The following is a 56489-nucleotide window of genomic DNA, read 5'->3' as shown; positions in this document are numbered from 1 at the left end:
GAACTACAAGGGCTGACCGGCGCCGGAGGGGGCGCCGGCACGGGTGCGGGGCGGGTGCGGGGGCGGGCGCCGAAAAGCCCCGGAGGGGCCGCGGCGGGTCGTGAGACCCTTGAGGGCGTACCCACCCCCTACCGAAAGCATGGCCAGTGACCGCCACGGACCGCTCCGCACAGCTCATTCAGGCCGCCGCCCAGGCCGCCGCCGACAAGCTCGCGCACGACATCGTCGCCTACGACGTCAGCGATGTGCTGTCGATCACCGACGCCTTCCTGCTGGCCTCGGCCCCCAACGACCGCCAGGTCAAGTCGATCGTCGACGAGATCGAGGAGCGGCTGCTCAAGGAGCTGGGCGCCAAGCCGGTCCGGCGCGAGGGCGACCGCGACGCGCGCTGGGTGCTCCTGGACTACATGGACATCGTCGTGCACGTCCAGCACAGCGAGGAGCGCGTCTTCTACGCCCTGGAGCGGCTGTGGAAGGACTGCCCCGAGATGGAGCTGCCCGCCGACGCGGTCGCCACCCGGGGCAAGGCCGCCGAGCACGCCCGCGCCCAGGAGGCCGCCGACGCGCGGGACGGTGAGCTGAGCTGAACGGCAGCAGGGGAGGCGGCCGGGGCCGCCGCATCGTCCTGTGGCGGCACGGCCAGACGGCCTGGAACGTGGAGCGCCGCTTCCAGGGCACCACGGACATCGAGCTGACGGAGACCGGCGTCGCCCAGGCGCGCCGGGCGGCCCGGTTGCTGGCGGCGATGAAGCCGGACGCCGTCGTCGCCTCCGACCTCCGGCGCGCCGCCGGCACCGCCGCCGAGCTGGCGGCGCTCACCGGCCTGGAGATCACCCATGATCCCGGGCTGCGGGAGACGTACGCCGGGGCCTGGCAGGGCCTGACGCACGAGGAGATCAGCGAGCGGTACGGCGATCAGTACGCGGCCTGGAAGCGCGGCGAGCCCGTGCGGCGTGGCGGCGGCGAGCTGGAGACCGAGGTCGCCGAGCGGGCGGCGCCCGTCGTCCTGGCCCACGCGGACCGGTTGCCGGACGGCGGCACGCTCGTCGTCGTCAGCCACGGCGGCACCATCCGCACCACGATCGGGCGGCTGCTCGGGCTGGACCCGCTCTCCTGGGAGGCGCTCGGCGGGCTCAGCAACTGCTGCTGGTCCGTCCTGGGCGAGGGCGCGCGCGGCTGGCGGCTGCTGGAGCACAACGCGGGCACCCTGCCGGAGCCGGTCCTCGGCGACGACGACTGACCCCTGCCGGAGGCCCTCGTTCCGGGGTGGGGGCCGGCCACCGGGCCCGATTTCCCATTCGGGCAGGTGGCAGGCTAAAGTTCTTCTTGTTCGCGGGGAACGCGGGGGAAAACCTCCGGGGGAGCCGAGAACAGCGGGGCTATAGCTCAGTTGGTAGAGCGCCTGCATGGCATGCAGGAGGTCAGGAGTTCAATTCTCCTTAGCTCCACAGAAAAGGGATCCCGTCCGGTCGGAAAGACCGGGCGGGATCTTTGCTTTGACGGGCCCGGCCGCCCCTCCGGAGAAGGCCGGCCGAGGCGTGGCCGGGGGCTTCACTCCCGGACGACGCGCAGCCCCGCGAAGTCCTGGGGCTCCGCGTCGCTGCCGCCGAGGACCCAGGCGAGAGGCAGTACGGTCACCCCCCACAGCAGGCCGCCCAGCCAACGCCCCAGCGCCTGGTGCGGCCGGGGGCGGCCGTCATCCGCGGCGCGGACCACCCGGAGCCCCAGCATCAGCTTTCCCACGCTGCCGCCGGAGGCCAGGACGAAGAGCACCTGGTTGAGGGCGGACCACAGGAGGGCGCCGGCCAGGAAGGCGGCTGCAGCCCCCGGCGGGGACAGGTGCCCGGTCCGGCCCGGGCCCATGACCACGTACCCGACCCCCGCGACCAGGCCGAACAGGAGGGCGAACGCGCCGTCGATCGCCGCGGCCCCGTAACGCCGTCCCCTGCCCGCCGTCACCGATCGGCGCATGTCCTTCTTCCCCCTCGGGCCGTACCGCCCGCTCCCGTGCGTCGCGTCGGCGAACCGTACCGCGATGACGGGCACCTGGGGGTCACGGAACCCGCTGCGGCTCCTTCTCCGCCAGCCGGTCGCGTATCTCCGACAGCCGCATCCCGTGCTCCGGGCAGCCGACCAGCGGATCCTCCAGCGCGGCCAGCGAGGCCAGGAGACGGGCGGTCTCCGCGTCCTCCGGGGTGTAGACCACGACGCGCGTCTCGGGGGCCTCGGCCGGCGAGAGCGAGGTGGAGACCAGCCGGAGCTCGCCCACCGAGGGGTGCCGCATGACCTTCGTCCGGCGGCCCGGCGGGACGACGTCCCCGGCCTCCCAGAGCCGGCGGAACTCCTCACTGGACGTGATGAGCAGCCGCAGGAACTCCTCCCAGGCCGGCTCGCCGACGTGCCGCCCGTACGCGCCGCGGAACGTGGCCACCAGCAGCGGCAGTTCCTCCTCGCGGTTCACCACCGGGCTGCAGCACTCGGGGCGGGTGAAGAGCTGCCAGAGGACGTTGGCCTTCCAGTCCGCCGTCAGGTACACCAGCGGGAAGAGGGCGCGGTAGGGCGCGTTGGTGGCCAGCACGTCGTAACGGGCGTTGTAGACGACCGCCGGGTTCGGGCCGAGGGCGTCCACGACGGCCTGCACCGCCGGGTCGACCGTGTCCGCGTCGGCCACCCGCCGCGGCGCGTACGGGACTTCGGCCAACTGGTAGAGGTGCTCGCGCTCGTTCTCGTCCAGGCGCAGTGTCCGGGCGATGGCGTCCAGCACCTGCACGCTGGCGTTGATCGGGCGGCCCTGCTCCAGCCAGGTGTACCAGGTGATGCCGACCCCGGAGAGCTGTGCCACCTCCTCGCGCCGGAGGCCGGGGGTGCGCCGGCGCAGGCCCTCGGGGAAGCCCACGTCGGCCGGTCTCACCCTGGCCCGCCGGCCGCGCAGGAAGGCGGCCAGCTCCGTTCGCCTGCGTCCGTTCAGTGTCGCCATCGTCGTCACGCCCCCCATGGTCGTCGCGGGGGCGGAGCGTCGCCAGGTGCCGTCGGTAATAGCGTCGGCGGGCTCTCACCACCCGTACCCGTGCGAACCCAGCCTGTACGCATGTCCACGATCCCGTCCCCCCGGACTTCGTCCGTCCCCGCTCCCAGTGAAGCGGATCCCACTGACAACGCCGTCGGCGCCGACCGTGCCGACGGCGCGGCCGCCGACGGCCGTACCGGCAGGCCCGTGCGGCCCGGCTGGCTGCTGCTGATCGTGCTGCTCGGCCAGTTCATGGCGATCCTCGACTCGTTCGTGGTCAACGTCGCCACCGCGACCATCCGGTCCGAGCTGCACGCGTCGGGCGCCGGGCTGCAACTGGTCGTGGCCGGTTACACGATCGGTTACGCGGTGCTGCTGATCACCGGTGCCCGGCTCGGCGCCCGCCACGGCTACCGGAGAGCCTTCCTCGCGGGACTGGCCCTGTTCACCCTGGCCTCGCTGCTCTGCGGAGTGGCCGGCGGCACCGGCACGCTGATCGTCTTCCGGTTCGTCCAGGGCGCCGGCGCCGCCGTGATGCTGCCGCAGGTGCTGAGCCTGATCCAGCGCACCTACGCCGGAGCGGCGCGGGCGCGGGCGCTCGGCCTCTTCTCGGCCGTGATCGCCTCCGGTGCCGCGGTCGGGATGATCGTCGGCGGTCTGCTGGTGGACGCGGACCTGTTCGACTGGAGCTGGCGGCCGGTCTTCCTGGTCAACGTGCCGATCGGCCTGATCCTGTTGCTGCTGGGAGCCCGGCTGATGCCTCGCGACGCGTCATGCGCCGGGGAGCGCACGCGGGCGCTCGACCTGCCGGGCCTGGTGCTCCTCGCGGCGGCGGTCATGTGTTTCACGGTGCCGATGGTGCTGGGCGAGCAGCAGGGCTGGCCGCTGTGGACCTGGCTGTCGTTCGGGCTCTGCGCCGCGCTCGCGGTGGTCTTCGCCGGGTACGAGTCACGGCTGGCCCGCCGCGGCGGGGCGCCGCTGATCGCGCCCGCGGTGCTGTGGGCGCCGGGGATGCCGCGGGCGGTGGTGCGGATCGGGCTCACCATGGCGATGAACGCCGGCGTCCTCCTGACCCTCTCCCTGCACCTGCAGAGCGGGCTGGGCTTCGGGCCGCTGCGCACCGGACTGACCTTCCTGCCCACGGCGGTGGCCTTCGGCGGCGTCGGCCTCAACTGGCGCCGGCTTCCCGAACGGTGGCACGGCGCCCTGCCCACGGCCGGGCTGCTGCTGGCGGCGGTCTCCTTCGCGGGCACCGGGCTCGTCCTGCGGGACGGCGGGGACGGCGGCCTGTGGCTGTACGCGGTGCTGTTCGGCGGCGGTGGCGGGCTCGGCCTCGCCTTCAGCCCGACGCTCGGCCGTACGCTGGCGGGGGTGCGGCCGGAGCACGCCGCGGACGCCGGCGGGCTGCTCACCACCACCAGCCAGCTCGGTCTGGTGACCGGGGTGGCCGTCTACGGCGCCGTCCACCTCGCCGAGGCCGACGGCGGAGGGGCGACCTCCTCGGCGCACGGGGTGTGGATCACCTCGCTGGCGCTGGCGGGGACGGCGGTGGCCGCGGTGGGGACGGCTCTGCCCCGTCGGGGGCGCTGACCCGGACCCCGTCCCCGTGGCAGAATCGGACGGCCGGGCGCGGACGGGGTGAAGGGGAGGGAAGCTGACATGCCGGGGTGCGTGTTCGCGACGACCGACGTCCTTCCCGGATCCGCCCGACCGTTCGGGTCTCCCGGATTCCCCCGGATTCCCGGAGTGACCGCCCTCCAGTGCCCGGCTTGTGGCTCCGCTCATGTGGCCCAGGTGCTCGGCGACAACGGCGGTGTTTCGTACGTCTGCACGGCCTGCGGCCATAGCTGGAGCTGAGTGAATGGGTGCACACAGCCGGAAATGCGACTGGTGCGGCAGCGGGACGCCCATCGTTCGCGACATGGAACCGATCAACGCCGACTACCAGTACTGGTGCGTCGAGTGCGCACGGGCGCTGATCATAAAAGGCGACCCCATCGAGACCTACCGGGAACTGGAAGGGGAGCCGATCTACGGGCGGCTGCTCGACGAGCACTGCGCTCTCAAGCGGTTCTACTCGTTCGCCACCGCGTGAAAGCGGGGCACGGGCCGCTTGAGGGCCGCCCGGCGGTCGGATGACGGCCGGGCGGCCCGGTGGAGCGCCGGGCAAATCGGGCGAAACCGACCGGGAGAACCACCGATTTGGCAGATGGCAGGGGGGGCCGTGTAATGTAGTCGATGTCGCCAGGGGGAACCGGCCGGAAACGGTGGGAAAGCCCGGGCGGCGAACAAGAGAACAAGGGGCTATAGCTCAGTTGGTAGAGCGCCTGCATGGCATGCAGGAGGTCAGGAGTTCAATTCTCCTTAGCTCCACAGAAGATGAGCGGGTCGTCCGAAAGGGCGGCCCGCTTCTCGTTGTGCCGCCTTCCGCTTGTGCGCGTTTTCGCTCGGCGCCATGCGTTCTTGCCTCGGCGCCATGCGTTCTTGCATGTTCATGACCGTTCCTTGTCCGCTTGTTGGCGAACACATGCCCCCTGCATGAACCGTTCGCCGAAAGAGTGACGTGCCGTGTGCACGCCGCTTCCGACGCGGCCGTCACACGCGACCACACGCGACTCATCGCATCGCAGGGGGTTTTATGAGATCTCGCCGTTCCGGAGCACGCGCGGGCCTGGCCCTGGCCGCCGCGCTGCCCCTGGTGGCCGGAGCGCTGGCGCTCGGCGCGCCCGCCGCCGGTGCCGACAGCGGACCGCACGGCCGCCAGTCCCTGGCCGGTACCAAGCCCGAGTGGGCCACGGCCGCCGCCGACCGGGGCACCACCTCGGCGAAGCGGGCCGTCGCCGCCCGCGTCTACCTCGCCGGCCGGGACGCCAGGGGGCTCGCCGCGTACGCCCGGGCCGTCTCCGACCCCCGGTCCGCCGCCTACGGCAAGTACCTGACGGCCCGCCAGGCGAAGGATCGTTTCGGCCCGACCGGAGGTCAGATAGCCGAGGTCACCGGATGGCTGAAGTCCGCGGGCCTCAAGGTGACCGGCACCAACGAGCACTACGTCACCGTCACCGGTGACGCCGGGGCGGTCGAGAAGGCCTTCGGCACCCGACTGCACGACTACGCCAAGGACGGCCGGACGTACCACGCGCCGTCCTCGACGGCCTCCGTCCCCGCCTCGCTGCACGGCGCGGTCCTCACCGTCGTCGGCCTCGACGACGCCCCGCGCCGCGCCCACCGCGACGAGACCCTGCCCGGCCCGAGCGCCGCCTTCGTCAACTCCGGCCCGTTCTCGACGTACTACGGCTCGAACGTGAACAAGAGCCTGCCGTCGGCCTACGGCGGCCACGCCCCGTACGCGATCAAGGGCTACACCGGCAAACAGCTCCGCGCCGCGTACGGCGCCGGGAACTTCACCGGCAAGGGCGTCACCGTCGCGATCACCGACGCGTACGCCTCGCCGACGATCGCCAAGGACATCGAGCAGTACGCGAAGCGCAACGGCGACAAGGCGTACCGCAAGGGCCAGTTCTCGCAGGTGCTGCCCGCCGACTGGAAGCACGGCTCGCCCGACGAGTGCGACGCGGCCGGCTGGTACGGCGAGGAGACCCTCGACATCGAGGCCGTGCACGCGGTGGCCCCCGAGTCGGACATCGTCTACGTGGCCGGCGCCTCCTGCCAGGACGACGACCTGATCGACTCCCTGCACAAGATCGTCGACAACCGGCTGGCCGACATCGTCTCCAACTCCTGGAGCGACATCGAGACCCACGAGACGCCGGACGTCGCAGCCGCCTACGACCACGTCTTCCAGCAGGGCGCCGTCGAGGGCATCGGCTTCTACTTCTCGTCCGGCGATGACGGCGACAACAGCCACAAGCACGGCGAGAAGACGGTCGACACCCCCGCCAACTCGCCGTGGGCGACCTCCGTCGGCGGCACCTCGCTGGCCGTCGGCAAGGGCGACCGCTACCTGTGGGAGACCGGCTGGGGCACCCACAAGGCGCCGCTGTCGAAGGACGGGCGCACCTGGAGCGGCTTCCCGGGCGAGTTCACCGGCGGGGCCGGCGGCGGCACCAGCAAGATCTTCGAGCAGCCGTACTACCAGCGCGGCGTCGTCCCCGACGCGCTCGCCAAGGCCGGCGGCGCGGCCAAGCCGATGCGCGTCGGACCGGACATCGCGGCGGTCGCCGACTCCACCACCGGCTTCCTGGTCGGCCAGACGCAGACCTTCCCGGACAAGTCCGTGAAGTACGGCGAGTACCGCATCGGCGGCACCTCGCTCGCCGCACCCGTGATCGCCGGTGTGCAGGCACTGGCCCAGCAGGCCCGGCACGGCGTGCCGATCGGCTTCGCCAACCCGGGCATCTACGACCGCTACGGCACGGCCGCCTACCACGACGTGACCGACCACCCGCTGGGCAGGGGACAGGGCATCGGCAACGTCCGGGTCGACTTCGTCAACGGCGTCGACGCCAAGGGCGGCACCACCGTGTCGCTGCGCAGCATGGGCGACGACGGCTCGCTGTCGGCGACCGTCGGCTACGACGACGTCACCGGCGTGGGCTCGCCGGGGCGTGACTACGTGACGTCGTACGTGCCGGGGCACCGGCGCTGACCGGGACCGGGCGCCGTCGTCCTGGCGGGGGCGGCGCCTGACCTGGACCGGGCGCCGTGGTCCTGGTGGCGGCGGCCGGCCTGACCGGGACGGGGCGCCGTCATCCTGGCGGTGGCGGCGCCCGGCCCGCTTCGAAGGCCGCTGAGGCCCGCCGCACCGGTCCCCGGGCTCTGTGCGGGCCTAGGGGCCCCTGCGGTAACCTGACTCCATGCGTGCCGTACGCCTCCTGCTTAGCGAGCCGCGCTGATCAATCCCGACCGGTCAGGTCGGCATCGGCGCGGCGTCCCCTCCTGTGCGAGGGGATTTTTCGTTTCCGGACTCCGTCGGAGAGCCGGGGACCGTAACGCGACCGCAGGCAGAGACGACGATCGATGGAGCTTTGAGGACGATGAGCGAGACCACTACCGCCGCCGAGGTGGCTGCCCCGCACCGCTACACGGCCGCGCTGGCCGCCGACATCGAGGCACGCTGGCAGGACTTCTGGGACGCCGACGGGACGTACGAGGCGCCCAACCCGGACGGCGAGCTGGCCGGTGACCCCGAGGTCGTGGCCCGGCCGCGCAAGTTCATCATGGACATGTTCCCGTACCCCTCGGGCGCGGGCCTGCACGTCGGCCACCCGCTGGGCTACATCGCGACGGACGTGACCGCCCGGTACCACCGGATGACCGGCCACAACGTCCTGCACACCCTGGGCTTCGACGCCTTCGGCCTGCCCGCCGAGCAGTACGCGGTGCAGACCGGCACCCACCCGCGGGTGTCCACCGAGGCCAACATGGAGAACATGAAGGCGCAACTGCGCCGCCTGGGCCTGGGCCACGACAAGCGGCGGTCGTTCGCGACGATCGACCCCGAGTACTACAAGTGGACGCAGTGGATCTTCCTGCAGATCTTCAACGCGTGGTTCGACGAGGACGCGAAGAAGGCCCGGCCGATCGCCGAGCTGGTGGCGCAGTTCGAGAGCGGGGAGCGCTCCCTGCCCGACAGGCGCTCCTGGAATGAGCTGAGCGCCGCCGAGCGCGCCGACGTGCTGGGCGAGTACCGCCTGGCCTACGCCTCCGACGCGCCCGTCAACTGGTGCCCGGGCCTGGGCACCGTGCTGGCCAACGAGGAGGTCACCGCCGACGGCCGCTCCGAGCGCGGCAACTTCCCCGTCTTCAAGTCCAAGCTGCGCCAGTGGAACATGCGCATCACCGCCTACGCGGACCGCCTGCTGGACGACCTGGACGCGCTGGACTGGCCCGAGGCCATCAAGCTGCAGCAGCGCAACTGGATCGGCCGCAGCGAGGGCGCCCACGTCGACTTCGCCGTCGACGGCCGTCCCGAGGCGAAGGCCACCGTCTTCACCACCCGCCACGACACCCTGTTCGGCGCCACCTACCTGGTGCTGGCGCCCGAGCACCCGCTGGTCACCGGTGACGACCCGATCGTCCCGGCCGCCTGGCCCGAGGGCGCCCACGCGGACTGGACCGGCGGGCACGCCACCCCGGCCGAGGCCGTCGCCGCCTACCGCAAGGAGGCCGCCGCCAAGTCGGACGTCGAGCGGCAGGCCGACGCCAAGGAGAAGACCGGCGTCTTCACCGGCGCCTACGCCGTCAACCCGGTGAGCGGCGACCGGATCCCCGTCTTCGTCGCCGACTACGTCCTGATGGGCTACGGCACCGGCGCCATCATGGCCGTCCCCGCGCACGACAGCCGCGACTTCGCCTTCGCCCGCGCCTTCGGCCTGCCCATGCGCTGCGTCGTCAAGCCGTCGGACGACCGGGGCACCGACCCCGCGGAGTGGGCCGACGCCTTCGACTCGTACGACGCCGAGATCATCGACTCGACCGGGCCCGACATCTCCCTGGACGGGCTGGTCGTGCCCGAGGCCAAGGCCCGCATGGCGGCCTGGCTGACCGAGCGGGGCATCGGCGAGGGCACGGTCAACTTCCGGCTGCGCGACTGGCTGTTCAGCCGCCAGCGCTACTGGGGCGAGCCCTTCCCGATCGTCTACGACGAGGACGGCGTCGCCCACGCGCTGCCCGAGTCGATGCTGCCGCTGGAGCTGCCCGAGGTCGAGGACTACGCCCCGCGCACCTTCGAGCCGGACGACGCGGACACCGAGCCGGAGACCCCGCTGTCCCGCAACGCGGACTGGGTCAACGTCGAGCTGGACCTGGGCGACGGCGTGAAGCGCTACCGCCGCGAGACCAACACCATGCCCAACTGGGCCGGTTCCTGCTGGTACGAGCTGCGCTACCTGGACCCGCGCAACAGCGAGCGGCTGGTCTCGCCCGAGGCCGAGCGCTACTGGATGGGTCCGCGCGAGGACAAGCCGCACGGCGGTGTCGACCTGTACGTCGGCGGCGCCGAGCACGCGGTGCTGCACCTGCTGTACGCCCGCTTCTGGTCCAAGGTGCTGTTCGACCTGGGACACGTCTCGTCCGCCGAGCCGTTCCACAAGCTGTACAACCAGGGCATGATCCAGGCGTACGTCTACCGCGACGCGCGCGGCATCGCCGTGCCGGCCACCGAGGTCGAGGAGCGCGACGGCGCCTACTGGTACCAGGGCGAGAAGGTCTCCCGGCTGCTGGGCAAGATGGGCAAGTCCCTGAAGAACGCCGTCACGCCGGACGAGATCTGCGCCGAGTACGGCGCCGACACCCTGCGCCTGTACGAGATGGCGATGGGCCCCCTGGACGTCTCCCGCCCCTGGGACACCCGCGCCGTCATCGGCCAGTACCGGCTGCTGCAGCGCCTGTGGCGCAACGTGGTCGACGAGAGCACCGGTGAGGTCACCGTCGTCGACGCCGAGCCGGACGAGGCGACGCTGCGGATCCTGCACAAGACGATCGATGGCGTCGGCCAGGACATGGCCAACCTGCGCTTCAACACCGCCATCGCCAAGATCACCGAGCTGAACAACCACGTCACCAAGCTGAACGAGGTGCCGCGCTCGGTCGCGGAGCGGCTGGTGCTGCTGATGGCGCCGCTGGCCCCGCACATCGCCGAGGAACTGTGGCGCCGGCTGGGTCACTCCGAGTCGGTCGTGCACCGGGACTTCCCGGTGGCCGACCCCGCCTACCTGGTCGACGAGGCCGTGACCTGCGTCGTCCAGATCAAGGGCAAGGTCAAGGCGCGGCTGGAGGTCGCTCCCTCGATCTCCGAGGAGGAACTGGAGCGGGTGGCGCTGGCCGACCCGGCCGTGGTCGCGGCACTGGGCGGGGCGGGCATCCGCAAGGTGATCGTGCGGGCGCCGAAGCTGGTGAACATCGTTCCGGCGTAGTGGGGTCTCGGGGTGCTGAGGTCTCGGGGCAGTGGGGTCTCGGGGTAATGGGGTCTCGGCGTGACGGGGTCTCGGTCTGACGGGATCCCGGCCTGACGAGACCTTGGTCTGACGGGACCTCGGCCTGACGGGCCTCGGTATAACGGGAACCAGGAGAGACGGGGTCACGGCGCCAAGGGACTCCGGTGCGGTGGGAGCGGATGCCCGGGCCCGGTGGAGCCGGGCGGGCTGCCGGGCCGGGGATGATTCGGGCGCCGGGCAGGGGTGATCCGGGCGGGCCCCGGGTGGGCCCGGGTGGGAGGCCGCCGGTGCGGGGCCTTCGGTGCGAGGCCCTAGGTTGTGGGGCCGAGGGGGTGGGCCGCGCCGGGCCGTCCGGCTTTCCTCGCGCGCCGGACGCACGGCATCGGGGTTTTCCCCTACGGGCAGGTTGGGGGTTCCGTTGGAACCCACGACCTGCCCGCGCCGTTTACCGTGGAGAGGTGCCTCATGAACCCGTGAACCGGTCGGAGGGAGCCGTCGGCCGGCCTGCCGCCGGGCCCGTCCGCCTTCTCGCCCGTCGGCCCGACCGTCGGTCCGTCCACCGGTCCGATCGTCGGTCCGTCCGCCGGCCGGCCTGCCGGTCCGTTCCCGAGCCCGTCGAGGAGTGCCCATGGAAGCCGCGGCCGTGATCATCGCTCTGATCTTCGCGGTCCTCGTCGCGCTCGCCGTGGTCGCGGCGGTCCGGACGGTGAAGGCCGTCAAACGCGGGGTGGACCGGACGGTGACCCAGGCCCGGCGCACGGTGGAGGACACCCGTCTCAAGGCCCGGCAGTACACCGCGCCGGGAGCCGCCGGCGAGGTGGCGCAACTGCGGCTGTCCCTGCGGACGACGATGCGGGCCACGCAGGAGGCGCTGCGTCTGCGCGCGCCCGAGGACCCGTCGCTCTCCGAGTCCCTGGCCCTCTTCGAGCGCCTGAGCGCCCATGGTCACGAACTGGACGACGACCTGCGACGGCTGGAGACCGAGCCCAACCGGAGCCGGATCGACGCCAGCCTCCCCGAGATGCGTGAGCGGATCGAGCGCATCCGGCACGCGGCGGACTCGCTGCGCTGGGCGGCCCAGGACCGCGCGCGACAGTTCGCGGACGACGACTTGGCGGACCTCAGCGAGCAGATCCGGATGGAGGCGGGGGCGCTGCGCCACTGGGCGCCGGTGGACGCGGCGGACGCCGAAGCGGCCGTCGGAGCACCGGCGGGTGGCGCGGCGCCCAAGGCTTCCCCGTCGGCACAGGGATCGGAACCGGGATCGGAATCGGAGCCGAAACCCGAGCCGAAACCCGAGCCCGAGCGGCCGGCGATAGCGGGACGGGAGATGTGGCGGAAGGACGCCCGTCCCTGGGAGAAGTGGCAGAAGAACGGACACCCCGAGAGCACGAGCTGACCCACGGGAGCACCGGGGACCGCCTCCGCGATCCGAAACGATCACCATCCCGGCCCGGGCTGCTTGCCCCGCCGCCGGGCGGGTAACCTCCGGTTCATGTCCCGCCATGTCGCGATCGTCACCGATTCCACGGCCTACCTGCCTCAACAGGCGATGGAGCGGCACGGCATCACGTCCGTGCCGCTGACGGTGGTGCTGGGCGACACGGCCCTCGAAGAGGGCACCGAGATCTCCGCCCGCTCGGTCGCCCACGCCCTGCAGAAGCGCAGGCCGGTGACGACGTCCCGGCCCACCCCGGAGGTCTTCGCCGCCGCCTACCGCGCGGCGGCCGAATCCGGGGCCGACGGCGTGGTCTCCCTCCACCTGTCCGCCGAGTTCTCCGGTACCTACGACGCCGCGCTGCTCGCGGCGCGGGAGGCGCCCGTCCCCGTCCGGGTCGTGGACACCGGCATGGTGGCGATGGCCCTCGGCTTCTGCGCCCTGGCCGCCGCCGACACGGCCGCGGCCGGCGGCACGTTGGACGAGGCGGTGGCCGCCGCCGAGAAGCGGGCGGCGGGCACGGCCGCCTTCTTCTACGTCGACACCCTCGACTACCTGCGCAGAGGAGGCCGTATCGGTGCGGCCCAGGCCCTGCTGGGCTCGGCGCTGGCCGTCAAGCCCCTGCTGCAACTTGTCGACGGCCGCATCGACCTGCGCGAGAAGGTCCGCACCGCCTCCCGGGCCGTGGCCCGCCTGGAGGACATCGCCCTCACCCACGCCGGAACCACCCCCGTGGACGTCGCCGTCCACCACCTCGCGGCCCCCGACCGAGCGACCTTGCTGGCCGACCGCCTGCGCGAACGGGTGCCGAACCTGGGCGAGTTGCATGTGAGCGAGGTCGGTGCGGTGATCGGGGCACACACGGGGCCGGGACTGCTGGGCGTAGTGGTGTCGGCCCGGTAGGGGCCGCCGACGGATTTCCGGAGGAACGCTCCCGTCGGCGTTCGGCTCGTCCGTCGGCTGGGGGTGAGGCGGCGGACCGGGTGTCGGGCGTCAGGTGCCGGGGGTACGGGCTCGGGGCGGAGGTTCGCTCGGTTGTGGTGTGGAGTGTTTCTCCGGTCTGTCTGGTGTTGTCTGGCTGGTGTTCGTCGGCCGGCCAAAGGAGGCCGTAGGGGGGGCGGCGGCGGTGGTCCACGAGGGTCCGGCCGCCGGTGTTCCGTAGCCGGGGGCGCGCCGGGCTGCGTGGTGGTGATACGAAGAGGCTGTCGGTTGTTCCCGCGGTCTGTTTGGCGTTTGCATGTTTGGTGTTCGGGACGGCCGCGACGCCTGTCCGGCCCAACCAAGGGGTCGTCGGGGGCGCCTGCGGAGGAGCGGCAGGGCCGGACCAGTGGCGATCCGTTCACGCGGGACGTCCTGCTTGCCCTGGGGGCCGGTGCGGCCGCACTGCCGGGGCATGGGGGCGGAGCCCCCGAAGAAACGGTGAAAGGGCGGGTCCGGGGCACTCCCCACTACCCGCCACGCATCAGGGGCCACTGCCCCCAAACCCCCGGCCACCCCACGCCCATCGATCGAGTGACGAAGTTATCCACAACTCCGCAGCGACCCACCGGTTTTGCCCAAGATCAGCGAGCTGCGTTTGCCCTCCCTACCGTCATCTCCCATGACGACGACAGCACTTGAGGTCACGACAGCCCTCCCCAGCGCCCCCACCCCGGACACCGTCCTGCGAAACCGCGCCTCGGCGCTGATGGAGACCGCTGCTCCGAGAGGGACCGCTGCTCCGATGGGGACGGCTGCTCCGAGAGGGGCCTTGGCGCCGAAGGGGACCACGGCGACGGTGGAATCGGCGGTACCGACGCGGCCGACGGCGCCGATGAAAACGGCGCGCCCTGCGAGAACGGCGCCCCTGGCGGGAACGGCACCTCCGGCGAGAACGGCACCCCTGGCGGGAACGGAAGCTCCGGTGAGGGCGGCATCCCCGGCCGGGGTGCAGCCCCCGCCCGAGGTCGTCACCCTCCGAGAAGCCGCTCCCCGTCCCACCCGCGACCGCTCCCCCCGCCACGACCGCCCGCCGGGCCGCCCGGCCCGCCGCGTTCGCGGCGGTTGCGGGGCAGGAACGGGCCCGGGACGGGGAGCACACGTCGGGGCGACGGAACAGCCACGGGCAGGGGCGAGTCGTACCGCCCTCCCCGACGCGCAGCCCCGACCCCGCCCCCGGCCGTGGGAGGGGGACCCCCCGGGCTCGCTCCCGCGCACCACCCGCTGGCGCCTCGCGCTCCAGGAGAGGCTGCCCCTCTGGGTCCAGCTCCGCTGCGGTATCGAGCCGAGAACCCTCGCCGCCCTCGCGATCGTCCTCGCCGTCGCAGGTCTCTTCGCCGCCTTCCATTTCTGGACGGGCAGACCGAAGACCGTCCAGGCACCCACCCGTGAGGCCCCGGTGGCGGCGTCCCTGCCATCAGCACGCGCCCGACCGGGCGCACCGCCACCGGCCCCGGCGGCCGCCGCCCGACGGGACACCCCGGCCGGCATGCCCGGCGTACCGGGCCCGAGCGCCGGGGGAGTGGTCGTGGACGTCTCCGGCAAGGTGCGACGCCCGGGCATCCAGCGACTGCCGACCGGTTCCCGTGTCGTCGACGCGCTGGAAGCGGCGGGCGGCGCGAACCCCGGCGTCGACATGACCGGGCTCAACCGGGCACGCGTGCTCACGGACGGCGAGCAGATCCTCGTAGGAGCGCCTCCGGGTACCGTCCGCCCGGCCAACCCGCTCCCGAACGCACCGGGTTCGGGGCCATCGAGCGATCCCAAGGCGGCGGGGAGCACAGCAGGGACGGGGGCGAACGGACCGCTCAGCCTCAACGCGGCGACGGTGGAACAACTGGACGCGCTGCCGGGGGTGGGCCCGGTCCTGGCGCAGCACATCGTCGACTACCGCACCGAGCACGGCGGTTTCCGCTCCGTGACCGACCTCCGCCAGGTCAACGGCATCGGAGCCCGTCGCTTCTCCGATCTCCGCCCCCTGGTCCAGCCATGAGAGAAGCCCTCCGGCCGCCCGGAACGGATCCGCCCGGCGCACCGGACTCCCGCCTTCACCGGCCGGCCGCCGAGCCCGCCGACCTCCGACTGATGGTGCCGGCGCTCGCGGCCTGGGCCGGTGCCGCCCTCGCACTGACCGCGGACGCGGCCACGGTGACCGCACTGTGCGCGACTGCCCTGCTTCTCGCCGCCGTGGCAGCCGGCATCGCCGCGAAATACCGAAGGGAGACCACTCCGCCTCCACCCCCGAACCTCACCCGGCCCCACGGGCCGTCACGCCTGGAAGGAGCCACTCCGGCCAACAGCCACAACGCGGCGCACCCGGGACATCCCGCACACCCCATACATCCCGCACACCCCACATATCCCGCGCGCCCGGCGGACCGAGCGGGAACGCCGCGTGCCGACCGGCCCGGGATCGGTCGCACGACAGTCACCGCAAGTGGTCCGGCAAGCGTGCGAGGGCACACGCACCCGAGCCGGACCACACACTCCGGCGCCTCCGCGGGCTCCGCCCCAACCCCACCCCGACATCGTCCCGCGCACCCCGCCCCCCAGCACTTCACCCCGCCGCACTCCTCCCCGCCGTACTCCACCCCGCTGCGCGCCGCCGCGCGCCGATGGGGTGCGACGGTCGCCGCTGCCACCGCCGCCGCGCTGCTCTGCGCCGCCGCCGGGGCCACGGTCGGCGCGCTGCGGGCGGCGGACGGCCGGCGGGGGCCGGTACCGGGGCTGGCGGCGAAGTACGCGGAGGCGACGCTGGACGTCACGGTGACCAAGGACCCCCGGGCGGTTCGGCCGCGTGTGCGCGGAGCGGTACGGGCCGTCCCGGCGGTGACCGTCGAAGGCGAGGCGACCCGCGTCGTGGTCACCCGGCGGGGAACGGCGACGGCGACCGCCGTCCGGACGCCCGTCCTGCTCCTCGTCCGGCCGGACTGGCTGGGCATCCTGCCGTCCACCCGGCTACGGGTGACCGGGCGACTGGCGCCGCCCACGCACGACGGCGACGGGATCGCGGCCGTCGTCCGTGTCCGGCACGGGCCGCCTCAGGTGATCGGGCGCCCGACCGGCCTCCAGCAGGCCGCCGCCCGGCTCCGCGCCGGCCTGCGGGAGGCCGCCGAGGGGCTGGCACCGGACGCGCGGGCGCTGCTGCCCGGCCTGGTGGTCGGGGACACATCCCGCGTTCCGCCCGATCTCGACGAGGCGTTCCACGTCACGGACATGACCCACCTGCTCGCCGTCTCCGGCAGCAACCTGACCATTCTGCTCGCCCTGCTGATCGGCCCCGCGCACCTGGCGGCCCGGGCGGAGCGGCGGGGGCTGGCGGGTCGGCTGGGCGTTCCCCTGCGGGTGACGGCGGTGGCCGGCGGGCTGCTCGTGCTGGGGTTCGTCGTCGTGTGCCGGCCGGAGCCGAGCGTGCTCCGGGCGGCGGCCTGCGGCCTGGTCGTCCTGCTCGCCCTCGCCACGGGCCGCCGCCGCGGCCTGCTGCCCGCCCTCGCGGCGGCCGTCCTGGCGCTGGTCCTCTACGACCCCTGGCTGGCGCGGAGTTATGGGTTCCTGCTGTCCGTACTGGCCACCGGCGCCCTGCTGACGGTCGCCCCGCGCTGGAGCGCGGCGTTGCGCCGGCGCGGTGTGCCGGCCAGGTTCGCGGAAGCGCTCGCGGCGACCGCCGCCGCCCAGGCCGTCTGCGCGCCCGTGATCGTGCTGCTGTCGTCCCGGGTGAGCCTGGTCGGCGTTCCCTGCAACCTGCTCGCCGAGCTCGCGGTCGCCCCGGCCACGGTCCTGGGGTTCGCGGCCCTGGCCACCGCTCCCTTCGCCTCTCCCGTGGCCCACGCCTTCGCCTGGCTGGCGGGCTGGCCCGCCTCCTGGGCGGCCGCCGTCGCCCGGACCGGGGCGTCCCTCCCCGGAGCGGAATCGGCCTGGCCGGGCGGCCTGCCGGGAGCGGCGCTGATGGCCGCCCTCGTCGCGGCGGTCGGGTACGCGGTCCACCGGGCGGCACGACAACCGCGTCGGCACAGGCACCCGCACAGGCACCCGCACAGGGGCCGACGCCTACGGCGATGGTGCGGCGTGCTCTGCGCGCTCCTCCTCACCGTGGCGGTCCTCCGGCCTGCTCCGCTGACCCGTGTCGTCACCGGCTGGCCGCCGCCCGGCTGGCGGTTCGCGGCCTGTGACGTGGGGCAGGGCGACGCCTTGGTGCTCGCGGCGGGTGACGGCGCGGCCGTCGTGGTGGACGCCGGGCCCGAACCACGGGCCGTCGACCACTGTCTGCGCGCCCTGGGAGTGCGGGCCGTGCCGCTCCTGCTGCTGACGCACTATCACGCCGACCATGTGGACGGGCTGCCCGGCGTGCTGCGTGGCCGGACGGTGGGGACGATCCAGGGCACCCCGTTCGAGGAGCCGCCCGGGCAGGCCGCGTTCGTCCGTCGGGAGGCGCGCCACGCGGGTGTCCCGGTCGTCGCGGTGACCCCCGGCGAGCGCCGCCGTCTCGGCCCGCTGTCCTGGGAGGTGCTGTGGCCGCCGCCCCCGGGCGAGGCCGTGGAGGCGGAGACCGGCCCCAACGACGCCAGCGTCACCCTGCTCGTCCGCACGGCGGAGCTGACCCTCCTGCTGCTCGGCGACCTCGAACCACCCGCCCAGCACGCCCTCCTGGAGCGGCATCCGGAGCTGCCCCAGGTGGACGTCCTGAAGGTCGCCCACCACGGCTCGGCCCACCAGGACGCCGAACTGCTGCACCGGGCGCGTCCCCGGCTGGCCGTCGTGTCCGTCGGAGCGGACAACCCCTACGGGCACCCCGCACCGCGTACCCTCACCGCTCTCCGCACGGAAGGCGCCGCGGTACTGCGGACCGACCACGACGGGCCCGTGGCGGTGACGGGCAGCGCCGACGCCGTCCTGGGCGGCCCCGATTCAGGGGCCCGGCTGCCCCAGAGGGGGAGGAGACGTTCCCGGCGAGCCCGGCCCGGCCCGCCGTACTCCTCGGCTTGTCCCACACGGACCGCTTCGGACGGACCGCCTCGGACGGGGTTCGTACGGCGATCAGCGCATCCAGGCGGGGGAGTCGACTCCCCATCCCTCGTCGAGGGCCAGGCAGGCCGACCGGGACTCGGGGCCCAGCTCGTCCCATACGGACCGCAGGTCGAACCCTTGGTCCGCCGCTATGAGCAGACCCTCGAAGAAACCGGTGACCACGGCCGTGCAGTCCGGCTCGGTGCCGGTCTTCAGGACTTGCTCCAGTACGCCGAGTGCCCGCCGCCGCTCCGAGGGATCCATCCTGAAGGCGTTCTTGGCGAAGGTCTGCGCGAGGAAGCCCAAGCGCACGGTCAGCGGGGGGACGTCGTCCTCGTCGGCCGCGACGGGGAGACCGAGCTCGTCCGTTCGGGGTTCGCCGCGCCACAGGTCGACGTGGGCCCGGTCGTCCGCCGCGAGCACGTCACCGGCCGCGATGAGGTCGTTCCACCACGCGGGTGTCGACATCGGTTCTCCTTCAGCATGTTCTCCGGGTACGGCGGCGTCCTTCCGCGCGGCGGGCGCCGGCGGTCCGGACGTTCAGTCCGTCTCGACCCAGCCCTCGTACTCCTCGGCGAGCGCGCGCAGTGCGGCGGGGTCCAGGACGCCGTCCGGGTCCTCCAGGACGACCAGCCACTGGGCGTCCTCCGCGTCGTCCTCGCCGGCCAGCGCCTCGCGGACGAGCTGCGGCGACCCGTCCAGGGGGTGTTCGGCGGCGGCCCGCTCGGCCGCCTCCTCGGCGGCCTCCCGGTCGGGCAGCACCAGCAGGAAGCGGGACGGGCGCGCCGGGACCGTGGGCGAGTCGGAGGGTGCGCCGGTGGGGGAGGGGTCGGACGGGGTGGAGGGGGAAGGGGGAACGCTGCTCACCCGCTCATTGTGCGTCATGCCCCGTACCGCCCCGGAGGGGAGTGTCCGACCCGCGTGGGATGCTGGACGCGATGGCCAGGAACACCGCGGGCAAAGCCGCGAACGACGATCTGCTCGCCCCCGTCACGCTCGCCGTGGGGCAGGAAGAGCTCCTCCTCGACCGTGCCGTGCAGGAGGTGGTGGCCGCGGCCCGTGCCGCCGACGCGGACACCGATGTCCGTGACCTCGCGCCGGAGGCACTCCAGCCCGGCACCCTCGCCGAGCTGACCAGTCCGTCGCTCTTCGCGGAACGCAAGGTCGTGGTCGTGCGCAACGCCCACGACCTCTCCGCGGACACGATCAAGGACGTCAAGGGGTACCTGAGCGCACCCGCCGAGGAGATCACCCTCGTCCTGCTGCACGCGGGCGGCGCGAAGGGCAAGGGGCTGCTCGACGCCGCCCGGAAGGCGGGGGCCCGGGAGGTCGCCTGCCCCAAGATGACCAAGCCGGCCGACCGGCTGGCCTTCGTCCGCTCGGAGTTCCGGGCCACGCGCCGGTCCGCGACGCCGGAGGCCTGTCAGGCGCTCGTCGACGCCATCGGCAGCGATCTGCGGGAGCTGGCCAGCGCCTGCGCGCAGCTCGTCGCCGACATCGAGGGCACCATCGACGAGGCGGTCGTCGCCCGCTATTACACCGGCCGGGCCGAGGCGTCCAGCTTCACCGTCGCCGACCGGGCCGTGGAGGGCCGGGCCGCCGAGGCCCTGGAGGCGTTGCGCTGGGCCATGTCCACCGGCGTCGCGCCGGTGCTGATCACCAGTGCCCTCGCCCAGGGGGTGCGTTCGATCGGCAAGCTGGCCTCGGCGCCGCGCGGCGCCCGCCCGGGTGACCTGGCCCGGGAGCTCGGCATGCCGCCGTGGAAGATCGACCGGGTGCGGCAGCAGATGCGCGGCTGGTCGGCGGACGGTGTCGCCGCCGCGCTGCGTGCCGTCGCCGAGGCGGACGCCGGGGTGAAGGGCGGCGGCGACGATCCGGAGTACGCCCTGGAGAAGGCCGTGGTCGCGGTGGCCCGGGCGGCCCGCAGCCGCTCCTGAGCCGTGCCGGGCCCTGTCTCCGGGCCCGGGTACGCCGAAGGCCCCGGGGGTATGCCGAAGGCCCCGGTCCGTCCTGGGGAAGGACGGGCCGGGGCCTCGGTTTCGTTCTGCGAGCCGTCGGGCTCATGCCGCACCCGCGTGGCGAACGGCCGCGTGCGGCGGGGTGCCGGACCGGAGCGGTAGAGGGGCCGCTGGTTCCGATACCGGCAGGGACCGGGGCTCACGCCCCGGACAAGCTTCAGCCCTTGAGGGAGGCAGCCTGCTTGGCCAGCGCCGACTTCTTGTTGGCGGCGGCGTTCTTGTGGATGACGCCCTTGCTGGCGGCCTTGTCCAGCTTCTTGCCGGCCAGGGCGACCGCGGCGGCGGCCTTCTCGGTGTCGCCGGCGGCCAGGGCCTCGCGGGCGGCACGGACGAAGGTCTTGACCTGCGACTTGACGGCCTTGTTGCGGAGGCGCGCCTTCTCGTTGGTCTTGTTCCGCTTGATCTGGGACTTGATGTTCGCCACGAAAGAGCCTTTTCAGGTTCGTTGGATTTCCAGAGTGCGCTCCACGCGTAAGAGGGTCGCGAAGCACAGTGGACCAGGCTACCAGCCCGGTCCGGGCCGTCCCAAACCGGACGGCGGGCGCCGCTCATGGGACCATGGAGAGGTCGTATACCCGACTCCCGCCGAGACTGGCGTGCAAACGCCGAAGTCACCGAATGGATCCTGCGTGCCCGCGACCCCTACCAACGTGCCCGAGCCGAGCCGTACCGACCCGGCTCTGATCCGTAACTTCTGCATCATCGCGCACATCGACCACGGCAAGTCGACGCTCGCCGACCGGATGCTTCAGCTCACCGGCGTGGTCGACTCGCGGCAGATGCGTGCGCAGTACCTCGACCGGATGGACATCGAGCGCGAGCGCGGCATCACGATCAAGTCGCAGGCGGTCCGGCTCCCGTGGGCGCCCAGCGAGGACAAAAGCGCCACCCACATCCTCAACATGATCGACACCCCGGGGCACGTCGACTTCACCTACGAGGTCTCCCGCTCCCTCGCCGCGTGCGAGGGCTGCATCCTCCTGGTGGACGCCGCCCAGGGCATCGAGGCCCAGACCCTCGCCAACCTCTACCTGGCGATGGAGAACGACCTCACGATCATCCCCGTCCTCAACAAGATCGACCTGCCGGCCGCCCAGCCCGAGAAGTTCGCCGCCGAGCTCGCCAACCTCGTCGGCTGCGACCCGTCCGAGGTGCTCAAGGTCTCCGCGAAGACCGGCGTCGGCGTCCCGGAGCTGCTGGACCGCGTCGTCCGCGACGTCCCGGCCCCGGTCGGCGTCAAGGACGCCCCGGCCCGCGCGATGATCTTCGACTCGGTCTACGACGCCTACCGGGGCGTCGTGACCTATGTGAAGGTCGTCGACGGCACGCTGCGCAAGCGCGAGCGGATCCGGATGATGTCGACCGGCGCCCAGCACGAGCTGCTGGAGATCGGCACCAACTCCCCGGAGATGCTGCCCGCGGACGGCCTGTCCGTCGGCGAGGTGGGCTACCTGATCACGGGTGTGAAGGACGTCCGCCAGTCGAAGGTCGGCGACACCATCACCCAGTACCAGAACGGGGCCACCGAGGCGCTGGGCGGGTACAAGGACCCCAAGCCGATGGTCTTCTCCGGCCTCTACCCGCTGGACGGCTCGGACTACCCGGAGCTGCGCGAGGCGCTCGACAAGCTCCAGCTCAACGACGCCGCGCTGGTCTACGAGCCGGAGACGTCCGCCGCGCTGGGCTTCGGCTTCCGCGTCGGCTTCCTGGGCCTGCTGCACCTTGAGGTCATCCGCGAGCGCCTGGAGCGCGAGTTCGGTCTCGACCTGATCGCCACCGCGCCGAACGTGGTCTACAACGTCCTCATGGAGGACGGGACCGAGCACGAGGTGACCAACCCGAGCGAGTTCCCCACCGGCAAGATCGCCGAGGTGCACGAGCCGGTCGTCCGGGCCACCATCCTGGCGCCCAGCGAGTTCATCGGCGCGATCATGGAGCTCTGCCAGACCCGCCGCGGTGTCCTGCTGGGCATGGACTACCTCTCCGAGGACCGTGTCGAGATCCGCTACACGCTGCCCCTCGCCGAGGTCGTCTTCGACTTCTTCGACCAGCTCAAGTCCAAGACCCGCGGCTACGCCTCGCTGGACTACGAGCCCACCGGCGAGCAGGTCTCCGACCTGGTCAAGGTCGACATCCTGCTGCACGGCGACAAGGTCGACGCCTTCTCCGCGATCACGCACAAGGACAAGGCCTACGCCTACGGCGTCCGGCTCGTCGCCAAGCTCCGCGAGCTCATCCCGCGGCAGAACTTCGAGGTGCCGATCCAGGCCGCGATCGGCGCCCGCGTCATCGCCCGTGAGACCGTCCGCGCCATTCGCAAGGACGTTCTCGCGAAGTGCTACGGCGGTGACATCTCCCGTAAGCGGAAGCTCCTGGAGAAGCAGAAGGAGGGCAAGAAGCGTATGAAGATGGTCGGCAGTGTGGAAGTTCCGCAGGAGGCCTTCATCGCGGTGCTCTCCTCGGACGAGAGCGGCGAGAAGGGCAAGAAGTAGCCGGTCCGGCCCGCCGCGAGCCCGGAACGCACGGACGCCCGCTCCCCGAGAGGGGGGCGGGCGTTTGCGTGGGTCCGCCGGAGATCGCCGTCACTTCCGACAGGCATTCCACGCGGTACGTGTAGAGGGCAGCGATTGGTTTCGGTCACAGCTTCAACAAGCCTTTCCGGGCCCCTTACGTGAACAGGCCCGGCGCCTCTAGTCTGATCACTGCTTGAAGGTTACTCGCGAGTCACCCAGCAACGAGGCGGGCCCCGGAGGATGCCGTGACCGACACCAGGACTTTGCTCGAGAACCGGCCGCCCTCCGTGGCGACGCTCTTCCTCGAACGCGTCGCCGCCACTCCCGACGCCGAGGCCTACCGGCACCCCGTCGCGCCTCCCTCCGGCCGCGGCCCGTCCGCCTGGGCCTCGCTCACCTGGAAGCAGGCCGCGGAACGGGTGTTCGCGATCTCCGCAGGGCTGATCGACCTCGGCGTCGCCCCCGAGGAGCGGGTCGCCCTCTCCTCCGACACCCGCGTCGAGTGGATCCTCGCCGACCTGGGCATCCTCTGTTCCGGCGCCGCCACCACCCCGCTCTACCCCAGCACCAACGCGGAGGAGACGGCGTTCATGCTCGCCGACTCCGAGAGCAAGGTGCTCATCGCCGAGAACGCCGCCCAACTGGCCAAGGCCCGCGCCCAGCGCGGGGAACTGCCCGGCCTGGCCCACGTCGTGGTGATCGAGGAAGCCGACGCGGTGGCCGCCGAAGACGACCCGGACGGCTGGGTCCTCTCCCTCGCCGAGCTGGAACGGCGCGGCGCGGCCCGGCTGAAGGAGACGCCGGACCTGGTCCGCGACCGGGTCGCCGCGATCCGCTCCGAGCAGCTCGCCACCCTCATCTACACCTCCGGCACCACCGGCCGCCCCAAGGGCGTCCGCCTGCGCCAGGACAGTTGGTCGTACATGGCCCGCGCCATCGAGGCCACCGGCCTGGTGCGGTCCGACGACGTCCAGTACCTGTGGCTCCCGCTCGCCCACGTCTTCGGGAAGGTCCTCACGGCCGGGCACATCGGCATCGGCCACGTCACCGCCGTCGACGGACGCCCGGACAAGATCATCGAAAACCTGCCGGTCGTCCGGCCGACCTACATGGCGGCCGTGCCCCGCGTCTTCGAGAAGGTCTACAACGGCGTCGTCGCCAAGGCCCGGGAGGGCGGCGGGGCCAAGTACAAGATCTTCCAGTGGGCCGCCGAGGTGGCCCGCGAGTACGCCCGCGTCTCCCAGGACAACTACCGCCGCACCGGCAGCCGCTCCGTCCCCTTCACCCTCGCCGCCCGCCACAAGACCGCCGACGTCCTCGTCTACGCCAAGATCCGGGAGGCGTTCGGCGGCCGGCTGCGCGCCTGCATCTCCGGCGCGTCCGCCCTCGCCCCCGACATCGGCCTCTTCTTCTCCGGCGCCGGCGTCCACATCCTGGAGGGCTACGGCCTCACCGAGACCAGCGCCGCCAACTTCGTCAACCCGGGCGAGGCGTACCGCACCGGCACCGTCGGCAAGCCGCTGCCCGGCACCGAGGTCCGGATAGCGGACGACGGCGAGATCCTGCTGCGCGGCCCCGGGATCATGGAGGGCTACCACGGCCTGCCGGAGCGCACGGCGGAAGTCCTCGAACCGGACGGCTGGTTCCACACCGGCGACATCGGCGAACTGTCGCCCGACGGCTTCCTGCGCATCACCGACCGCAAGAAGGACCTGATCAAGACGTCGGGCGGCAAGTACGTGGCGCCCGCCGAGGTCGAGGGCCGCTTCAAGGGCATCTGCCCGTTCGTCTCCAACATCCTCGTCCACGGCGCCGACCGGAACTACTGCACCGCCCTCATCGCCCTCGACGAGCCCTCCCTGCTCAAGTGGGCGGCCGACCACGGCCTCGGCGGCCGGACGTACGCCGAGGTGGTCGCCGCGCCGCAGACCGAGGAGATGGTCGGGGAGTACGTCCGGCGGCTCAACGAGGGCCTCCAGCGCTGGCAGACGATCAAGAAGTTCCGGCTGCTGCCGCGCGACCTGGACGTCGAGCACGGGGAACTCACCCCCAGCCTCAAGCTCAAGCGGCCGGTCGTGGAGCGGGCGTACAAGGACCTGATCGAGGAGATGTACGAGGGGACGCGCGAGCGCTGACCGGGAGGGGCACGTCCTGACCCCGTCCGGGAGGGGCGCGCTTTCCGGCATGGTCCGGGAGGGGCGTGGGCCGGAGGGGGCGTCCCGGTGCGGTCCGGCGTCCGACGGTCATGCCGGACAATGGACCCATGCCTTCCGTACTGCCCGACGGCGAGCCCGTGCCCGACGACGGGGCGCTGCCCCCGCACGCCCTCGCCGACGCGGGCCGGCGGCCCCTCGGCTTCTACCTGCACGTTCCGTACTGCGCCACCCGCTGCGGCTACTGCGACTTCAACACCTACACCGCGAGCGAGCTGCGCGGCTCCGGCGGCGCACTGGCCTCCCGCGACAACTACGCCGACACCGTCGCCGACGAGATCCGGCTGGCACGCAAGGTGCTCGGCGACGACCCGCGCCCGGTCGAGACGGTCTTCGTCGGCGGCGGCACGCCCACCCTGCTGCCCGCCGCCGACCTGGGCCGGATGCTCGCCGCCATCCGCGACGAGTTCGGGCTCGCCCCCGGCGCCGAGGTCACCACGGAGGCCAACCCGGAGTCCGTCGACCCCCGCTACCTGGAGGAACTGCGGGCCGCCGGCTTCAACCGGGTCTCCTTCGGCATGCAGAGCGCCCGGCAGCACGTCCTGAAGATCCTCGACCGCACGCACACCCCCGGCCGCCCCGAGGCGTGCGTCGCCGAGGCCCGCGCCGCCGGCTTCGACCACGTCAACCTCGACCTGATCTACGGCACCCCCGGCGAGAGCGACGACGACTGGCGCGCCTCGCTGGACGCCGCCATCGCCGCCGGCCCCGACCACGTCTCGGCCTACGCCCTGATCGTCGAGGAGGGCACACAACTGGCCCGCCGCATCCGCCGCGGCGAGGTGCCCATGACCGACGACGACGTCCACGCCGACCGTTACCTGATCGCCGAGGAGCGGCTGGCGGCCGCGGGCTTCTCCTGGTACGAGGTCTCCAACTGGGCCACCACGGACGCCGGCCGCTGCCGCCACAACGAGCTGTACTGGCGGGGCGCCGACTGGTGGGGGGCGGGGCCCGGTGCCCACTCGCACGTCGGGGGGGTGCGGTGGTGGAACGTCAAGCATCCGGGCGCCTACGCGCAGGCCCTCGTCGAGGGGCGGTCGCCCGGGGCGGGGCGGGAGATCCTGGCCGAGGAGGACCGGCGGGTCGAGCGCATCCTGCTCGAACTGCGGCTGGTGGACGGGTGTCCGCTGTCGCTGCTCAAGCCGGCGGGTCTCGCGGCGGCCGAGAAGGCTCTCGCCGACGGGCTGCTCCAGCGGGAGCCGTACGCGGCGGGTCGGGCGGTGCTGACGTTGCGGGGGCGGTTGCTCGCCGATGCGGTGGTGCGGGATCTGGTGGACTGAGCCCCGGTCCCGCCCCTTCGCCGTTTCCTGGGGGCTGCGCCCCCACCCCCCTTGTCGCGGCTCCGCCGCTCGTCCTCAAGCGCCGGACGGGCTGGAACAGGGGCGGGTCAGGGGCAGGTCACAAAGTCGATCAGTTCCTCGACCCTGCCGAGCAGCTCCGGCTCCAGGTCCTTGTAGGACCGCACGGCCCCCAGGATCCGCTGCCACGCCGCCCCGGTATTCGTCGGCCAGCCCAGCGCCCGGCAGACGCCCGTCTTCCAGTCCTGCCCCCGCGGCACCCGCGGCCACCCCGCGATCCCCACGGACGACGGCTTCACCGCCTCCCACACGTCCACATACGGATGCCCGACGACGAGCACGTGCTCGCCCGTCACCTCCGCCGCGATGCGCGACTCCTTCGACCCCGGCACGAGGTGGTCGACCAGGACGCCCAGCCGCGCGTCCGGCCCGGGGGCGAAGTCGCGGACGATGGACGGGAGGTCGTCGACGCCCTCCAGGTACTCGACGACGACGCCCTCGATGCGGAGGTCGTCGCCCCAGACGCGCTCCACGAGCTCCGCGTCGTGCCGTCCCTCGACGTAGATCCGGCCGGCCCGTGCCACCCGGGCGCGGGCGCCGGGGACGGCGATCGAGCCGGAGGCGGTACGGGCCGAGGCGGACGGTGTGCGCGGCGCCGCGGAGGGGCGGACGAGGGTGACGACGCGGCCCTCCAGCAGGAAGCCGCGCGGCTCCAGCGGGAAGACGCGGTGCTTGCCGAAGCGGTCCTCCAGGGTCACGGTCGGCCCCTGTGCGGTCTTCTCGCAGCGGACCACCGCCCCGCAGAAGCCGGTCGTGACCTCCTCCACCACCAGGTCCGGCTCGGCCGGTACCTCCGGGACGGGGGCGCTCCGCTTCCACGGAGGGGTCAGGTCGGGGTCGTACTGTCTGCTGCGCACGCGCAGACGATAGGAAAAACCCGCCCTTCCGGCCTACGACACGCCGAAGCGCCGTGCCAGCGCGTTGCGTTGCTCACGGACAAACCGGGCGTCGACCGCCGCGCCGTGCCCCGGTACGTACACCGCGTCCGGCCCGCCGAGGGCCAGCATCCGGTCCAGCGCCGCCGGCCAGGCCGCCGGGGTGGCGTCCCGCCCGGCCTGCGGCTCGCCGGACTCCTCGACGAGGTCGCCGCAGAAGACGACGTCCGGCGCCCCGGAGCCGCCCGGCACCAGGACGGCCAGGTCGTACCGGCTGTGCGCGGCCCCCAGGACCACCAGCCGGATCCGCCGGCCGTCGCCCAGGCCGAGCTCAAGCTCGTCGGCGACCTCGTGGGACGGGACCACCAGGCGTTCCACGGCCTCGTCGGCGTCCCGCGGGTCCACCCCTTGCCGGACCGCGTCCTCCCGTACCTCCCCGGCCCCCGCCGTCAGGGACGCGGCGAGCCCCGCCGCGCCGTACACCGCCGCGTCAGGGAAGGCCGCCGTGCCCAGCACATGGTCGAAGTGGTCGTGGGTGAGTGCGATGTGCGTCACGGGCAGCCCGAGGAGCTCCCGCACCTCGCGCTCGATCTCCGCGCCCTCACGGAGCGTCGAGCCCGTGTCCACGACCAGGACGCCCGCCTCCCCGGCGACCGCCCCCGTCGTCGCGTCCCAGCCCGCCAGCCTGCGCCGGAGCACCCCCGGCGCGAGCCGTTCCCAGCGCGCCCCCGTGTGCTGCTCCTGGTCCGTTCCTCCGTGGTTTCCCATGCCGGGAACCTAACGCGCGCGCGGTACGGTGACCCGTCCGGAGGCGCACGCGGCACGGGCACGCGGCGCGACTGCCTTGCCGTGGTCGTGGTGGGCCGCCGTACACTGACGTGTGGGGTTTGGCACTCGTGACCTTTGAGTGCCAGGCACGAGACCCGGGTAAGACCCCGGGAGGACCCCGCGAGACGGCTGGACCCGCTGGACTGGAGGTGTGCGCGGATGCTGAGCGAACGCAGGCTCAAGGTCTTGCGTGCCATCGTCCAGGACTACGTGGGCACCGAGGAGCCCGTCGGCTCCAAGGCCCTCACCGAGCGTCACCACCTCGGCGTGTCCCCGGCGACGGTGCGCAACGACATGGCGGTGCTGGAGGAGGAGGGCTTCATCGCCCAGCCCCACACCAGCGCCGGCCGGATCCCCACCGACAAGGGCTACCGCCTCTTCGTCGACCGGCTGGCGGGCGTCAAGCCGCTGTCGGCCGCCGAGCGGCGCGCCATCCAGAACTTCCTGGACGGCGCGGTCGACCTGGACGACGTGGTGGCCCGCACGGTGCGGCTGCTGGCGCAGTTGACCCGGCAGGTGGCGGTCGTGCAGTACCCGTCGCTGACCCGGTCGACCGTCCGGCACGTGGAGCTGCTGCCGCTCGCCCCCGCGCGGGTGATGCTGGTGCTGATCACGGACACCGGGCGGGTCGAGCAGCGGATGGTCGACTGCCCGGCCCCGGTCGGCGAGGTGGCGCTGGCGGACCTGCGGGCGCGGCTCAACAGCCGCGTCGTGGGCCGGCGGTTCACGGATGTGCCGCAGTTGGTGCAGGACCTTCCCGAATCCTTCGAACAGGACGACCGCGGAACCGTTTCGACGGTGCTGGCCGTCCTGCTGGAAACCCTGGTCGAGGAGACCGAGGAACGGCTGATGATCGGCGGCACCGCCAATCTCACCCGCTTCGGGCACGACTTCCCGCTGACGATCCGGCCCGTGCTGGAGGCGTTGGAGGAGCAGGTCGTCCTCCTCAAGCTGCTCGGCGAGGCCACGGACTCGGGCATGACGGTCCGCATCGGTCACGAGAACGCCCACGAGGGGCTGAACTCCACATCCGTCGTCGCCGTCGGCTACGGTTCGGGCGACGAAGCCGTCGCCAAACTCGGCGTGGTCGGACCGACCCGCATGGATTACCCCGGAACGATGGGAGCGGTACGCGCAGTGGCACGTTACGTCGGACAGATCCTGGCGGAGTCGTAAGTGGCCACGGACTACTACGCGGTCCTGGGCGTACGGCGCGATGCCTCGCAGGACGAGATCAAGAAGGCCTTCCGCCGCCTCGCCCGCGAGCTGCACCCGGACGTCAATCCGGACCCCAAGACGCAGGAGCGGTTCAAGGAGATCAACGCCGCTTACGAGGTGCTCTCGGACCCGCAGAAGAAGCAGGTCTACGACCTCGGCGGCGACCCGCTCTCGTCGTCGGGCGGTGGCGGCGGCGCCGGCGGCTTCGGCGCCGGCTTCGGCAACTTCTCCGACATCATGGACGCCTTCTTCGGCCAGGCGTCGCAGCGCGGCCCGCGCTCGCGCACCCGCCGGGGCCAGGACGCCATGATCCGGCTGGAAGTCGACCTGGACGAGGCGACGTTCGGCACGACCAAGGAGATCCAGGTCGACACGGCCGTCGTCTGCACCACGTGCAGCGGCGAGGGCGCCGCCCCCGGCACCTCCGCGCAGACCTGTGACATGTGCCGCGGCCGCGGCGAGGTCTCGCAGGTCACCCGCTCGTTCCTGGGCCAGGTCATGACCTCCCGCCCGTGCCCGCAGTGCCAGGGCTTCGGCACGGTCGTGCCGACCCCGTGCCCGGAGTGCGCCGGCGACGGCCGTGTCCGGTCCCGCCGGACGCTGACGGTCAAGATCCCCGCCGGTGTCGACAACGGCACCCGCATCCAGCTCGCCGGCGAGGGCGAGGTCGGCCCCGGCGGGGGCCCGGCCGGCGACCTCTACGTCGAGATCCACGAGAAGCAGCACCCGGTCTTCCAGCGGCGCGGTGACGACCTGCACTGCACGGTCACCATCCCGATGACCGCGGCGGCGCTGGGCACCAAGGTGCCGCTGGAGACGCTGGACGGCCTGGAGGAGATCGACATCCGGCCCGGCACCCAGTCCGGCCAGGCCATCCCGCTCCACCAGCGCGGTGTCACGCACCTGCGCGGCGGCGGGCGCGGCGACCTCGTCGTCCACGTCGAGGTGACGACCCCCGGCAAGCTCGACGCCCAGCAGGAGGAGCTGCTCCGGCAGCTTGCCAAGCTGCGGGGCGAGGAGCGGCCGACGGGCGAGTTCAAGCCGGGGCAGCAGGGGCTGTTCTCCCGGCTGAAGGACGCGTTCAACGGGCGTTAGCCGATCGGCCGGATCCGGGGCGCCCGTGCGCGCCCGGGTTCGGTTCGGCGCGGCCACGAGGGCGTGACACGATGTGGTCATGGCCTTTGAATCCGTTGCGGAATCCGTAGGGGAACCCGTTGGGGACACCGCGTTGACCGGCCTGTTCCGGCTCCCGGTCGTCCAGGCCCCGATGGCGGGCGGCGGCTCCTGCCCGCCGCTCGCCGCGGCCGTCTCCGAGGCCGGCGGCCTCGGCTTCCTCGCCGCCGGCTACAAGACGCCGGCCGCGATGTACGAGGAGATCAAGCAGCTCCGCGCTCTGACGTCCCGGCCCTTCGGCGTCAACCTCTTCATGCCGCAGCCGCCCGCCGCGGACCCCGCGGCCGTAGAGGTCTACGCCGAACAGCTCGCGGGCGAGGCCACCTGGTACGACGTGCCCCTGGGCGACTGGGACCGCGCCGCCGACGACGCGTACGAGGCCAAGCTCGCCACCCTGCTCGACGACCCGGTCCCGGTCGTCTCGTTCACCTTCGGCTGCCCGTCCGCCGAGGACCTCGCGGCCCTCGCCGCGACCGGCACCGTCACGATCGTGACCGTCACCTCCGCCGCCGAGGCCCGGGCCGCGTGGCAGGCGGGCGCCGCCGCGCTCTGCGTCCAGGGCGTCGAGGCCGGCGGCCACCAGGGCACCCACCACGACGACCCCCGGCTGGACGGCACCGGGGCCGGCTCCGGACTGCTCGCGCTGCTCACCGAGGTCCGCGAGGCGGTTCCGCTGCCGCTGATCGCCGCGGGCGGGCTGATGCGCGGCGCCCAGATAGCGGCCGTGCTGGCCGCGGGCGCCTGTGCCGCGCAGCTCGGCACGGCGTTCCTCGCGTGCCCCGAGTCCGGCGCGAGCGAGCTGCACAAACGGGCGCTGACCGACCCGGTGTTCACCGGTACCGAGCTGACCCGCGCCTTCTCCGGCCGCCCGGCCCGCGGGCTGGTGAACCGATTCATCCGGGAACACGGCCCCTACGCCCCCGCCGCCTACCCCCAGGTCCACTACCTGACGGCCGGCCTGCGCAAGGCCGCCGCCGCGGCGGGCGACCCGCAGGCCGTCAACCTGTGGGCCGGCCAGGGCCACCGCCTGGCCCGCGACCTCCCGGCGGCCCGCCTCGTCGAGGTCCTGACCGACGAACTCGACGCGGCCCGCGCGTCCTTGACAGCACCATCGCGAGGGAGCGACTCATGACAGCGCCGGTCTTCCTGGTCGAGGAGGACTCCCTCACGGGCGTCTTCCCCGGCACCGTCTTCCCCCTCGACGGCCCCGAGGGCCGGCACGCCGTCTCCGTCCGCCGGCTGCGCGTCGGCGAGGACATCGTCCTGACGGACGGCCGGGGCACCGGCGCGCACGGCACGGTGGCCGCCGTCAGCGGCAAGGACCACCTCGACGTCGCCGTCACCTCCGTCCGCTCCGAGCCGCTGCCCCAGCCGCGGATCACCGTCGTCCAGGCCCTCCCCAAGGGCGACCGCGGCGAACTCGCCGTCGAGACCATGACGGAGACCGGCGTCGACGCGATCGTCCCCTGGGCCGCCTCGCGCTGCGTCACCCAGTGGAAGGGCGACCGCGGCCTGAAGTCCCTCGGCAAGTGGCGCGCGACGGCGAGAGAGGCCGGCAAGCAGTCCCGCCGCCTGCGCTTCCCCGACGTCACCGACCTCATGACGACGCGCCAGGTCGCCGGCCTCCTCGCCGACGCGGCCTTCGCCGCCGTCCTCCACGAGGAGGGCAGCACCCCCCTGGCCACCGCCGACCTCCCGCCGGCCGGCGACATCGTCCTCGTCGTCGGCCCCGAGGGCGGCGTCTCCCCCGACGAACTGACCGCCTTCGCCACCGCCGGCGCCCACCCCTACCGCCTCGGCCCCACCGTCCTCCGCACCTCCACGGCCGGCACGGCGGCGACGGCACTGCTGCTGGGACGGACGGGACGGTGGAGTTGACGCCCGGCGGACGAAGCGGCGCGGCGGGCGAACGGTTCGCGCCGGACGGCCACTCCGAGATCGGGCGCTGGATCGCCGACTGGTCGGGAACCCCCGATCACGTCGACTACCTCGCGTACCACACCACCGCGGGGCAGTGGCTGGCGTTCTCCCGTGTCATCCGACCCGAGTTCGTCCGCGCGCGAGGCTGCGTCATCTGGCAACGCGCCTACGAACCGGACGGGTTCGAGGAGTGGTTCCGGCACCTGGACGGGGACGTCGTGCGCATCGAGGCGACACTCAACCGGTTCGTGGTCGGCGACCACGTCACCGTGGACGACACGGCGGAAGGGAACGCCGTCCTCCGGGAGGTCGCCGACACGGTGGCGATGTCCTGGCAGGCGGCGCTCCGGCTCGCCTGCCCCGAGCGCGAGTTCGCCGTCCACGCCCGCGACACGGACGACGGGCCCGTGGTGAGCTTTACGTCCGTCCCCGAGTGGGGACAGGACGGCGACGGCCGTCGAGGGGGGAGGTGAACGGCATGGAACGGGACGAACTCGTCCGGCTGGTACGCCGGATCATGGACGGCGAGGGGGCCACCGAAGAGGAACACGACGCCTTGGTCGCACAGTTCGAGCGCAGCGTGCTCCACCCCGCCGCCACCGACCTGATCTACCACCACCGGCCCGAGCTCTCCGCCGAGCAGGTCGTCGACGCGGCGCTGGCGTACCGGCCGATCGCCCTGTGACCCGTCCGCCCCTGTGATCCGTCGGGGCGTTCTGTCAGGATGATCTCCATGAGCCGGGAGACCGTCGTGCAGCCGCTCGATCTGGGGTACTTCGTACGGCCCGCCTCCGAGGCCGGCGGACCGTCGGCGCGGGTGGAGCCCGCCGTGGCCTTCCTTGTGCGGCATCCGCGGGGCACGGTCCTGTTCGACACCGGCATCGGCGCGGGGGATCCGGAGGCGGACGCGCATTACCGGCCCCGGCGGCGCGGGCTTCCCGAGGCGCTGGCGGCCGTCGGGGCACGGGTCGAGGACGTCGACCTCGTCGTCAACTGCCACCTCCACTTCGCCCATTGCGGCGGCAACCCGCTGTTCGCCGGCGTGCCCGTCCTCGTGCAGCGGACGGAGCCGGCCGCCGCCCGCCGTGGCGGGTACACCATCGACGGGCTCGTCGACTTTCCCGGCGCCGTGTACGAGGAGCTCGACGGGGAGGCCGAGCCGCTTCCGGGCGTGCGTGTGGTGCCGACCCCGGGCCACACCCCCGGCCACCAGTCGCTGGTGGTGCGGCGGGCCGGCGGCGGGGCTTTGGTGCTGGCCGGGCAGGCGTATGACACGGCGTCGGCCTATGCCGCCGGCGAACTGGCGCGCCGCGCCGCCGCGGACGGTGGCGCCGAGGGCCTGCCCGGGTACCCCGCCTGGCTCGACCGGCTGGCGGACTTCGCTCCCCGGCGGGTTCTCTTCGCCCATGATCACGCGGCGTGGGAAGCGCCGCTCTCCGGAAGGACGTCCTGATGCGCGTCGTCGCACTCCTCGCCCACCCCCGTCCCGGCAGTTTCAACCACGACCTGTTCGCCGCGGTGACGGACGAGTTGCGGGACCGCGGGTGCGAGGTCCTCGCGCACGATCTGTGCGCGGAGGGGTTCGATCCGGTCCTGCGGGCCGGGGAGACGGGCACGGTGGTGGGGGCCGGGACGGCGGATGACCTGCTGGTGGCCCGGTACCGGGAGGAGCTCGCCGGGGCGGATCGCCTGGTGTTCGTGCATCCGAACTGGTGGGGTATGCCGCCGGCGGTGCTGACCGGGTGGGTACAGCGGGTGCTCGCGCCCGGTGTGGCCTACAAGCTGGAGCACGCCGACGGCGAGCCGGAGGGGCTGCTCGGGGCCGGCCGGGCGCTGGTGCTCAACACGTCGGACACACCGGAGGAGCGGGAACGGGACGAGTTCGGTGACCCGCTCGAGCGGATCTGGGCCGCGTGCGTGCTGCCCTACGTCGGCGTCACCGACGTGCGGCGCAAGGTCTTCCGGACGGTCACCGGCGCCACGGCGGCGGAGCGGGAGGCGTGGCTCGCGGAGGCGCGGGAGGCGGCCGCGGCGCTGGTGGCCTGAGGGACGCGGGCCCTCCCGCCGGCCGGGAGCGGGCGGCTCCTGTGGCTGTCGGTGGTGACCGGTACGATCCGATCACGATCAGCCGACGACCCGGAGGGAGCGCACGGTGGCGGGAGAACCGCAGGCCGAGTGCCTGTTTTGCAAGATCGTCGCGAAGGAGGTGCCCGCGACGCTCGTGCGGGAGACCGAGACGACCGTGGCGTTCCGCGACATCAACCCCCAGGCGCCCACGCACGTCCTGGTGATCCCCAAGGCGCACTACCCGGACGCCGCGTCGCTCGCCGCCGCCGAGCCGCAGGTCGCCGCGGACATACTGCGGGAGGCGGGCGAGGTGGCCGCCGGGGAGGGCGTGGACGGTTCCGGGTACCGGATCGTCTTCAACACCGGAGCCGGGGCCGGGCAGACCGTGTTCCACGCGCACGCGCATGTGCTCGGGGGCCGTGGGCTCAACTGGCCGCCCGGCTAGAACCGCGCCGCCCGGCCAGAACCGCACAACGGGAGCCTCCACCGTGTCCGTACGTGAACTCGTCGTTCTCGGCACCGCCAGCCAGGTGCCCACCCGGCACCGCAACCACAACGGCTACGTCCTGCTCTGGGACGGCGAGGGCCTGCTCTTCGACCCGGGGGAGGGCACGCAGCGCCAGATGGTGCGGGCCGGGGTGGCCGCCCACGACCTGAACCGGATCTGCGTCACGCACTTCCACGGGGACCACTCGCTCGGCCTCGCCGGTGTGATCCAGCGGATCAACCTGGACCAGGTGCCGCACCCGGTCACCGCGCACTACCCGGCGAGCGGCCGCCGCTTCTTCGAGCGGCTGCGCTACGCGACCGCCTACCGCGAGACGGTGGAGCTGGCCCAGGAGCCCGTGTCCGGCAAGGGGCGGGTGCTGGCCGAGACGGCGTCGTACACGCTGGAGGCGCGCCGGCTCTCGCACCCCGTCGAGTCCTACGGCTACCGGGTGATGGAGCCGGACGGCCGGCGGATGCTGCCCGCGCTGCTGGCCGAGCACGGGATCACCGGTCCTGACGTGGGCCGGCTCCAGCGGGACGGCGTCCTCGGCGGGGTGACGCTGGCGGACGTCAGCGAGCCGCGGCGCGGGCAGCGGTTCGCGTTCGTGATGGACACCCGGCTCTGCGACGGGGTGTACGCGCTCGCGGAGGGCTGCGACATGCTCGTCATCGAGTCCACGTTCACGGACGAGGACGGGGCGCTGGCCGCCGAGCACGGGCACCTCACGGCCGGCCAGGCGGCCCGGGTGGCGGCCGAGAGCGGGGTGCGGCACCTGGTGCTGACGCACTTCTCGCAGCGGTACTCCGACCCGGAGGTGTTCGAGCGGCAGGCCCGGGCGGCGGGCTTCGACGGGGAGCTCACCGTCGCCCGGGACCTCACGCGTGTTCCCGTTCCCAAGAGGGAACGGTGAACGGGACGCCTTACGGCAGGGTGAACGGGACGCCTTACGGCAGGTAGTACATCGGGTTCGGCATCTTGAACTCGCGGCCCGAGGCGCCGCCCTTCAGGTCGCTGTACTGGTCGCCGAAGTTGGCGACGATGCGGAAGCCCTGGGCCTCGATGTGCTTGCGGGTGCCGGACTTGTACTCGACCGTGGTGCAGGTCGCGCCGCACTTCAGGTAGGACGGCGGGTTCTTCTTGTCCTTCAGGAAGAAGTGCGCCCGGTCGGCCGCCGGCTTGTAGCCGACGTTCTTCAGGTTGCGCACGCTCCACGCGCGCTGGTGCTCGCCGCGGCCGGTCACGAAGAAGACCGTGATGCCCTTCGACTGCGCCCAGTTGACGAGCTTCGGCATGCCGAAGACGGCGGCCATGTCGGTCGACTTCAGGTACGCGTCCTGCGACTCGGGCGTGAAGTGGAAGCCCTGCTTCAGCTCGTAGTTGTAGGTCAGCAGCGTGGTGTCGTCCACGTCCAGGACGATGGCCGGCTTCTTGCCCTTCTTCGGGGCGTTCTTCACGACCCCGTCCAGGTAGGCCTTGGCCTTCGTCTCGATCTCGGCGACCTGCTTGGCGTAGCTGCTCTTCGGGGAGGCGTAGTGCTCGCCCTTCTTGTCGACGGTGTCGCCGTAGTACGCCTTGATCTTGTCCTGGACCAGGGTGAGGTTCGGGATCTCCTTGTCCGAGCGGGGCACCGAGTGGTCCGCGGTCGCGGCGCCGGTCGCGAACAGGCCGGCGCCGACGGCGACGGCGGCGGCTCCGGCGACGGCCATGCGGACGCGCCGGGAGGAAGACTTCAGCGAGGGCGACACGTGTGAACTCCTGATGAACATGTGAGCGGGTGCAGCGTGAAGCTAGGCTCCTTGTCTGCACCCGGTCAATGTCGGTTGTGTCACGCCCGCCGGAGTCCACCCGGAGCGGGCGCCGGGTGGACCGGGCCGGGACCGGCCGGAGGCCGGCGCACCGGCCTCACGCCCCCGCCCGCTCCAGGATCCGCGCCGCCACCGCAGGCGAGTCCACCAGCGGGTGCAGCGCCAGCGCCCGCAGCGCGGCGTCCCGGTCCCGGCTCAGAGCCGCCTCGATCACCGCCCGCTCCACCGCCTTCACCTGGAGCATCAGCCCGAGCTGGTCTTCCCGCAGCGGGGCGCACGGCAACGGCTGCGCGCCCTTGGCGCCCACCTCGCACACCGTCTCGACGACCGCCTCCCGGTCGATCTCCGGCACGGTCCCCATGTTGCGGACGTTGAGGATCAGCCGCACCCGTTCGTCCCCGGCCACCGCCCGCATCAGCGCCAGCGCCACCCGCTCGTAGCCCCCGCCCTCCAGGTCGCAGGAGTCCCGCTGCCAGCCCCCGCTCGCCGCCCGGCTCGCCGCGCCGTAGGTCTCCTCGCGCTCCCGGCGGGCGCGCTCCCACAGCTCGTACGCCCGCTCGGGCGCGCCGGCCGCGCGGGAGAAGAAGTCCCCCTGCTGGCGGTCGAGGTACTCGCCCCGCGTGTGCTCGGCGTCGCTCGTCGCCCGCAGCGTCTCCCGGCGGAAGTAGTAGTACTGGAGGTACTCGTTGGGCAGCGCCTCCAGCGCCCGGAGCCAGTCGGCACCGAACAGCTTCCCCTCCTCGAACGAGGCGAGCGCCTCCCCGTCGCCCAGCAGGCCGGGCAGCAGGTCACGCCCGTCCAGCGTCAACCGCCGCAGCCAGCCGAGGTGGTTGAGCCCCACATAGTCGTACTCCACCCGGCCCGGATCGGCACCCGCCGCCCGCGCCGCGCGCCGCACCAGCCCCACGGGTGAGTCGCAGATGCCGATCACGCGGTCACCCAGGACGGCGGACATCGCCTCCGTCACCATGCCCGCGGGATTGGTGAAGTTGATGACCCACGCGTCCGGGGCCAGTTCGGCCACGCGATGCGCGATGTCCACGGCCACCGGGACCGTCCGCAGCCCGTACAGCACGCCGCCCGCACCGACCGTCTCCTGCCCCAACACCCCCTCGTCCAGGGCGATCCGCTCGTCCCGCACCCGTCCCGCCGTCCCGCCCACGCGGATCGCGGAGAAGACGAAGTCCGTGCCGCGCAGGGCGTCGTCGAGGTCGCCGGCCACCCGGACGGAGGGCGCGCCGGGCACCCCCTCCGCCTGCGCCGTGAGCACGGATCTGATCACCCGCGCCCGCATCGAATCCGTGTCGAACAACACCAGTTCGGTGACGCGGCCGGGCGCGTCGCGCCGCGCGTCGTCCAGAAGGGCCCGGTGCACCAACGGCACCCGGAATCCGCCACCGCCGAGAATCGTCAGCCTCATGGCCGGAACGTACCGCAGCATCGGGCACACTGTCCGGACCCGCACCCCCGAGAGGAGCAGCGAGAGCATGACGATCTCTTCGGACCGCGCCCAGGACCGCGCCACCGCTTCGGGCCGTGCCGCGGCGCCCGCGGCGGAGGGCGTGCCGCGCCGGCCGGGAAGAGCGCCGGTCACGCCCCTGGGCCGGTCGGGCGGGCAGGCCCCGGTACTCGACCCGCTCGCCGGGGTACGGGCCGGGGGCGGACCGGAGTTCGACGTCTACCTGACCGGCACGGTGTTTCTCGACATCATCTTCACCGGCCTGGACTCCGCCCCCGTGCGCGGCACCGAGTCCTGGGCGCGCGGCATGGGCTCCAGCCCCGGCGGCATCGCCAACATGGCCACCGCCCTGGCCCGGCTGGGCCTGCGCACCGCCCTCGCCGCCGCGTTCGGCGACGACATGTACGGCGAATACTGCTGGGAGGCGCTCTCACGCGGCGAGGGCATCGACCTCGGCCCCTCCCGCACGGTCCCCGGCTGGCACTCCCCGGTGACCGTCTCCATGGCCTACGAGGGCGAACGGACCATGGTCTCGCACGGCCACGAGGCCCCGCTCCCCGAAACACCCGCCCCCGCCTGCCCGGTACCGGCCAAGGCCGCCGTCGCCCTGCTCGTCCCCGGCCGCCGCGAGGAGTGGATCGCCAACGCCGCCCGCTCCGGCAGCCGCGTCTTCGCCGACGTCGGCTGGGACGACACCGGCCGCTGGAACCCGGCCGACCTCGCCGACCTGGAGCACTGCGAGGCCTTCCTGCCCAACGCCGAAGAGGCCATGCGCTACACCCGCACCGACTGCCCCAGGGCCGCCGCCCGCGCCCTCGCCGACCGGGTCCCGCTGGCCGTCGTCACCATGGGCGAGAAGGGCGCCTACGCCGCCGACGGCCGCACCGGCGAGACCGCCGAGGTCCCCGCCATCGTCGTCGAGGCCCTGGACCCCACCGGCGCCGGCGACGTCTTCGTCGCCGGCTTCGTCGCCGGCACCCTCGCCGACTGGCCGCTCGCCGACCGCCTCGCCTTCGCCTGCCTGACCTCCGCCCTCTCCGTCCAGGAGTTCGGCGGCTCGCTCTCCGCCCCCGGCTGGGTCGAGGTCGCCGCCTGGTGGCAGCACGTCCGCTCCTACGACGACCAGTCCCGGGACACCTTGCGCCGCTACGCCTTCCTCGACGGACTCCTGCCCGGCACCGCCCGCCCCTGGCCGCTCCGCCGCGCCCAGCCCACCCTCGGCTTCCGCGGCGCCTGACGCTCCACGGCGGGGCCCGCAGGGGGGCACGCAAAACCCCTCGGGCCCGTCCCGCCACCGGCGTACCCTGGACCGTACGGGGCGGACGGACGCGAGGACGCCGGCCGCCGGACGCACGCACACGGAAAGAGGGATGAGCAGGCCCGAGTGCCGGCCCATGACTCAGACACCCACACGAGCGCAGGCGCAAGCCCGCTTCACGGTCCCGGCCAAGCACCCCATGGTGAGCGTCCTGGGCTCCGGCGACAGCCTCCTGCGCGTGATCGAGAACGCATTCCCGTCGACGGACATCCACGTACGGGGCAATGAGGTCAGCGCGACAGGGGACCAGCGGGAAGTGGCCCTCGTCCAGCGCCTGTTCGACGAGATGATGCTGGTGCTCCGGACCGGTGCGCCGATGACGGAGGACGCGGTGGAACGTTCGATCGCCATGCTGCGGGACGCCGGGTCCCAGCCCGAGACGCCCGCCGAGGTGCTCACCCAGAACATCCTCTCCAACCGCGGCCGCACCATCCGTCCCAAGACGCTCAACCAGAAGCGGTACGTGGACGCGATCGACAAGCACACCGTCGTCTTCGGCATCGGCCCCGCGGGCACCGGCAAGACCTACCTGGCCATGGCCAAGGCCGTGCAGGCCCTCCAGTCCAAGCAGGTCAACCGCATCATCCTGACCCGCCCCGCCGTCGAGGCCGGCGAACGCCTGGGCTTCCTCCCCGGCACCCTCTACGAGAAGATCGACCCGTACCTGCGCCCGCTCTACGACGCGCTGCACGACATGATCGACCCGGACTCGATCCCGCGGCTGATGGCGGCGGGCACGATCGAGGTCGCGCCGCTCGCATATATGCGGGGTCGTGCGCAGCCCGTCTTCACCAAGGTGCTGACGCCGGACGGCTGGCGCCCGATCGGTGATCTCCGAGTCGGTGACCTGGTCGTCGGATCGAATGGCGAACCCACTCCGGTCCTGGGCGTCTACCCGCAGGGCGAGAAGGACATCTACCGCGTCACCGCCCAGGACGGCTCCTGGACCCTCTGCTGCGGCGAGCACCTGTGGACCGTCAGGACCGCCGCCGACAAGCGGCGGGGCAAGCCGTGGCGGGTCCTGGAGACCAAGGAGATGATCGGCAAGCTCCGCGCGGCCCACGCCCGCCGCTATGAGCTGCCGCTGCTCACCGCTCCCGTCTCCTTCCCCGAGCGCCCGGTGCCGATGGACCCGTATGCCTTGGGCCTGTTGCTCGGGGACGGGTGTCTCACGGGATCCACGACGCCGTCGTTCTCGACGGAGGACAAGGAGCTCGTCCACGCGCTGGAAGCCGCGCTCCCCGGGGTCTCGGTCAGGCACAGGGGCGGCCCGGACTACGTCCTGAACCGGGTGAAGTCTCCGGGTGACGTGGTCACCCTGGAAAATCCGGTCACCGGAGCGCTTCGTGCGTTGGAGCTGATCGGCAGCCGGTCGCACTCCAAGTTCGTCCCGGACGACTACTTGTTCAACACGGCCGACGTGCGTCTGGCGGTTCTGCAGGGCCTGCTCGACTCGGACGGCGGCCCGGTCACGCAGAGCGACCGGTCCTGCCGTATCCAGTACTCCACCGCGTCGATTCTCCTGCGTGACGATGTCATCGCGCTCGTCCAGTCCCTTGGCGGGGTGGCCTACACTCGTCGGCGCCCGGCCGAAGGCCGCAGGCAGGGCACCGCACTCGCAGCCCACCGGTACGACGCGCACGTCGTCGACATCCGCCTGCCGGAGGGCATCGAACCCTTCCGTCTCACCCGCAAGCTCGACAAGTACCGCGCCGCCGGAGGCGGCGGCCGGCCCATGCGCTTCATCGACTCGATCGAGCCGGCGGGCCGGGAGGAGGCGGTCTGCATCCAGGTGGCGGCCGAGGACTCGCTGTACGTCACCCAGGACTATCTGCTGACGCACAACACTTTGAACGACGCGTTCATCATTCTCGACGAGGCGCAGAACACCAGCCCCGAGCAGATGAAGATGTTCCTCACCCGGCTCGGGTTCGACTCCAAGATCGTGATCACGGGTGACGTCACCCAGGTCGACCTGCCCGGCGGCACCAAGAGCGGCCTGCGGCAGGTGCAGCAGATCCTGGAGGGCGTCGAGGACGTTCACTTCTCGCATCTCACCAGCAATGACGTCGTCCGGCACAAGCTGGTCGGCCGTATCGTGGACGCGTACGAGAAGTACGACAATCGCGGCGACAACCGCGGCGACGGAAAGTAAAAACTGAGCACCATGGCGATCGACGTCAACAACGAATCCGGCACCGAGGTCGACGAGAAGGCGATCCTCGACGTCGCCCGGTACGCGCTCGCCCGGATGCGCATCCACCCGCTCTCCGAGCTCTCGGTCATCGTCGTCGACACCGAGGCCATGGAGCAGCTCCACATCCAGTGGATGGATCTGCCCGGGCCGACCGACGTGATGTCCTTCCCGATGGACGAGCTCCGTCCGCCGGCCAAGGACGACGACGAGCCCCCGCAGGGGCTCCTCGGCGACATCGTGCTCTGCCCGGAGGTCGCCAAGGAGCAGGGCGAGGCGGCCCCCACCCGGCACTCGATGGACGAGGAGCTCCAGCTCCTCACCGTGCACGGGGTGCTTCACCTCCTCGGCTACGACCACGAGGAACCCGACGAGAAGGCCGAGATGTTCGGCCTCCAGGCGGCGATCATCGACGGCTGGCGCGCCGAGCGCGGGATCGAAGGGCCCTCCCCGGCTCCCACGATCACGTGACCGGCCAACTGATCGCCGCGGCGGTCCTCCTGCTCGTCGTCGCCTGGCTCGCCGCCTGCGCGGAGGCCGGCCTCGCCCGGACCACCCGGTTCCGGGCCGAGGAGGCGGTACGGGCGGGCCGGCGCGGCAGCGCGAAGCTGATGGCCGTCGCCTCCGACCCCACCCGCTACCTCAACGTGGCGCTGCTGGTGCGGGTCGCCTGCGAGATGGCGGCCGGGGTGCTCACCACGTATGTGTGCCTCCGCGAGTTCGACGCCACCTGGGAGGCGCTGACCGTCGCCGTCGCGGTGATGGTCCTCGTCTCCTACGTGGCCGTCGGCGTCTCGCCGCGCACCATCGGCCGGCAGCACCCGCTGAACACCGCGACCGCGGCGGCGTACGTCCTGCTGCCGCTGGCCCGGATCATGGGCCCGGTGCCCCGGCTGCTGATCCTCATCGGCAACGCCCTCACCCCGGGCCGCGGCTTCCGCATGGGCCCGTTCGCCTCCGAGGCGGAGCTGCGGGCGATGGTGGACCTGGCCGAGAAGGAGTCGCTGATCGAGGACGACGAGCGGCGCATGGTCCACTCCGTCTTCGAGCTCGGCGACACCCTCGTCCGCGAGGTGATGGTGCCGCGCACCGACCTCGTCGTCATCGAACGCGGCAAGACCATCCGGCAGGCGCTCACCCTGGCGCTGCGCTCCGGCTTCTCCCGGATACCGGTGACGGGCGAGAACGAGGACGACATCGTCGGCGTGGTCTACCTGAAGGACCTGGTCCGGCGGACGCACATCAACCGTGACGCGGAGTCCGAGCCGGTCTCCACGGCCATGCGGCCCGCCGTCTTCGTGCCCGACACCAAGAACGCGGGCGACCTGCTGCGCGAGATGCAGCAGCAGCGCAACCACTGCGCGGTCGTCATCGACGAGTACGGCGGCACGGCCGGCATCGTCACCATCGAGGACATCCTGGAGGAGATCGTCGGCGAGATCACCGACGAGTACGACCGGGAGCTGCCGCCCGTGGAGGAGCTGGGCGACGGCCGCTACCGGGTCACGGCCCGGTTGGACATCGGCGATCTCGGCGAGCTGTACGGGATCGAGGCGCTGGACGACGAGGACGTCGAGACGGTCGGCGGCCTGCTCGCCAAGGCGCTGGGGCGGGTGCCGATCGCGGGCGCGACGGCCGACGTGCCGCTCCCGGAGCACGGCGCGGACCCCTCCGTGACGGCGCTGCGGCTGATCGCCGAGGCGTCGGCGGGGCGGCGGAACCGGATCGTGACGGTGCTGGTGGAGCCGGTGCGGGCGGAGGCGGCGGCGTCGGAGTAGGGGCTACCGGGGCTACCGGGTTTCCGGGGCTCTGGGGCTCTGGGGCTCTGGTGCTCCCGGCGGTCCGGGCGTCGCCGCTCGCCGCGCGGGCCGTCCGGGGGACGGCGGTGGGCGACCGGTGGAATCCGGCCCGTCCCGCCGCATGGATGGGGGCGGGTCCGGTTACCCGCCCTCCATGAGCGAGTTCGAACGCACCCGCACCCTGCCCGCGCAGCCCGAGATGGTCTTCGACCAGGTCTGCGACCTCAACCGGCTCGATAGCTGGCTCCCCCGCGATCTGCACGTCCACCCCGACGACCCGCCGGCCGTCACCGTGCACGAGGACCGGACGGGCGAGGACGCCGACGCCCTCGTCCGCGCGCGCAAGGAACAGATGCGGCTGGAGTGGGGGACCCGCGAGGACGGCCGGTACAGCGGCTGGCTCCAGGTCGCGGGCAACGGGAGCGGCTCCTGCCAGGTCACCGTGCACCTCTCCTTTCATCAGGGATCGCAGCGGCCGGATGACGGGGTGGTGGAGGAGGCGTTGGACAAGAGCCTGGAGCGGCTGGAGGAGCAGGTGCGGCTGCGGGGTGAGGGGCCGGGGTGAGGGGGCGCGGGGCGCGCCTGCGGCGGGTTGTGCCCCGGTCCCTCCCCTTCGCCGTTTCCTGGGGGCAAGCCCCCAGACCCCTCTGGACTGTGCTGTGCGCGCTCGGGGCCGTCACTCCCGCCGTCCCGCACTGCGCAGCCCTGCCGCCACCCCCACCGCCGCCGCACCCACGGTCAGCGCGTCCACGCCGAACGCCGTCCGCAGCCCCCACGCCGAAGCCGCCGCACTGAGCAACGGGATCCCGAGCGTGGTGCCCAGTTGCTGGGACGTGGTCACCAGGCCCGTCGCCAGCCCCTGTGCGGCGGGCGGCAGGCCGGCCGTGGCGGTGACGCCGTAGGCGACCACGGCCCACAGGTTGCCGACGACGCCGGCGGAGGCCGCCGCCAGGGCCCACCAGGCGGCGGCCGGGCCGGTGCCGAGCCACAGCAGCGGCGCGGTGCTGACGGTCTGCAGCAGGAGGCCGGCGACGAGTGTGCGGTGGGCGCCGAGGCGGCCGATGACGCGGGAGGCGGTCAGCCCGGCGAGGGCGGCGAACAGGCCCTGCACCCCGAAGAGCATGCCGGTGCGGAAGGCCGAGAGCCCGAGCTCCTCCTGGAGGCAGAGGGTCAGCAGGAAGATCAGGGCGGTCATCGTCGAGACCGTCGCCAGCCCGCCCAGGTTCCCCCAGGCGACCGTCGGCCGGCGCAGCATCGGCAGCGGGACCAGTGGGTCGGCGACCCGCGATTCGACGGTCACGAAGGCGCCCAGCAGGACCGCGGCGAGGACGAGCGCGGCGATGACGTCGGCGCCGCCGAACCCGTGCTCGGCCGCCGTCGACAGCGCGTAGACGAGGGCGAACAGCCCGCCGGTGACGGTCAGCGCGCCGGGCAGGTCGACCGGGCGGCGGCGGGCGGCTCGCGTGATGTCGCCGTCGGACGGCAGCGCACCCGGAGCCACCACCAGGATCGCGGCGCCCGCCGCCGCGAGCAGTCCCATCGTCGAGCGCCACCCGAGGCCGTCCGTCAGCACCCCGCCGAGCACCATGCCGGTGGTGTAGCCCAGCGAGAGCAGGGTGCCGCTGATGCCCAGGGCCCGCTCGCGCTGTGGCCCCTCGGGGAAGGTGGTGGTCAGCAGGGCCATGCCGGTGGGGACGATGAGGGCCGCGCCGACGCCTTGGAGGGCGCGGCCGGCCAGGAACGAGGCGGGGTTCCAGGCGAGGGTGACCAGCACCGACGCCACGGTGAACACGGCCAGCCCGGACAGGAACAGCCGGCGCCTGCCGTACCGGTCGGCCACCCGGCCGGACAGCAGCAGGAGGCCGCCGGCGGGCAGGGCGAACGCGGTGACGGCCCACTGGAGATCGGCCCGGCCCATGCCGAGGTCGGGGCCGAGCACGGGCAGGGCCACGTTGAGGATCGAGAAGTCGAGGGTGACGACGAACTGCGCGGTGCACAGCACGAGGAGCGTCAGCCGGGCCCGGGCGGACAGGGCGGGGACGGGCTCGGGGGCGGGCGCCGGGTGCGGTGGCGCGGCGGTCGTGGGGACGTCGGGCGTGTCGTACGGCATGCCCCCACCCTCGGCCGCCCGGAAGACCGCCGGGGAGAGCGTGTTTATGGTGGCAGTCGGACTACCAGCCGGGGTGGCAGAGCGAGGGGGGACCCGTGACCACCGCACCGCGCGCGGCCGCCGGACGGCCGAACCGCCGTGAGGAACTGCGCCGTTTCCTGATGAGCCGGCGGGCCCGGGTGAGCCCGGCGGAGGCGGGCCTGCCGGACGGCGGCGGGCGTCGCCGTACGCCGGGGCTGCGGCGCGAGGAGGTCGCCGTACTGGCGGGGGTGGGGACCACCTGGTACCAGTGGCTGGAGCAGGGGCGGGACATCACCGTCTCGCCGCAGGTGCTCGACGGGGTCGCCCGGGTGCTGCGGCTGACGTCCGTCGAGCGGCGCCACCTCTACGTCCTGGCCGGGCTGAACCCGCCGCTGCCGGAGTCGGGGCAGCGGCCGGACGACCTGTGCCCGGGGCTCCGGCGGCTGATCGACGCGTGGCTGCCCTGGCCCGCGCACATCCTGGACCCCTGCTGGAACACCGTGGCCCACAACGCGTCGGCGGCGCTCGTCTGGGGCTTCCGCCCGGGCGAGCGCCGCAACTGGCTGGCCGACTTCTTCACCGACCCCGTGTACCGGACGGCCCCGGCCGGGCCCGGGGCGGACGCGCGCCGGGAGGAGAACGCCCGCCGGCTCGTCGCCCAGTTCCGTGCCTCGCGGAGTGAGCGGCCCGGTTCGGAGGAGGCGGCGGAAGTCGCGGAGACGGTGGCCGGACTGTGCGCGCTGAGCGCGGAGTTCGCGCGGCTGTGGGAGAGCGGGGACGTCCACCCGGAGGGGCAGTTGGTGTACGAGATCGACCATCCGGGTGCCGGGCGGCTGTGCTTCGAGAGCAGCCCGCTGCGGATTCCGTCCCGGCCGGATCTGACGATCGCGGTGCACAATCCCGTGCCGGGGACGGGTACCGCGGAGAAGGTGGAGCGGCTGCTCGCGGGCTGATGCGGCCCGCCGGGGGCGCCCCTTCCGGGGGAGTTCTAGTACGCGCGCCGAGTACGCGCGCCGAGTCCGCGCGCCGAGTACGCGCCCCGAGCACGCGCCCCGGGTACGCGTTCCGAGCACGCGCTCGGGGGTGCGGGGGCGGCCCCGCGAGAAACGGCGAAAGGGCGGGGCCGGGGCGCCCCTCCCCGACCCCGCCCGCCGGGGCTAGCGCTTCGCGCCGCCGCCCCGCGCCCGCAGCCCCACCGCGACCAGGACCGCCACCGCCGCCAGGACCGCCGCGTCGGCCCCGAGCCCCAGCCTGATCCCGCCCAGTGCCGCTCCGACGGCGTCCTCGCCGTCCGACCGCAGCGCGGCGGTGTGCGCCGAGGCGAGGGCGCTGAGCAGCGGGATGCCGACGGTGAGACCGATCTGCTGGGAGCTGGTCACCAGACCGGTGGCCAGGCCCTGTTCGCGGTCCGGGAGCCCGGAGGTGGCGGTGACCCCGTAGGCGACGATCACCCACAGGTGGCCGATGACGCCGAGCGAGATGCCCACCAGCGTCAGCCAGGCACCCGACGAACGGCCGACCCCGAGGAGCAGCGCCGTGCAGGCCGCCTGTCCCAGCAGCCCGGCGACCAGGGTGGTGCGGGTGCCGAAGCGGGCGATCACCTTGGACGCCACCGTGCCGGAGACCACCGCGACCACGCCCTCGACACCGAAGATCAGGCCGGTGCGGAACGCCGAGAGGTGCAGGACGTCCTGGAGGTAGAGGGTGAGCAGGAAGATGGCGGCGGTCATCGTCGCGAACGTCGTCAGACCGGCGAGGTTGCCGAAGGCGACGGTCGGACGGCGCAGCATGGACAGGTTCACCAGCGGTTCGGCGGTCCGGGACTCCACGACGGCGAACGCGGCCAGCAGGACGACTCCGGCGACGAGGGCGACGACGACGTCCGTACGGCCGAACCCGCTCTCGGCGGCGGTCGACAACGCGTAGATCAGGGCCAGCAGCCCGCCGGTGACGGTGGCCGCGCCGGGCAGGTCGAGCCGGGGGCGGCCCGGGTGCCTCGACTCGGTGAGCAGGCCGGGGGCGAGCAGCAGCACGGCGACGCCGGCGACACCGAGCAGGCCCATGGTGGAGCGCCAGCCGAGGGCGTCCGTCATGACGCCGCCGAGCACCATGCCGATGGTGAAGCCCAGCGACATCAGCGTGCTGCTGATGCCCAGGGCGCGTTCGCGCTGCGGTCCTTCGCGGAAGGTGGTGGTGAGCAGGGACATGCCGGTCGGCACGATGACGGCCGCGCCGAGCCCCTGGAGGGCGCGTCCGGTGAGGAAGGACGCGGGGTCCCAGGCGAGGGTGGCCAGGACGGAGGCCGCCGTGAAGAGGGTCAGCCCGGCGAGGAAGAGGCGACGCCGGCCGTAGAGGTCGGCGATCCGGCCGAAGAGGAGGAGGAAACCGCCGGAGGGGAGGGCGAACGCGGTGACGGCCCACTGGAGGTCGGCCCGGTCCATGGCGAGGTCGTCGCCGAGGACGGGCAGCGCGACGTTCAGGATGGAGAAGTCGAGCGCGACCATGAACTGCGCGGCGCACAGCACCAGCAGGACGAGTTTCGCGCGGGCGGTCATCCGCGGGGCGGCAACAGAAGAGTCGGCAGGGGCAGCAGAGACAGCAGGGGTCTCGGGGGTGGAAGTGACGGTGGGGGAGGGGGACGTATCGAGCGCCATGTGCTCACCCTCGGGCTTCGGGAACAACGCCGGGGAGTCGGCACTTATGGTGGTGGCCGCACCACCAGACACACGGGAATGCGACGACGAGACGCGTACGACACGCGGACGAGGGGGAACCGTGACGCCACGCACGCACGCCACCGGAACGAACCGCCGCCCGGAACTGCGCGACTTCCTGATGAGCCGGCGGGCCCGGGTGAGCCCGGCCGAGGCGGGCCTGCCGGACGGTGGCGGGCGCCGGCGGACGCCGGGCCTGCGGCGCGAGGAGGTCGCCGTGCTCGCCGGGGTGGGGGCCTCGTGGTACCAGTGGCTGGAGCAGGGGCGGGACATCACCGTCTCCCCGCAGGTGCTGGACGCGGTGGCCCGGGTCCTCCGGCTGACCGGGAGCGAACGCCGCCACCTGTACGTCCTCGCCGGCCTCAACCCGCCGCTGCCCGACTCCGTCGTCGACGACCCGGAGCACCTGTGCGACGGCCTGATGCGGCTGATCGACGGCTGGCTGCCCAACCCCGCGCACATCATGGACCCCTACTGGAACACGGTCGCCTACAACGAGTCGGCCGCCGTCGTCATGGGCTTCCGCCCGGGGATCCGGCAGAACTGCCTGATCTCCTACTTCACGGACCCCGTCTACCGCTCCCGCGCGGCCAACTGGGAGCGGAACGCCGGACACGTCGTCGCCCAGTACCGCGCCGCCTGCTCGCAGCGCCCGGACGACGAGGGATTCGCGCTGATCGTCGTGGAACTGGCGGCGGAGAGCCCGGAGTTCGCGGAGCTGTGGGCGCGCAACGACGTGCAGCCCGCCGGACAGCTTGGCAAGGAGTACGCGCACCCGGTCGCCGGCACCCTCTCCTTCGAGGTCACCGCCCTCCAGGTGCCGGCCCGGCCGGACCTCACGATCGTGATGCACAACCCGGTGCCGGGCACGAACACCGCCGAACGGGTGGCCTGGCTCAACTCGCCGGAGGCCCGTCGGGGCGGCCTGCACTCCGTCTCGGTGGCGAGCTGACCGGTGGGCCGACCGGCGAGCTGACCGGTGGACTGACCGGTGGCGGCCCCGCGGGACGGCTTCACTATCCTCGGCCCATGACGGAGATCACCGAGCTCGACCCCGAGGACCGCAAGCTCATCACGCTCGCCCGGGCCACCCGCGCCCGCAACGCCGTGCCGGAGGGCGCGGCCGTACGGGACGAGACCGGTCGTACGTACGTGGCCGGCACCGTCGCCCTCGACTCGCTGCGGCTGAGCGCCCTGGCCACGGCGGTCGCCATGGCCGTGGCCGGCGGCGCGAGGTCCCTGGAGGCGGCGGCCGTGGTGTCGGAGGCGGCGGTCGTCCCGGACGCCGACCGCGCGGTCGTCCGCGACCTCGGCGGCCCGGACACCCCGGTCCTGCTCGCGGGCCCGGACGGCGTGCCGTCGGCGGTCGTCACCGCGGGCTGACGGGCTCCCGGCGGCGGGCCGGCCGGCTCCCCGCGCCCGCTGGTCGGCGAAGGCCGGGCGATCGGGGAGAATGAACCTCATGGACAGAGCTTCATCCCCCTCCCAGGCGCCCCACCGCGCGGGTTTCGCGTGCTTCGTCGGCCGCCCCAACGCGGGTAAGTCGACCCTGACCAACGCTCTGGTGGGGACGAAGGTCGCGATCACCTCCAACCGGCCGCAGACCACCCGGCACACCGTGCGCGGCATCGTGCACCGCCCCGACGCCCAGTTGGTGCTGGTCGACACCCCGGGCCTGCACAAGCCGCGCACCCTGCTCGGCGAGCGGCTGAACGACGTCGTCCGGACCACCTGGGCCGAGGTGGACGTGATCGGCTTCTGCCTGCCGGCCGACCAGAAGCTCGGCCCCGGTGACCGCTTCATCGCGGGCGAGCTGGCCGGGATCAAGAAGACGCCCAAGGTGGCCATCGTCACCAAGACGGACCTGGTCGACTCCAAGGCCCTGGCCGAGCAGTTGCTCGCCGTCCAGCGGCTGGGCGAGGAGCTGGGCATCGAGTGGGCCGAGATCATCCCGGTCTCGGCCGTGGGCGACACCCAGGTCTCGCTCCTCGCCGACCTGCTCGTCCCGATGCTCCCCGAGAGCCCGCCGCTCTACCCCGAGGGCGACCTCACCGACGAGCCCGAGCAGATCATGGTCGCCGAGCTGATCCGCGAGGCCGCCCTGGAGGGCGTCCGCGACGAGCTGCCGCACTCCATCGCCGTCGTCGTCGAGGAGATGATCCCCCGCGAGGACCGCCCGGCCGACAAGCCGCTGCTCGACATCCACGCCAACGTCTACATCGAGCGCCCCAGCCAGAAGGGCATCATCATCGGCCCCAAGGGCGCCCGCCTGAAGCAGGTCGGCATGAAGTCCCGCAAGCACATCGAGGCCCTGCTCGGCACCCCCGTCTACCTCGACCTGCACGTCAAGGTCGCCAAGGACTGGCAGCGGGACCCGAAGCAGCTCCGCAAGCTGGGCTTCTAGGCCGCCGGGCGGGGGCCCGGGCGGGGGCGAGGCGGAGCCTCAGCCCCCGTCATAGCGCACGACCCGGCCCCCCAGCGCCCGCGCGACACGCTCGCCCAGCCCGTAGTCGCAGAGGTTGACGGTCCAGTTCCCGGCGGCGACGAGCGTCGCCGGGACGCCCTTGTACGCGATGGCCTCCCGCAGCGTGCGGTCCCGCGCGGCGGGGGTGTCGTGCAGCGCGAGGGTGGCGCAGTTGGCCGTGCCCGTGCGCTTCCCGGTGGTGCACGTCATCGTTTTCCCGAGCCCCTCCGCCCGCTCGTCACACCCGACGGCCCGGCCGACAGCGTCGGCCAGCGCGCCGAGGTTCTTGTACCGGGGCTCGGCGGGGAGGCTCGGCAGCGGGTAGTCGGGAACCTTCACCTTCTCCGGCGGGAGCACGACGCCGTGCAGGGCCTTGGCGACCCGGGGAGCGAAGCGGGGGTCGGTGACGTTGACGAACCAGTTTCCCGCGGCGACGATGGTCTGGCTGAACGGCGGTTTGTGGCGCGCGGCTATCGAGTCGCCATTCTGGTCCCGGTAGTCCTCCTGCCGCGTGTCGGTGACGTCGATCCGGTTCTCGAACCTGACGCCGCCCACGACGGATTCGCAGTCCAAGCCGGTGCCGAAGCGCGGATCCGTCCTGCCCCTGCGGACGACGCGGCAGGGCAGCCCCGCCTTGCCCAGAGCGGAGACCACCGCGTCGGCGTCGGCGAATCGGGGCTCGTACGGAACCCGGTCGGGCATGGACACCAGCGCCGGCCGCTTCTCCTCGTCCATGACCCCGCACGAGGTGAGCAGCGCGACACCCAACGCCGCGGCCGCGAAGCGCCGCGCATTCCGCCCCACGAGCATGCCTGTCACTTCGGCGGCACGGGCGCGGGAGCCGGGGGACGGTGGTGTGGGGCGGCGGGACTCGACTCCACGGTTCGGCATGGGCGGTGCCACGGCCTTCCCCCTGTTCGACAGTGCGTCCGAGCAGGGTAGCTTTCCCGCCTCTCACAGGGGCGCTCTCACGCCCCCTCCCGTAGCACCGTTCGGATCAGTTCCCGTTGGTCCTCCGTGAGGTGGGGGTCCGCCAGGTGGACCTTGCGGCTGTCGACTGCGATTTCGTAGTGGAAGCCGTCGGGGACGCCGCCGGTGGGGGCGTCGCGGCCGGGGGCCAGGGCGCGGTGGGCGAGGGCTTCGAGGTGGGTGGCGTCGGGCCGTCCTGTGGTGTCCAGTTCGGCCCGGCGCTCGATCCCGGCGAAGCCGCCGGTCCGTGTGATGACGATCCGCATGGCGTCATTGTGGCCCGCCGGGCACCGCCTTACGAGGTGGGGACGCCCACCTGGGCCCAGGCCTTGAGGACGGCGCGGTTCTCGTCGCCCTCGCCGTAGAGGGTGCGGGCCGTGGCGGCGCTGAGGCGGGCGAACGTGGCGAAGTCGGCGTCGGAGGGGAGGTCGCCGCCGGTGAGGGTGGCGTACCAGATGTGGCCGGCGCGTTCCCAGGCGTTGCCGCCGAGTTCGGTGGCCAGCAGGTAGAAGGCGTGGTTGGGGATGCCGGAGTTGATGTGCACACCGCCGTTGTCACGGGAGGTGCGGACGTAGTCCTTCATGACGGCGGGCTGCGGGTCCTTGCCCAGCCGGGGGTCGTCGTAGGCGGTGCCGGGCTGCTTCATGGAGCGCAGGGCGGTGCCGTGCACGCCCGGGGCGAGCAGGCCTTCCCCGATCAGCCAGTTGGCGTCGGCGGTGGACTGGCCGAGGGCGTACTGCTTGATCAGGGAGCCGAAGACGTCCGACAGGGACTCGTTGAGCGCGCCGGACTGGCCGTAGTACTCCAGGTTGGCGGTGTGCTGGGTGACGCCGTGGGTCAGCTCGTGGCCGATGACGTCGACGGGGAGGGTGAAGTCGAGGAAGATCTCGCCGTCGCCGTCGCCGAAGACCATCTGGTCGCCGTCCCAGAAGGCGTTGTTGTACTCCTCGCCGTAGTGGACGGAGGCGGTCAGCGGCAGGCCGCGGTCGTCGATGGAGTGCCGCCCGTAGACCTTGAGATAGAGGTCGAAGGTGGCGCCGAGGCCCGCGTGGGCCCGGTTGACGGTGGCGTCCTTGCAGGGGGCGTCGCCCTCGCCGCGCACCTTGCCGCCGGGCAGCGCGGTGTGGTGGCCCGCGTCGTAGATGGTGCGGTTCGGCGTGTCGGACGGGGTGGGGGTGCCGGCGTCGGCCGCCGTGCCGCGGAGACCGATGACGCGGCGGCGGGTGCGGAGGGCGCCGTCGTGCTCCAGGGTGCGGCGGGCGGGCTCGTAGTGGCGGGGGTCGTCGGAGGAGGCCAGTCGGTCCAGGATGTGTGGGGGGATGATCGTGCAGAAGGGACGGCGTGCGGGCACGGTCCCGGTGGAGTCGCCATTCATGGCCGGAATGTCGCACAGGGTCACGCATGTGTCACTCCCTGCCGCCATGATTAACGAAAAAGTGTGCTTGTGGATTCTTTGACCGGTCGGTTGGCGTCCCTTCTGATAACGGACCGTGGCCGCCGGACAGGCGTCCCGCATGCTGATACGGACAGGCCGGGTTCCGCCGCCTTCGGCTACTGTGCGACGCATCATGCGTTGTGGGCTGCTTCTCCTTAGCTGCCGCGGCGAGGGTCTGTAGTCGTCGGCCGACCCCCTCCCCGCGGAGACCGGTGTTGCGGTGCACGGCCCGGGAACTCCCGGGATCACCGCCCGCCCCGTCGGCCCGTCCCGGCTCCGCGACGGAGCCCGGGAACCCCGTGGAGCACCCGAGGAGACCCGCGCAGATGACCCGGCAGACGTCCCAGACCGCCCGCGTCCCCGATGCCGCCCCCGATTCCGTGGGCCGCCCCACCCCCCTCACCGCCGCCACCCTCACCCAGCGCCCGTCCGGGATGCCGGTGCACAAGTACGGCCGGTACGAGGCCGTGGACCTGCCCGACCGCACCTGGCCGGACCGCCGCATCACCAAGGCCCCCCGCTGGCTCTCCACCGACCTGCGCGACGGCAACCAGGCCCTGATCGACCCCATGTCGCCGGCCCGCAAGCGGGAGATGTTCGACCTGCTGGTCCGCATGGGCTACAAGGAGATCGAGGTCGGCTTCCCGTCCTCCGGCGCCACCGACTTCGCGTTCGTCCGCTCGATCATCGAGGAGGGCGCGATCCCCGAGGACGTGACGATCTCCGTCCTCACCCAGGCCCGCGAGGAGCTGATCGAACGGACCGTGGAGTCGCTGCGCGGCGCGCACCGGGCCACCGTGCACCTCTACAACGCCACCGCGCCCGTCTTCCGCCGCGTCGTCTTCCGCGGCTCGCGGGAGCAGGTGAAGCAGATCGCGGTCGACGGGACGCGCCTGGTCATGGAGTACGCCGAGAAGATCCTCGGCGACGACACCGTGTTCGGCTACCAGTACAGCCCGGAGATCTTCACCGACACCGAGCTGGACTTCGCCCTGGAGGTCTGCGAGGGCGTGATGGACGTCTGGCAGCCGGAGGAGGGTCGGGAGATCATCCTCAACCTGCCCGCGACCGTCGAGCGGTCCACCCCCTCCACCCATGCCGACCGCTTCGAGTGGATGGACCGGCACCTGTCCCGCCGCGCGTTCGTCTGTCTCTCCGCCCACCCGCACAACGACCGCGGCACCGCCGTCGCCGCCGCCGAACTCGCCGTGATGGCGGGCGCCGACCGCGTCGAGGGCTGCCTGTTCGGCCAGGGCGAGCGGACGGGCAACGTCGACCTGGTCACCCTGGGCATGAACCTGTTCTCCCAGGGCGTCGACCCCGAGATCGACTTCTCCCGGATCGACGACATCCGGCGCACCGCCGAGTACTGCAACCAGATGGAGGTCCACCCGCGCCACCCCTACGCGGGCGACCTGGTCTACACCGCCTTCTCCGGCTCCCACCAGGACGCCATCAAGAAGGGCTTCGAGGCGATGGAGGCCACCGCCGCCGCCGAGGGCCGGAGTGTGGACGAGATCGAGTGGGCGGTCCCGTACCTGCCGATCGACCCCAAGGACGTCGGGCGGTCGTACGAGGCGGTCATCCGCGTCAACTCGCAGTCCGGCAAGGGCGGCATCGCCTACGTCCTGAAGAACGACCACAAGCTGGACCTGCCGCGCCGGATGCAGATCGAGTTCTCGAAGATCATCCAGGCCCGGACCGACGCGGGGGGCGGCGAGATCACCCCGCAGGAGATCTGGTCCGTCTTCCGCGACGAGTACCTGCCCACCGACGACAACCCCTGGGGCCGTGTCGAACTGCGCGCCGCCCAGACGACGACGGCCGGCGAGGGCACCGACGTGCTCACCGTCGAGGCCGTCGTGGACGGGAAGGAGACGGTCCTGACCGGTACCGGCAACGGCCCGATCTCCGCCTTCTTCGACGCGCTCGCCGCCACCGGCATCGACGCCCGCCTGCTGGACTACACCGAGCACACCATGAGCGAGGGCGCCAGCGCCCGGGCCGCCTCGTACATCGAGTGCGTGATCGACGGCAAGGTGCTGTGGGGCATCGGCATCGACCCCAACACCACACGCGCCTCCATCAAGGCGGTCGTGTCCGCGGTGAACCGGGCCTACCGGCCCTGAGGCAACGGGTGTTGACTCCCGGGGGCGCCCGGCATCGCCCGGCGGCGCAGCGACGCCCGGCGACAGGCGGTAGGCGGTAGGCGGTAGGCGGTAGGCGGTAGCGGCGCGCCCCGAGCGTCAACGGCACGCCTCCGAAACCACCGCAATCGGTGGGCTCGGGGGCGTGTCCGGTACCGGGCCGCCTCAGACCGGCTCTAGTCTGCGCACGGGGTGCTGACGGCACGTCGGCGATGTGGCTAACATCACGTCAACGCGGCGACGAGGCCGTGGCGTTAGGAGGTGTGCGCCGTGAAGCACGCGCAAGGCCGACCGAACCCCGACCGGTGTGTGCTGGGCGTGCGCACCGTATGGCGCACCGTCGGCGACGGCGAGTTCTTCTGCCCCGGCTGCGGCGGGGACCGCAACTACGAGCGGCGCACCGGCCGCCGCCGCCTCGTCGCCCTGGGGCTGCCGCTGCTGCCGCGCGGGCCGGTGGGCCCGGTCGTCGAATGCACGGCCTGCCGCGAGCGGTATGCGATGGACGTCCTCGACCACCCCACGACCACCAGGTTCTCGGCGATGCTGCGGGACGCGGTGCACACGGTCGCGCTCGCGGTGCTGGCGGCGGGCGGCACGGAGGCCCGTACGGTCCGGCAGGCGGCGGTGGGCGCGGTCCGGGCGGCCGGTTTCGCCGACTGCAACGAGGAGCAGCTAGTCACGTTGATCGAGGCGCTGGCCGCCGATACGGGGCGGCTGCCCGGCAGATTCCCCGCCGGTCCCGCGGTGTCCGGGCGGGACGGCTTCGATCCGTGCGGCACGGCGCTCGCCATCGAGCTGCACGAGGCGCTGGAGCCGCTGGCTCCGCACCTCGCTCCCGCCGGGCGGGAGTCGATCCTGCTGCAAGGGGCTCGGATCGCGCTCGCGGACGGGCCGTACCGGCCCGCGGAGCGGGAGGTTCTGGCGACGGTGGGGCGGGCGTTGATGATCTGCCCGGAGGACACGGACCGGCTGCTGGCGGCGGCGCGGACGCCGTCGTAGACGGCGGGGGGGGGTGCCCCGGCCCCTCCCCCGGAGGGGGCACCCCCAACGGGCTGG

At 72.8% G+C, this 56489-nt stretch carries 49 protein-coding genes, 2 tRNA genes and 1 pseudogene (1 of these 52 cut by a window edge); 39 read left to right on the top strand and 13 right to left on the bottom strand.

Features of this window, described 5'->3' with window-relative positions:
- From ACZ6X9_RS14575 to ACZ6X9_RS14560, 4 genes are all read left to right on the top strand, one after another.
- Positions 1-16, top strand: the 3' portion of a protein-coding gene (locus ACZ6X9_RS14575) for an LCP family protein (RefSeq protein WP_469778328.1). Its footprint begins 1796 nt before the window's first position; 16 of the gene's 1812 nt are visible here — the last part of the coding sequence; the start codon falls outside the window, past its left edge; the stop codon is at positions 14-16.
- A 130-nt stretch (positions 17-146) separates the two neighbouring features.
- Positions 147-587, top strand: coding sequence for a ribosome silencing factor (gene rsfS / locus ACZ6X9_RS14570; RefSeq protein ID WP_469778327.1), 441 nt, complete (start codon positions 147-149; stop codon positions 585-587).
- Complete coding sequence (locus tag ACZ6X9_RS14565) at positions 584-1240, top strand: histidine phosphatase family protein (protein WP_469778655.1); 657 nt, start codon at positions 584-586, stop codon at positions 1238-1240. The genes rsfS and ACZ6X9_RS14565 overlap by 4 nt, the downstream gene beginning before the upstream one ends.
- A gap of 135 nt (positions 1241-1375) precedes the next feature.
- A tRNA-Ala gene (locus tag ACZ6X9_RS14560) sits at positions 1376-1448 on the top strand.
- Between the two features lie 103 nt (positions 1449-1551).
- On the opposite strand, the gene ACZ6X9_RS14555 is transcribed toward ACZ6X9_RS14560, so the two are convergent.
- Both ACZ6X9_RS14555 and ACZ6X9_RS14550 read right to left on the bottom strand, forming a co-directional pair.
- Positions 1552-1971, bottom strand: coding sequence for an RDD family protein (locus ACZ6X9_RS14555; RefSeq protein WP_469778326.1), 420 nt, complete (start codon positions 1969-1971; stop codon positions 1552-1554).
- Positions 1972-2053: 82 nt separating this feature from the next.
- Positions 2054-2995 carry a helix-turn-helix transcriptional regulator gene (locus tag ACZ6X9_RS14550; RefSeq protein WP_469778325.1) on the bottom strand — a complete coding sequence of 314 codons (942 nt, stop codon included), beginning with the start codon at positions 2993-2995 and terminating at the stop codon, positions 2054-2056.
- Between the two features lie 93 nt (positions 2996-3088).
- On the opposite strand from ACZ6X9_RS14550, the gene ACZ6X9_RS14545 reads away from it, so the two are divergent.
- The 10 genes and pseudogenes from ACZ6X9_RS14545 to ACZ6X9_RS14500 form a co-directional block, all read left to right on the top strand.
- On the top strand, positions 3089-4597 hold the full coding sequence (locus tag ACZ6X9_RS14545) for an MFS transporter (protein ID WP_469778324.1): 1509 nt from the start codon (positions 3089-3091) through the stop codon (positions 4595-4597).
- Positions 4598-4666: 69 nt separating this feature from the next.
- The gene (locus tag ACZ6X9_RS14540; RefSeq protein ID WP_469778323.1) at positions 4667-4864 is read left to right on the top strand and encodes a hypothetical protein; all 198 of its coding nucleotides are present in this window, start codon (positions 4667-4669) and stop codon (positions 4862-4864) included.
- Positions 4865-4868: 4 nt separating this feature from the next.
- On the top strand, positions 4869-5102 hold the full coding sequence (locus ACZ6X9_RS14535; RefSeq protein WP_004944425.1) for a hypothetical protein: 234 nt from the start codon (positions 4869-4871) through the stop codon (positions 5100-5102).
- Between the two features lie 205 nt (positions 5103-5307).
- Positions 5308-5380 (top strand) — tRNA-Ala (locus ACZ6X9_RS14530).
- 265 nt (positions 5381-5645) lie between these two features.
- The gene (locus ACZ6X9_RS14525; protein ID WP_469778322.1) at positions 5646-7613 is read left to right on the top strand and encodes a S53 family peptidase; all 1968 of its coding nucleotides are present in this window, start codon (positions 5646-5648) and stop codon (positions 7611-7613) included.
- Positions 7614-8001: 388 nt separating this feature from the next.
- A complete protein-coding gene (leuS, locus tag ACZ6X9_RS14520; protein WP_469778321.1) occupies positions 8002-10881 on the top strand; it encodes a leucine--tRNA ligase in 2880 nt (959 codons plus the stop codon).
- Positions 10882-11530: 649 nt separating this feature from the next.
- On the top strand, positions 11531-12301 hold the full coding sequence (locus tag ACZ6X9_RS14515; protein ID WP_469778320.1) for a hypothetical protein: 771 nt from the start codon (positions 11531-11533) through the stop codon (positions 12299-12301).
- A 96-nt stretch (positions 12302-12397) separates the two neighbouring features.
- Positions 12398-13243, top strand: coding sequence for a DegV family protein (locus ACZ6X9_RS14510; protein WP_469778319.1), 846 nt, complete (start codon positions 12398-12400; stop codon positions 13241-13243).
- Positions 13244-14807: 1564 nt separating this feature from the next.
- Positions 14808-15311, top strand: a complete 504-nt coding sequence (locus ACZ6X9_RS14505) for a ComEA family DNA-binding protein (RefSeq protein WP_469778318.1) — start codon at positions 14808-14810, stop codon at positions 15309-15311.
- Positions 15312-15913: 602 nt separating this feature from the next.
- Positions 15914-18208: pseudogene (locus tag ACZ6X9_RS14500) on the top strand (ComEC/Rec2 family competence protein); the annotation flags it as partial.
- 654 nt (positions 18209-18862) lie between these two features.
- On the opposite strand, the gene ACZ6X9_RS14495 reads toward ACZ6X9_RS14500, so the two are convergent.
- Complete coding sequence (locus tag ACZ6X9_RS14495; RefSeq protein ID WP_469778654.1) at positions 18863-19090, bottom strand: hypothetical protein; 228 nt, start codon at positions 19088-19090, stop codon at positions 18863-18865.
- A 170-nt stretch (positions 19091-19260) separates the two neighbouring features.
- On the opposite strand from ACZ6X9_RS14495, the gene holA reads away from it, so the two are divergent.
- Positions 19261-20259 carry a DNA polymerase III subunit delta gene (holA, locus tag ACZ6X9_RS14490; RefSeq protein WP_469778317.1) on the top strand — a complete coding sequence of 333 codons (999 nt, stop codon included), beginning with the start codon at positions 19261-19263 and terminating at the stop codon, positions 20257-20259.
- A 238-nt stretch (positions 20260-20497) separates the two neighbouring features.
- On the opposite strand, the gene rpsT is transcribed toward holA, so the two are convergent.
- On the bottom strand, positions 20498-20764 hold the full coding sequence (gene rpsT, locus ACZ6X9_RS14485; RefSeq protein ID WP_469778316.1) for a 30S ribosomal protein S20: 267 nt from the start codon (positions 20762-20764) through the stop codon (positions 20498-20500).
- 205 nt (positions 20765-20969) lie between these two features.
- Here rpsT and lepA point away from each other — a divergent pair, with 205 nt between their 5' ends.
- From lepA to hemW, 3 genes are all read left to right on the top strand, one after another.
- The gene (gene lepA, locus ACZ6X9_RS14480) at positions 20970-22832 is read left to right on the top strand and encodes a translation elongation factor 4 (RefSeq protein WP_469778315.1); all 1863 of its coding nucleotides are present in this window, start codon (positions 20970-20972) and stop codon (positions 22830-22832) included.
- A gap of 266 nt (positions 22833-23098) precedes the next feature.
- Positions 23099-24988, top strand: a complete 1890-nt coding sequence (locus ACZ6X9_RS14475; RefSeq protein WP_469778314.1) for an AMP-dependent synthetase/ligase — start codon at positions 23099-23101, stop codon at positions 24986-24988.
- Positions 24989-25116: 128 nt separating this feature from the next.
- Positions 25117-26349, top strand: a complete 1233-nt coding sequence (gene hemW, locus ACZ6X9_RS14470; RefSeq protein ID WP_469778313.1) for a radical SAM family heme chaperone HemW — start codon at positions 25117-25119, stop codon at positions 26347-26349.
- A 107-nt stretch (positions 26350-26456) separates the two neighbouring features.
- On the opposite strand, the gene ACZ6X9_RS14465 is transcribed toward hemW, so the two are convergent.
- Positions 26457-27284 carry a DUF3097 domain-containing protein gene (locus ACZ6X9_RS14465; protein WP_469778312.1) on the bottom strand — a complete coding sequence of 276 codons (828 nt, stop codon included), beginning with the start codon at positions 27282-27284 and terminating at the stop codon, positions 26457-26459.
- 33 nt (positions 27285-27317) lie between these two features.
- Positions 27318-28070, bottom strand: coding sequence for an MBL fold metallo-hydrolase (locus ACZ6X9_RS14460; RefSeq protein ID WP_469778311.1), 753 nt, complete (start codon positions 28068-28070; stop codon positions 27318-27320).
- Positions 28071-28289: 219 nt separating this feature from the next.
- Here ACZ6X9_RS14460 and hrcA point away from each other — a divergent pair, with 219 nt between their 5' ends.
- From hrcA to ACZ6X9_RS14410, 10 genes are all read left to right on the top strand, one after another.
- Positions 28290-29306: a heat-inducible transcriptional repressor HrcA gene (hrcA, locus tag ACZ6X9_RS14455; protein ID WP_436780521.1), complete on the top strand. Its 1017-nt coding sequence runs from the start codon at positions 28290-28292 to the stop codon at positions 29304-29306.
- On the top strand, positions 29307-30443 hold the full coding sequence (gene dnaJ / locus ACZ6X9_RS14450) for a molecular chaperone DnaJ (protein WP_469778310.1): 1137 nt from the start codon (positions 29307-29309) through the stop codon (positions 30441-30443).
- Between the two features lie 172 nt (positions 30444-30615).
- Positions 30616-31653, top strand: coding sequence for a nitronate monooxygenase (locus ACZ6X9_RS14445; protein ID WP_469778653.1), 1038 nt, complete (start codon positions 30616-30618; stop codon positions 31651-31653).
- A complete protein-coding gene (locus ACZ6X9_RS14440) occupies positions 31650-32399 on the top strand; it encodes a 16S rRNA (uracil(1498)-N(3))-methyltransferase (RefSeq protein WP_469778309.1) in 750 nt (249 codons plus the stop codon). Before ACZ6X9_RS14445 ends, ACZ6X9_RS14440 begins: the two co-directional genes overlap by 4 nt.
- Positions 32390-32914: a hypothetical protein gene (locus ACZ6X9_RS14435; protein WP_469778308.1), complete on the top strand. Its 525-nt coding sequence runs from the start codon at positions 32390-32392 to the stop codon at positions 32912-32914. Before ACZ6X9_RS14440 ends, ACZ6X9_RS14435 begins: the two co-directional genes overlap by 10 nt.
- Before the next feature lie 5 nt (positions 32915-32919).
- Positions 32920-33126 carry a bacteriocin immunity protein gene (locus ACZ6X9_RS14430; protein WP_469778307.1) on the top strand — a complete coding sequence of 69 codons (207 nt, stop codon included), beginning with the start codon at positions 32920-32922 and terminating at the stop codon, positions 33124-33126.
- Between the two features lie 48 nt (positions 33127-33174).
- Positions 33175-33894, top strand: coding sequence for an N-acyl homoserine lactonase family protein (locus ACZ6X9_RS14425; protein ID WP_469778306.1), 720 nt, complete (start codon positions 33175-33177; stop codon positions 33892-33894).
- Positions 33894-34487 (top strand): NAD(P)H-dependent oxidoreductase, encoded by a 594-nt coding sequence (locus ACZ6X9_RS14420; protein WP_469778305.1) that lies wholly within the window; start codon positions 33894-33896, stop codon positions 34485-34487. Before ACZ6X9_RS14425 ends, ACZ6X9_RS14420 begins: the two co-directional genes overlap by 1 nt.
- Before the next feature lie 106 nt (positions 34488-34593).
- Positions 34594-34953: a histidine triad nucleotide-binding protein gene (locus tag ACZ6X9_RS14415; RefSeq protein WP_469778304.1), complete on the top strand. Its 360-nt coding sequence runs from the start codon at positions 34594-34596 to the stop codon at positions 34951-34953.
- 43 nt (positions 34954-34996) lie between these two features.
- Positions 34997-35908 (top strand): ribonuclease Z, encoded by a 912-nt coding sequence (locus tag ACZ6X9_RS14410; RefSeq protein WP_469778303.1) that lies wholly within the window; start codon positions 34997-34999, stop codon positions 35906-35908.
- A gap of 34 nt (positions 35909-35942) precedes the next feature.
- Here ACZ6X9_RS14410 and ACZ6X9_RS14405 read toward each other — a convergent pair whose 3' ends face one another.
- Positions 35943-36764 carry an HAD family acid phosphatase gene (locus tag ACZ6X9_RS14405; protein WP_469778302.1) on the bottom strand — a complete coding sequence of 274 codons (822 nt, stop codon included), beginning with the start codon at positions 36762-36764 and terminating at the stop codon, positions 35943-35945.
- A gap of 136 nt (positions 36765-36900) precedes the next feature.
- Positions 36901-38223, bottom strand: coding sequence for a 6-phospho-beta-glucosidase (locus ACZ6X9_RS14400; protein ID WP_469778301.1), 1323 nt, complete (start codon positions 38221-38223; stop codon positions 36901-36903).
- Positions 38224-38290: 67 nt separating this feature from the next.
- On the opposite strand from ACZ6X9_RS14400, the gene ACZ6X9_RS14395 reads away from it, so the two are divergent.
- The 5 genes from ACZ6X9_RS14395 to ACZ6X9_RS14375 all read left to right on the top strand — a co-directional run bounded on the left by ACZ6X9_RS14395 (position 38291) and on the right by ACZ6X9_RS14375 (position 44138).
- The gene (locus ACZ6X9_RS14395) at positions 38291-39499 is read left to right on the top strand and encodes a PfkB family carbohydrate kinase (RefSeq protein ID WP_469778300.1); all 1209 of its coding nucleotides are present in this window, start codon (positions 38291-38293) and stop codon (positions 39497-39499) included.
- A 157-nt stretch (positions 39500-39656) separates the two neighbouring features.
- Positions 39657-41735, top strand: coding sequence for a PhoH family protein (locus ACZ6X9_RS14390; protein WP_469778299.1), 2079 nt, complete (start codon positions 39657-39659; stop codon positions 41733-41735).
- Positions 41736-41747: 12 nt separating this feature from the next.
- Positions 41748-42245: an rRNA maturation RNase YbeY gene (ybeY, locus tag ACZ6X9_RS14385; protein ID WP_469778298.1), complete on the top strand. Its 498-nt coding sequence runs from the start codon at positions 41748-41750 to the stop codon at positions 42243-42245.
- Positions 42242-43552 carry a hemolysin family protein gene (locus ACZ6X9_RS14380; protein WP_469778297.1) on the top strand — a complete coding sequence of 437 codons (1311 nt, stop codon included), beginning with the start codon at positions 42242-42244 and terminating at the stop codon, positions 43550-43552. The genes ybeY and ACZ6X9_RS14380 overlap by 4 nt, the downstream gene beginning before the upstream one ends.
- 175 nt (positions 43553-43727) lie before the next feature.
- Positions 43728-44138, top strand: coding sequence for an SRPBCC family protein (locus ACZ6X9_RS14375; RefSeq protein WP_436780498.1), 411 nt, complete (start codon positions 43728-43730; stop codon positions 44136-44138).
- 111 nt (positions 44139-44249) lie between these two features.
- Here ACZ6X9_RS14375 and ACZ6X9_RS14370 read toward each other — a convergent pair whose 3' ends face one another.
- Positions 44250-45683: an MFS transporter gene (locus ACZ6X9_RS14370; protein ID WP_469778296.1), complete on the bottom strand. Its 1434-nt coding sequence runs from the start codon at positions 45681-45683 to the stop codon at positions 44250-44252.
- Positions 45684-45778: 95 nt separating this feature from the next.
- Between ACZ6X9_RS14370 and ACZ6X9_RS14365 the strand changes: the two genes are divergently transcribed.
- Positions 45779-46657 (top strand): helix-turn-helix transcriptional regulator, encoded by an 879-nt coding sequence (locus ACZ6X9_RS14365; RefSeq protein ID WP_469778295.1) that lies wholly within the window; start codon positions 45779-45781, stop codon positions 46655-46657.
- 204 nt (positions 46658-46861) lie between these two features.
- Here the strand turns inward: ACZ6X9_RS14365 and ACZ6X9_RS14360 are convergent, their stop codons facing one another.
- Positions 46862-48358, bottom strand: a complete 1497-nt coding sequence (locus tag ACZ6X9_RS14360; protein ID WP_469778294.1) for an MFS transporter — start codon at positions 48356-48358, stop codon at positions 46862-46864.
- Positions 48359-48479: 121 nt separating this feature from the next.
- On the opposite strand from ACZ6X9_RS14360, the gene ACZ6X9_RS14355 reads away from it, so the two are divergent.
- From ACZ6X9_RS14355 to era, 3 genes are all read left to right on the top strand, one after another.
- The gene (locus ACZ6X9_RS14355; RefSeq protein ID WP_469778293.1) at positions 48480-49370 is read left to right on the top strand and encodes a helix-turn-helix transcriptional regulator; all 891 of its coding nucleotides are present in this window, start codon (positions 48480-48482) and stop codon (positions 49368-49370) included.
- A gap of 77 nt (positions 49371-49447) precedes the next feature.
- Positions 49448-49801, top strand: a complete 354-nt coding sequence (locus ACZ6X9_RS14350; protein WP_469778292.1) for a cytidine deaminase — start codon at positions 49448-49450, stop codon at positions 49799-49801.
- A 79-nt stretch (positions 49802-49880) separates the two neighbouring features.
- Entirely contained in the window at positions 49881-50822 is a 942-nt protein-coding gene (era, locus tag ACZ6X9_RS14345; RefSeq protein ID WP_469778291.1) for a GTPase Era, read from the top strand.
- A 39-nt stretch (positions 50823-50861) separates the two neighbouring features.
- Here the strand turns inward: era and ACZ6X9_RS14340 are convergent, their stop codons facing one another.
- The 3 genes from ACZ6X9_RS14340 to ACZ6X9_RS14330 all read right to left on the bottom strand — a co-directional run bounded on the left by ACZ6X9_RS14340 (position 50862) and on the right by ACZ6X9_RS14330 (position 53226).
- Positions 50862-51692: a hypothetical protein gene (locus tag ACZ6X9_RS14340; RefSeq protein ID WP_469778290.1), complete on the bottom strand. Its 831-nt coding sequence runs from the start codon at positions 51690-51692 to the stop codon at positions 50862-50864.
- Positions 51693-51850: 158 nt separating this feature from the next.
- Positions 51851-52117, bottom strand: a complete 267-nt coding sequence (locus ACZ6X9_RS14335; RefSeq protein ID WP_469778289.1) for a protealysin inhibitor emfourin — start codon at positions 52115-52117, stop codon at positions 51851-51853.
- Positions 52118-52146: 29 nt separating this feature from the next.
- Positions 52147-53226 carry a M4 family metallopeptidase gene (locus ACZ6X9_RS14330; protein ID WP_469778288.1) on the bottom strand — a complete coding sequence of 360 codons (1080 nt, stop codon included), beginning with the start codon at positions 53224-53226 and terminating at the stop codon, positions 52147-52149.
- A gap of 386 nt (positions 53227-53612) precedes the next feature.
- Between ACZ6X9_RS14330 and leuA the strand changes: the two genes are divergently transcribed.
- Positions 53613-55415 (top strand): 2-isopropylmalate synthase, encoded by a 1803-nt coding sequence (leuA, locus tag ACZ6X9_RS14325; protein WP_469778287.1) that lies wholly within the window; start codon positions 53613-53615, stop codon positions 55413-55415.
- 327 nt (positions 55416-55742) lie between these two features.
- Positions 55743-56432, top strand: a complete 690-nt coding sequence (locus ACZ6X9_RS14320; protein ID WP_469778652.1) for a TerB family tellurite resistance protein — start codon at positions 55743-55745, stop codon at positions 56430-56432.
- Positions 56433-56489 lie beyond the last annotated feature (57 nt).

The sequence above is a fragment of the Streptomyces sp. NPDC052910 genome (assembly GCF_055585605.1).
Note: the sequence above shows the minus strand (reverse complement) of the source record. Positions and strands in the feature narration are given on the sequence as shown.

What these genes read in the sequence shown, in the direction of transcription:
- ACZ6X9_RS14555 (WP_469778326.1), bottom strand. Translation starts at nt 1,971, where the DNA reads ATGCGCCGATCGGTGACGGCGGGCAGGGGACGGCGTTACGGGGCCGCG.
- ACZ6X9_RS14550 (WP_469778325.1), bottom strand. Translation starts at nt 2,995, where the DNA reads ATGGGGGGCGTGACGACGATGGCGACACTGAACGGACGCAGGCGAACG.
- ACZ6X9_RS14545 (WP_469778324.1), top strand. Translation starts at nt 3,089, where the DNA reads ATGTCCACGATCCCGTCCCCCCGGACTTCGTCCGTCCCCGCTCCCAGT.
- ACZ6X9_RS14540 (WP_469778323.1), top strand. Translation starts at nt 4,667, where the DNA reads ATGCCGGGGTGCGTGTTCGCGACGACCGACGTCCTTCCCGGATCCGCC.
- ACZ6X9_RS14535 (WP_004944425.1), top strand. Translation starts at nt 4,869, where the DNA reads ATGGGTGCACACAGCCGGAAATGCGACTGGTGCGGCAGCGGGACGCCC.
- ACZ6X9_RS14525 (WP_469778322.1), top strand. Translation starts at nt 5,646, where the DNA reads ATGAGATCTCGCCGTTCCGGAGCACGCGCGGGCCTGGCCCTGGCCGCC.
- leuS (WP_469778321.1), top strand. Translation starts at nt 8,002, where the DNA reads ATGAGCGAGACCACTACCGCCGCCGAGGTGGCTGCCCCGCACCGCTAC.
- ACZ6X9_RS14515 (WP_469778320.1), top strand. Translation starts at nt 11,531, where the DNA reads ATGGAAGCCGCGGCCGTGATCATCGCTCTGATCTTCGCGGTCCTCGTC.
- ACZ6X9_RS14510 (WP_469778319.1), top strand. Translation starts at nt 12,398, where the DNA reads ATGTCCCGCCATGTCGCGATCGTCACCGATTCCACGGCCTACCTGCCT.
- ACZ6X9_RS14505 (WP_469778318.1), top strand. Translation starts at nt 14,808, where the DNA reads ATGCCCGGCGTACCGGGCCCGAGCGCCGGGGGAGTGGTCGTGGACGTC.
- holA (WP_469778317.1), top strand. Translation starts at nt 19,261, where the DNA reads ATGGCCAGGAACACCGCGGGCAAAGCCGCGAACGACGATCTGCTCGCC.
- hemW (WP_469778313.1), top strand. Translation starts at nt 25,117, where the DNA reads ATGCCTTCCGTACTGCCCGACGGCGAGCCCGTGCCCGACGACGGGGCG.
- ACZ6X9_RS14460 (WP_469778311.1), bottom strand. Translation starts at nt 28,070, where the DNA reads ATGGGAAACCACGGAGGAACGGACCAGGAGCAGCACACGGGGGCGCGC.
- hrcA (WP_436780521.1), top strand. Translation starts at nt 28,290, where the DNA reads ATGCTGAGCGAACGCAGGCTCAAGGTCTTGCGTGCCATCGTCCAGGAC.
- ACZ6X9_RS14445 (WP_469778653.1), top strand. Translation starts at nt 30,616, where the DNA reads ATGGCGGGCGGCGGCTCCTGCCCGCCGCTCGCCGCGGCCGTCTCCGAG.
- ACZ6X9_RS14440 (WP_469778309.1), top strand. Translation starts at nt 31,650, where the DNA reads ATGACAGCGCCGGTCTTCCTGGTCGAGGAGGACTCCCTCACGGGCGTC.
- ACZ6X9_RS14430 (WP_469778307.1), top strand. Translation starts at nt 32,920, where the DNA reads ATGGAACGGGACGAACTCGTCCGGCTGGTACGCCGGATCATGGACGGC.
- ACZ6X9_RS14425 (WP_469778306.1), top strand. Translation starts at nt 33,175, where the DNA reads ATGAGCCGGGAGACCGTCGTGCAGCCGCTCGATCTGGGGTACTTCGTA.
- ACZ6X9_RS14420 (WP_469778305.1), top strand. Translation starts at nt 33,894, where the DNA reads ATGCGCGTCGTCGCACTCCTCGCCCACCCCCGTCCCGGCAGTTTCAAC.
- ACZ6X9_RS14405 (WP_469778302.1), bottom strand. Translation starts at nt 36,764, where the DNA reads ATGTTCATCAGGAGTTCACACGTGTCGCCCTCGCTGAAGTCTTCCTCC.
- ACZ6X9_RS14400 (WP_469778301.1), bottom strand. Translation starts at nt 38,223, where the DNA reads ATGAGGCTGACGATTCTCGGCGGTGGCGGATTCCGGGTGCCGTTGGTG.
- ACZ6X9_RS14395 (WP_469778300.1), top strand. Translation starts at nt 38,291, where the DNA reads ATGACGATCTCTTCGGACCGCGCCCAGGACCGCGCCACCGCTTCGGGC.
- ACZ6X9_RS14390 (WP_469778299.1), top strand. Translation starts at nt 39,657, where the DNA reads ATGACTCAGACACCCACACGAGCGCAGGCGCAAGCCCGCTTCACGGTC.
- ybeY (WP_469778298.1), top strand. Translation starts at nt 41,748, where the DNA reads ATGGCGATCGACGTCAACAACGAATCCGGCACCGAGGTCGACGAGAAG.
- ACZ6X9_RS14375 (WP_436780498.1), top strand. Translation starts at nt 43,728, where the DNA reads ATGAGCGAGTTCGAACGCACCCGCACCCTGCCCGCGCAGCCCGAGATG.
- ACZ6X9_RS14370 (WP_469778296.1), bottom strand. Translation starts at nt 45,683, where the DNA reads ATGCCGTACGACACGCCCGACGTCCCCACGACCGCCGCGCCACCGCAC.
- ACZ6X9_RS14360 (WP_469778294.1), bottom strand. Translation starts at nt 48,358, where the DNA reads ATGGCGCTCGATACGTCCCCCTCCCCCACCGTCACTTCCACCCCCGAG.
- ACZ6X9_RS14350 (WP_469778292.1), top strand. Translation starts at nt 49,448, where the DNA reads ATGACGGAGATCACCGAGCTCGACCCCGAGGACCGCAAGCTCATCACG.
- era (WP_469778291.1), top strand. Translation starts at nt 49,881, where the DNA reads ATGGACAGAGCTTCATCCCCCTCCCAGGCGCCCCACCGCGCGGGTTTC.
- ACZ6X9_RS14340 (WP_469778290.1), bottom strand. Translation starts at nt 51,692, where the DNA reads ATGCTCGTGGGGCGGAATGCGCGGCGCTTCGCGGCCGCGGCGTTGGGT.
- ACZ6X9_RS14335 (WP_469778289.1), bottom strand. Translation starts at nt 52,117, where the DNA reads ATGCGGATCGTCATCACACGGACCGGCGGCTTCGCCGGGATCGAGCGC.
- ACZ6X9_RS14330 (WP_469778288.1), bottom strand. Translation starts at nt 53,226, where the DNA reads ATGAATGGCGACTCCACCGGGACCGTGCCCGCACGCCGTCCCTTCTGC.
- leuA (WP_469778287.1), top strand. Translation starts at nt 53,613, where the DNA reads ATGACCCGGCAGACGTCCCAGACCGCCCGCGTCCCCGATGCCGCCCCC.